The sequence below is a fragment of the Leucobacter chromiiresistens genome (assembly GCF_001477055.1).
Classification (GTDB): Bacteria; Actinomycetota; Actinomycetes; order Actinomycetales; family Microbacteriaceae; genus Leucobacter; species Leucobacter chromiiresistens_A.
Map to the genome: position 1 here is coordinate 1 of NZ_LDRK01000010.1, position 56,103 is coordinate 56,103.

The window sequence follows — 56,103 nt, forward strand, 5'->3', positions numbered from 1 at the left end:
CCGAGCGACGCGCGCAGCCCCGCGAGCGCCTCGACGAACCAGAGGTTCGAGAAGTCGTCGATCACGACGCCGACGCTGCGGGTGCGGGTTCCGGCGAGTCCGGCGGCGAGCCTGCTCGGGGTGTAGTCGAGGTCCGAGATCGCGGCGAGCACCGCCTCCCGCTTCTCGGCACTCACCTTCGGCGAGCCGCGCAGCACCAGCGACACGAGCGACTTCGAGACGCCGGCGCGCTCGGCCACGTCGTAGATGGTCGGTCGTCGCATCGCAGTCCTTTCACGGGGCCCGCTTCAGGTTACGGGAACGGCGCCCCGTTTCGCGCGAACGATTGACAGCCCCGCCGGCGGCGGCTAGCGTGACTCGCATTGGAGCGCTCCAACGCGCATCCTCATGCGAGATCCTCACCACGCACATTCGAAGGGAACCTCATGAACGCATCCATCGGCGTCGCCGTCATCGGCGCGGGCATGGCCGGCAAGGCCCACGCCGCCGCATACCGCGCGGCCTCCACCCTCTACGCGCCCGCGCTCCCCCCGATCCGGCTCGTCGCCATCGGCGACGTCTTCGAGCCGCTCGGATCGGAGACCGCGCAGCGATTCGGCTTCGAGCGCCACGTCGCAGACTGGCGGGACATCGCGGCAGCCGACGACATCGACGTCGTGAGCGTCGTGGTCGCCAACTCGCTGCACCGCGAGATCGTCGAGGGGCTCCTCGCGGCGGGCAAGCACGTGCTGTGCGAGAAGCCGCTCAGCGACACCCTCGAAAACGCGCGGTCCATGGCCGAAGCCGCGCGTCGCGCCGAAGCGTCCGGCACCATCGCGCGCATCGGCTTCAGCTACCTGCGCGCTCCGGGAATCGCCTTCATCCGGCAGCTCATCGACGACGGCCGGCTCGGCGAGGTGCTCCACTTCTCCGGACGCTACTGGACCGACTACGGCAGCCGCACCGACGCTCCCATCAGCTGGCGCTACCAGGGCCCGAACGGCTCCGGAGCACTCGGCGACGTCGGCAGCCACCTCGGCTACATCGCGGAGTTCCTCTGCGGCCCCGCCCGCGAGGTCTCGGGCGGGCGCTTCCACACGGCCATCACCGAACGCCCGAAGCCACTCGGGCAGGTCGTCGGCCACAGCCGCGGCGGCGCGACAGACGGGACCGCTCCCGTGACGAACGACGACTACGCCTCGTTCAACGCCGAATTCGCGCACTGCGTGGGCAGCATCGAGGTATCGCGCGTCGCCACCGGTCACCCGAACACGTGCACCGTCGAGGTCTTCGGATCGGGCGGAGCCGCGCGATGGTCGCAGACGAATCCCGCCCAGGTCGAGGTGATGCTGAACGACGAGCACGCCGACGTGGCGGGCTTCCGCACCGTCGCGCTCGGCCCCGCGCATCCCCACTACGCCGGAGGATGGGCGATGGACGCCCCGGGCGTGGGCATCGGGCAGAACGATCTCTTCGTGCACCAGGCGCGCGCCTTGCTCGAGGAGGTGGCGGGCCTCCCCGCCGCGCAGTCGCTGCCCCGATGCCGCACCTTCGACGACGGCGTGCACAGCATGGAGGTGCTCGCAGCCGTCGCCGAATCGGCGCGCGCCGGCGGTGCCGCGGTCGCGGTGGGCTGATCCGCCCCGCCCCGAGCCTCCCATCCGGACCCAAGAAACGAGCACCAGCATGAAACTCGGCGTCTACAACGCGATCCTCCACGACCGCAGCCTCCCCGAAGCGATCGCGGTCGTGCGCGACCTCGGCCTCGCCGGGATCGAGCTGAACTCGGGCGGCTTCCTCCCGGCGACGCACATTCCGACCCTCGACCAGATCATCGCCTCCGACGCGGCGCGCGACGACTTCCTCGGCGTCTTCGCGGGCACCGGCGTCTCGATCGCGGGGCTCAACTGCAACGGGAACCCGCTGCACCCCAACCCCGTGATCGGCGACGCGCACGCACGAGACGTGCGGCGGTCGATCCTGCTCGCCGAGCGGCTCGGGCAGGATCGGGTCGTCACGATGTCGGGCCTCCCCGGCGGCGAACCCGGGTCGACCGTCGTCAACTGGGTCGTCAACGCCTGGAACTCGGCCGCGCTCGACGTGCTCGACTACCAGTGGGATATCGCGACCGGATTCTGGCGCGAGATCGACCGCTTCGCGGCGGACCACGGGGTGGGCGTCGCCCTCGAACTGCACCCGCAGAACCTGGTCTTCAACTCGGCCGACGTGCACAAGCTCATCGAGCTCACGGGGGCCACGCACCTCGGCGTCGAACTCGACGCGTCGCACCTCTTCTGGCAGCAGATGGATCCGGTCTCCGTGGTGCGGCACCTCGGCGAGCTCGTCTTCCACGCCGCCGCGAAAGACGTGCGCGTGAACCCGGAGTGGGCGCGGCTCAACGGGGTGCTCGACAACTCGTTCCGCCGTCTGGCGCCCGACGAGCCCCGCACCAACCTCGGCGGAGACGAATGGGCCAACGCCTGGCCGGAGCACTCGGCCTGGGACTTCGTCGCACTCGGCCGCGGCCACGACACCGCGTTCTGGACGGAGTTCTTGCGCGCCCTCCACGAGGTAGACCCAGAAATGTGGGTGAACATCGAGCACGAGGACGTCTCGCTCGGCCGGCTCGAGGGCCTGCAGGTCGCGTCGGAGGTACTGCTCGAGGCGGACGCCGCGCTGCGAGCCGGCCTGTAGGTCGAGGGGCTGCCGCGGCGCGCGTGGCGCGCGGGCGCGGATCGCGTGGCGCGCGCCCCGTGATCCGCGAGAGCGCAGTTGACGTCGTCCGCACGAGCGGGCGCGACCGGAACTGCGCTCTCGCCGCGCGCCCATCACACCGCCGCGCGCCGCCCCTCGCGCCGCCGCGCGGGCCGCCCATCACACCGCCGTGCGCTCGCCCGTCAGCGCGCTCGCCCGCGCGGCGTCGAGCACCGCGACGGTGTGGAGCGCCTGCTCGAGGGTCACGTTCGGGGTCTCGCCCGCGGCGAGCGCGCGGTGCAGGTCGCGGTAGAACTCGGTGTAGTCGCCGCGCTGCGAGGGGACGCGGACCGCGCCGGCCCCGGTCGTCAGCACGCCCCACCGCTCCTCGGCCTCGAGGCCCCAGACGTCCGCGTCGGCGGAGGGGGTCAGCCCGGCGCGCAGCTGCTCGACCTGCACGTCGGACATGTGCGACTCGTAGTTGCCCTCGCGGCCGATGACGATCATGCGGCGGTCGTCGCGCCGCGCGCCCTTCGTCGACGACACCGCGCTGAAGACGCCGGATGCGTGGTGCAGCCCGAGGAAGAAGCCGACGTCGACGCGACGCTCCCCCGTGCCGATCCAGTCGAGATGGGCGTCGACGCGCTCCACGGGCCCGAAGAGCTGCGTGAGCTGGTCGACGACGTGCGCGCCGAGGTCGCGCAGCAGCCCCTCGTCGGGGCCCTGGTCGAGCACCGTCCGGTCGTCCTGCTCGAGGGCGAAGTCGGCCCGCCACACCGGTCCGAGCTCGCCCGATGCGAGCACCGCTTGCAGCGTGACGAGGTCGGTGTCCCAGCGTCGGTTGTGGAACACGGTGAGCGTGCGCTGCGCCGCGTGCGCCGCTGCGATCAGCTCGCGGGCGGTCTCGGCGTCGGGCGCGAACGGCTTGTCGGCGACCACGTGCACGCCGCGTTCGAGGGCGCGCAGCACGAGCTCGCGCCGGGTTGCGGGCGGCGTGGTGATGACGACGGCGTCGACGCCCGCGTCGATGAGCGCATCGAGCGATGCGAAAGCGGGCACGCCCGGCGCGGCTGCGGCGAGCGCGTCGCGCGTGGACTCGGATCGCGCGACCACGCCGACGAGCTCCCATTCGGCGGCGGCCTGCACGTAGGGCAGATGGAAGAGGCGTCCTCCGACGCCGAATCCGACGATTCCGATGCGCATGCGCGCTCCTTACCTGCTTCGCGGCACGTAGATCGCGCCGGTGGTCACTTCTTCTTCGAGGGCCTCGAGGGTGCGCCCGCGCGTCTCGGGCACACTCTTCCACACGAAGAGCAGCGCGAGCGCGCCCACGGCGGCGAAGACGAAGAATGTGTTCGAGATCCCGACCCCGTCGACGAGGGGAAGGAAGAACAGTGCGACGACGCCGTTCATGATCCAGAGGGCGAACACCGAGATGCCCATGCCGATGCCGCGCATGTGCAGGGGGAAGATCTCCGAGAGGTAGACCCAGACGGCGACGTTCAGGAAGGTCTGCATCGAGCCGACGAAGATGACGACCAGGGCGAGGATCACCCACGGCCGCACGGCGTTGCCCTCGGGGAGGGTGAGCGAGGCGGCGCCGATGAGCAGGTGGCTCACGGTCGTGAGCGTGAACCCGGTGATGAAGGTCTTGCGGCGGTCGAGGCGGTCCATCATCTGGAGGGCGATGATCGCGCCGATCACGGCGATCACGCCGGGCGCGACGTTCGCGATGAGGGCGGCGTTCTGGGAGAAGCCCGACTGCTCGAGCACCTGGCTGCCGAAGTACATGATCGAGTTGATGCCGGTGAGCTGCTGGGCGATGCCGAGCCCGACGCCGACGAGGATGATCTTGGTGAGGTTGCGGTTCGCGAAGATGGCGCGCCAGCCGATCTGCGATGCGCCGCGCTCCTCGTCGACGAGCGCGCGCAGCTCGCCGATCTCGGCGGCGGCGCGCACGGGGGTGCGCACGGTGGCGAGCACGCGCTCGGCACCGGCGTAGTCGCCGCGGCCCACGAGCCAGCGCGGCGATTCGGGCATGCGCAGCATCCCGAAGAAGAGGGCGATCGCGGGTACGGCGCAGACCGCGAACATCACGCGCCAGATCCCGTCGATGTGGCCCCACACGTTGCCGATGACGGCGTTGACGACGAAGGCGGCCAGCTGGCCGACGACGATCATGAGCTCGTTGCGGCCCGCGAGGGACCCGCGGATCTCGTACGGCGCGAGCTCTGCGAGGAAGACGGGGACGACGGTCGAGGCGCCGCCCACGGCGAGTCCGAGCAGCACGCGGCCGAGGATGAGCGTGCCGAATCCGAGCGGCGTGTGCGTGCCGGGGGTGTCGCCGCCGGGCGCGAAGACGACGAAGGCGGTGCCCGCGAAGAAGAGCACGGCGAGCAGGATGATGGTCCTCCGGCGGCCCCAGCCGTCGGAGAGGCGACCGCAGACCATCGCGCCGAGGGCGGCCGCGAAGACCAGCGAGCTGGTGAACCACCCTTCGAGGAAGGGGGTGAGGCCGAGCTCCTCCGACATGGGGCTGAGGGCGCCGTTGACCACTCCGGTGTCGTATCCGAAGAGCAGGCCGCCGAAGGTGGCGATGAGCGCCACGAGTCCGAGGCGGCGCCGATGCGGCCCGGTTCCGAGCGGGGGCAGCGATGTACGACTCTCGCCCGCGGTTCCGACTGACATTCTGTGACTCCTTCGTCGTGCACGCGACTCGCCGAGTAACGGTCGCTTCATCTGAGCCTAACAATGTCGTTACATTTGGACAAACTTTTTCCCGCGGTACAGTGGTCCGGTGATGTCCGCGCTGCCCGAGCTCGCCCCGTTCGCCTGGCCGCTGCTCGCGCTCGCCGCCTGCATCGTGGGGTTCTCGAAGACGGCGCTCCCCGGCGCCAACACGGTCGCGATCGCGATCTTCGCCGCCATCCTCCCGGCCAAGCAGTCGACCGGCGCGCTGCTCGTGCTGCTCATCGTGGGCGACGTCTTCGCCGTGTGGGCCTACCGCAGGCACACCAGCTGGCAGACCATTCTGCGCCTCGCCCCCGCCGTCGTCGCGGGCCTCGCGCTGGGCGCGGCCTTCCTCGCGTTCGCCAGCGACGGCTGGGTGCGCCGCGTGATCGGCGCGATCCTGCTGCTCGTCGTCGCCGTCACCGTCTGGCGCCGCTACTTCTCGCTCGGGGCGTCGGCGGGGTCCGGGGGGCGCACCGGCAGCATCGTCTACGGCTCGCTGTCGGGGTTCACCACGATGGTCGCGAACGCCGGCGGGCCCGTCATGTCGATGTACTTCCTCGCCGCGAAGTTCCCCGTGCAGGCGTTCCTCGGCACCGCGGCCTGGTTCTTCGCGCTCATCAACCTCGCGAAACTCCCGTTCTCGTTCGGGCTCGGCCTCATCGACGCCTCCAGCCTCGCGCTCGACCTGCTGCTCGTGCCGGGCGTCGTCGTCGGCGCGCTGATCGGGCGCTGGATCGCGGTGCGCATCTCGCAGCGCGTCTTCGAGAGCGCGGTGCTCGTCGTGACGATCCTCGCCGCGCTCTACCTCGTCGTCTTCTGAGCCGTCGTCTTCTGAGCCGTCGTCTTCTGAGCCGGGGAGCCCCGGGGCGCGCGGGCGGGGAGCGCGCAGCGGCGCGCAGCGCCGCGGAGCCCGCCCGCCCGCGCCACCCCCTCAGCTCAGGCCGGCCAGCTCCCGCAGTTTCGCGAGCTGGAAGCGCGACACCTCGTCGGCCCGCTCATCCTCGGCGAACACGTTCGACACGATGAGGGCGTCGTCGCGGTCGAGATACCCTGATGCACGCAGGGCGCCGAAGAGCTCCTGCCAGTCGACGTCGCCGTCGCCGATCGCGAGGTGCTGATGCACGCGCACCGCGTTGCCCGGCGGATTGGTGATGTAGCGCAGCGCGTGCGACCGGGTGTGGTCGAACGTGTCGGCGGCGTAGACAGCGCCGAGGCGATCCCCGAGCTCCGGGATCAGGCTCGCCGCCCGATCGCCGGAGTGGAAGGTGTGCGCCGCGACGTACACGTAGCCGACGCGGTCGGTGTTCAGCCCGCGGATGATGCGCCACGCCTCGAGCCCGTCCTCCACGAAGTCGTCGGGGTGGGGGTCGAAGTTGAGCGCGACGCCCTCCCGCTCGAGCACGGGGATGAGCTGCTCCATCGCGCGGTAGAAGGCGTACTCCGACTCCTCCTCGCGCTCGGGGCGGCCCGAGAACTCGGTGTTCACGATGGGCGCCTCGAGCTCCGCGGCGATCTCGATGTAGCGCGTCGTGTTGAAGACGGCCGCTTCGACCTGATGCGGTTCGGGCCCGCCGAAGCGCTGCACGGGCAGCACCGAGGTGATGGTCACTCCGGCGTCCTTCGCGCGCTTCTTCAGCTGCGCGATGAGCGCGCTGTCGACCTTCGGGTAGTGGAAGTGCCGCCCGAAGTCGGGGTTCGGCGTCAGCTGCAGGTACTCGTACCCGAGCCGCGCGACGAGGTCGGGGAAGTCGAGCAGGTGGACGGAATCGTTGTACGGCGTGGGGTCGAGTGCGATGCGCACGCGGGGGCCTCCTCAGAATTCGCGGTGCTGCTGGTCATGATGCTTGGGGCTTCGGTGAGCGATTCGGCGTCGGTGAGAGCCTTTCAGGAGATTTCGTCTCACCGACGCCGAATCGCTGACGCGCCCGGGCCCGGAGCGCCCGGGTCCGGATCCCCCGCGCCCCGAGCGCTCGGGGCTCAGGCGTAGAACGCGGGCCGCTCCGGGGCGTCGACGGGCACGACGCCGCCGTCGTGCATGGCCGCGACGCCCGCCTCGCAGGAGAGCGCGACGAGGTAGCCGTCCCAGGCGTTCGGCCCGTCGACGAGATCGCCGCGGCGCACCGCGTCGACCCAGCGCTGGATCTGCTCGTCGTAGGCCGCCGCGAAGCGGGTCGTGAACGACTCGTGCTCCTTCGTGCTGCAGCGGCCGGCGCTCCAGAGCTGCAGCCCCGCGGGCTGGCCGATGCGGGCGACGCCCTGCTCGAAGACCGCCTCGGTGGCGACCTGGTACCCGAACTGCACGCTGACACTCATCTCGACGTCGACGAGCACGCCGTTCTCGAGCTCCATGATGACGAGGATCGGCTCGTGCAGGCGCTCCGGAGCGAGCGAGTTGCGGCGGGGGTGCTTCACCTCGACGCTCACGACGCGCGATCCCGCGAGCCAGGGCACGACGTCGAACTCGTGCACCACGGAGTCGGTGATGAGCATGTCGTTGGTGTAGGTGTCGGGCACGGACGGGTTGCGGTGCACGCCGCGCACCATGAGCAGCTCGCCGCTCTCCCCCGACGCGACGAGGTCGCGCAGCGCCTGGTACTCGGCGTCGAATCTGCGCATGAATCCGACCTGGATGTGGGGCCGGTCGAGCTGCTGCTCGAGCTGCAGCACCTCCCATGAGCTCGCCGAGTCCTGGGTGAGCGGCTTCTCGCAGAGGATCGGCAGCCGCGCTGCGAGCGCGGGCGCGAGCACGGGCGCGTGGAATTGGCCGGGCACGGCGATGAGCACGGCGTCGAGCGCGTCGGCCGCGATGGCGTCTTCGAGGCGCGCGAACAGCTGCGACCCGGGTGCGTCCTGCGCGGCAGCGGCGGCGCGGCCGGCGTCGGGCTCGACGACGGCCGAGACCCGGGCGCCGCTGATGCGATCCGTGATGCGGGCGATGTGGTCGGCGCCCATCTTGCCGGCGCCGACGACGGCGACGCGGAGATCTTCGGTCATGGGGTGGGTTCCTTTCGATCCGGCTCCGAGGCCGAGGGGGTACGGGCGCGCTCGACGTGCCGGAGCGCGTGCGCGCTACGCACGCGCGCGGTGCGTGCAGGAGAAGATGTGCTCGCGGGTGCGGGTGGCGATGGGCAGCGGCCGGTCGACGTCGCAGCCGTACATGTCCTGCTCCACGATCGCGAAGATGTCGGGATCGATCTCGGCGACGGCCTCGATCACGGGTGCGAGGTCGGGGATGCCGTGCGGCGGTTCGATCATGATGCCCTGCGCCACCGCGTCGGCGAACGGGACGTCGTTCTTCAGCACGTCGAAGAGCAGCGAGGGGTCGACCTGCTTCAGGTGCAGATAGCCGATGCGCTCGGGGCGATCCGCGATGAGCTGCACGGTGTCGCCGCCGTAGTAGGCGAAGTGCCCGGTGTCGAGGCAGAGGTTCGTGTAGCGCTCGTCGGTCTCGTCGAGGAAGCGCAGCACCTCGCGGGTGGTGCCCACGTGGCTGTCGGCGTGCGAGTGGAACTGCTGCTTGACGCCGAACTCCTCGAGCAGCGCCTTGCCGAGTCGGTCGTGGCCGGCGCCGAGCTTCGCCCACTGCTCGTCGGTGAGGGTGCGCGATTCGAGCATCTGGCTCGTCGCGTCGCTGCGCCAGAGGTCGGGGATCACGACGAGGTGCTCCGCACCGAGCTGCGAGGCGAGGCCCGCGACCTGCAGCGCCTGGTCCCAGGCGCGCTGCCACTCGTCGTCGCCCTTGTGGAAGCCGGTGAACACCGTGCCCGCGGTGAGCTTGAGGCCGCGGGTGCCGAGCTCGTCCTCGAGCTGGTGCGGGTCGGTGGGCAGATACCCGTACGGGCCGAGCTCGATCCACTCGTAGCCGGCGGCGACGACCTCGTCGAGGAAGCGCTGCCAGGGCACCTGGCCGGGGTCGTCGGGAAACCAGACGCCCCAGGAGTCGGGTGCGGTGCCGATCCGGAGTCCGGATTCGTTCGCTGCAGTCATATCGTGTCCTTCGTGTTCGGCGGTGTTGTTCCGGAGGTCGCGCCGCTAGCCGAGCAGCGGCTTCTGCGCGGCGACCTGCTCCTCGTACTCGGCGCGGGCGCGCTGCGTCGACTCGAGCGTCGACACCTGCGGCACGGGCACGTCCCACCAGCCGGCCCCGCCGGGTGCGTAGATCAGCGGGTCGCTGTTGACGTGGATGAAGGTGGCGCGATCCGACGCCTTCGCCCGGGAGATCGCCGCCTCGAGATCCGAGATCGCGTCGGCGGTCGGTGCCACCTCGATCACGTCCATGCCGTAGCTGCGGGCGTTCATCGCGAGGTCGACGGGGAGCACGCGCGGGCCCTGGAAGTTCTTCGCGTCCTCGTCGTACGCGCGGTACCAGGTGCCGAAGCGCTCCGATCCGACCGTCTCCGAGAGGTGGCCGATCGAGGCGTAGCCGTGGTTCTGGATGAGGATCACGATGACCTTGATGCCCTCGGCCACGGCGGTCACGAGCTCGCTGTTCAGCATCAGGTACGAGCCGTCGCCCACCATGACGATCACGTCGCGGTCGTCGCCCGCGGCGACCAGCCCGCGCTTCGCGCCGATGCCGCCGGCGATCTCGTACCCCATGCACGAGTACGCGTACTCGACGTGGTAGCCGAGCGGGTCGCGCACGCGCCAGAGCTTGTGGAGGTCGCCGGGCAGCGATCCGGCCGCCTGCACGATCACATCCTCGGGCGCGCTCGCGCGCTGCACGGCGCCGATGATCTCGGGCTGGCCGGGCAGCTCGCGTCCCGACGCGGCGAAGGCCCCGTCGACGAGGCCGTCCCATTCCGCCTTCTCTGCGGCGATGCGCTCGGCGTAGGCGGCGGCGACGCCGAGGCCGCCGGCGGCCTGCGCGCGGTGCGCCTCGAGCAGCTCGATCAGCGTCTCGCGGGCGTCGGCGATCACCGCGATCTGGGTGCCGTGCTTGTACGCGTCGAACGCGGCGACGTTGATGTTGACGAAGCGCACGTCGGGGTTCTGGAAGGCGGTGCGCGACGACGTCGTGAAGTCGCTGTAGCGGGTGCCGATGCCGATGACGACGTCGGCCTCGGCGGCGAGCCGGTTGGCGGCGAGCGTGCCCGTCGCGCCCACCCCGCCGAGGTACTGCGGGTGGTCCCAGGCGAGCACTCCCCCGCCGGCCTGCGATGATCCGACGGGAATGCCGGTGGCCTCGACGAAGGCGCGCAGCTGCTGCTCCGCATCGGAGTACAGCACGCCCCCGCCCGCGACGATGAACGGGCGCTGCGCGCTGCGGATCGCATCGAGCGCCTGGGCGAGCGCATCGCGCTCGGGGCGCGGGCGGCGGATGCGCCACTCGCGCGGCTGCAGGAACTCCGCGGGCACGTCGAGGGCCTCTGCCTGCACGTCCTCGGGGAGCGCGATGGTGACGGCGCCGGTCTCGGCGGGATCGGTGAGCACGCGCATGGCGGCGAGCGCGATCGAGAACAGCTGCTCCGGGCGCTGCACGCGGTCGAAGAAGCGGGAGACCGGCCGGAACGCGTCGTTCACGGTGAGCCCGATGTCGTGCGGCTGCTCGAGCTGCTGCAGCACGGGGTCGGCGACGCGCGTCGCGAACGTGTCGCTCGGCAGCAGCAGCGCGGGGAGGCGGTTGGTCGTGGCGAGCGCGGCGCCCGTCAGCAGGTTCGTCGCGCCCGGCCCCACCGATGCGGCGGAGGCGTAGGTGCCGCGACGGCGGTGCATGCGGGCGTACCCGACCGACTGGTGCACCATCGCCTGCTCGTTGCGGGCCTGGTAGTACGGCATGAGGTCGGGCTGCTCGACGTTGACCTGCTTGAGCGCCTGGCCGATGCCGGCCACGTTGCCGTGGCCGAAGATGCCGAAGGTGCCCGGGATCGTGCGCTCGCGGAGCTCGGCGCCGTCGGCGGCGCGATCCACCGTCCACTGGTTCGCCAGGAACTCGATCAGCGCCTGGCTCACCGTCATGCGTCGCGTCGTCATCGTGCCTGCTCCGTCTCGGTCGTGGGGGCGCCGACCGCGGCGGCGCCGGTCTTGGGGGCGCCGGTCGTCGGCTTCGGGGTGAAGGGGAGCCGGGGGTCGAGCTGTTGATCCTCCCAGGTGTCGCGCACCCAGCCGTGCGCCGGGTCGTCGCTGATCAGCCAGGAGCGCTCGGGGTCGGGCCCCGCCATCACGTTGAGGTAGTACATGTCGTAGCCGGGGGCCGCGACCGCAGGGCCGTGGTACCCGTGAGGCACGAGCGCGATGTCGCCGGTGCGCACCTGCGCGTCGATCTCGATGGGCCCGGCGGGCGAGGAGTACGTGCTGAACATGCCGAACGCGCGCTCGGGGTCGACGCCGGCGGGCGCATCTCGCGTCGGCGCCACCTCGAAGTAGTAGATCTCCTCGAGCTGCGACTCGTGCCCGGGGATGTGCTCGTCGTGCTTGTGCGGGGGGTACGACGACCAGTTCTCGGCGGGGGTGATGACCTCCACGACGATGAACCGGGCGGCGTCGAGCGACTCCTTGCGGCCGAAGTTGTGCACCTGGCGGCTCGACGCGCCGGCACCGCGCAGTTCGACCGGCACGTCGTCGGCCGCCAGGTGGCGCGAGGGGCGCACGAGATCGGGGTCCCCCGCCGGCACCGGCGAGGTGGCGACGAGGAAGCGGGCCTCCCCGGCCGGCGCCGCGGTGGCGGTCACCTCGGCGGTGGCGATCGACGAGAGGTAGAGCACGTCGGTGGGGCCGTCGAAGACGGAGGCGCGACCCGCGAGGTCCACCGCGATGTCGGCGGCGTCCCCCTCCCGGTACGTCACCGCGAACGACCCGGAGAGGGGCACGATGAGGCGCTCGACGCCGGTGCCGTCGAGCGCGATCGCGTCGCCCTCGCCGAGCCGGGCGACGCGAGCACCGGTGTGCTCCCATCCCGGGATGCGCTCGTCGACGACGGACTCCCATCCGCCCTCGGCGAGTTCGCCCCGCCGGTGGAACCACCGGCCGGCCGGTGCCGTCTGCTGCGCGTCGTGCGTCATATCGCCCCTCCTCAGGTGCGTGCGATCAGTCGTTCTGCGGGAAGCCGAGGTTGATGCCGCCGTGGGTGGCGGGATCGAGCCAGCGGCTGGTGATGGCCTTCTCGCGGGTGAAGAACTCGAAGCCCTGCACGCCGTACGCCTTCGCGTCGCCGAAGAGCGACGCCTTCCAGCCGCCGAAGGAGTGGTAGGCGACGGGCACCGGGATGGGCACGTTGATGCCGATCATGCCGACCTGGATCTCGTGCTGGAAGCGGCGGGCGGCGCCGCCGTCGTTCGTGAAGATCGCGGTGCCGTTGCCGAAGGCGCCCGAGTTGATGAGTGCGACGCCCTCCTCGAACGTGTCGACGCGCACCACTTCGAGCACGGGCCCGAAGATCTCCTCGGTGTAGGCCCGCGACGTCGTGGGGATGCGGTCGATCAGCGTGGGGCCGACGAAGAAGCCGTGCTCGTGCCCCTCGACGGAGAAGTCTCGGCCGTCGACCACGATGGTCGCGCCGTCCTGCTCGGCGATGTCGATGTAGCCGGTGACCTTGTCGCGGTGCGCGTCGGTGATGAGCGGCCCCATGTCGGGCTCGGGCGCGGAGGCCCCGTTGCCCACGGTGAGCTTCGCGATGCGCTCCGTGATCTTCTCGATGAGCTCGTCGGCGACGGGTTCGACGGCGAGCACCACGGAGATCGCCATGCAGCGCTCCCCCGCGGCGCCGTAGCCGGCGTTGATCGCCTGGTCGGCGACGAGGTCGAGGTCGGCGTCGGGGAGCACGAGCATGTGGTTCTTCGCTCCGCCGAGGGCCTGCACGCGCTTGCCGTGCTTCGAGGCCGTCTCGTAGATGTACTGCGCGATCGGGGTCGAGCCGACGAACGAGATCGACTGCACGCCCGGGTCGGTGAGCAGGCCGTCCACGGCGAGCTTGTCGCCGTTCAGCACGGTGAATACGCCGTCGGGCAGGCCGGCCTCCTGCCACAGCTCGGCGAGCCAGAGCGCGGCGGAGGGATCCTTCTCCGAGGGCTTCACGATCACGGCGTTGCCGGCGGCGATCGCGACGGGGAAGAACCACATCGGCACCATCGCGGGGAAGTTGAAGGGCGCGATGATGCCGGCGACGCCGATCGGCTGCTTGATCGAGTAGACGTCGATGCCGGTGGAGGCGTTCTCGGAGAACGCGCCCTTGATGAGGTGCGGGAACCCGGTGGCGAGCTCCACGACCTCTTGGCCGCGCAGGATCTCGCCCATCGCATCGGAGACGACCTTGCCGTGCTCGCGCGTGATGATCTCGGCGAGTTCGCGCTTGCGGGCGTTCAGCAGCTCGCGGAAGGCGAAGATGACGGTCTGCCGCTTCGCGATGGAGAATGCGCTCCAGGCCTCGAACCCGCGGTTCGCCGAGGCGATCGCGGCGGCGATCTCGGCATCGTCGGCGAGGGCGACGCGGGCCTGCACCTCACCCGTGGCCGGGTTGTAGACGGGCGCGGTGCGTCCGCTCGCGGAGGCGGTGCGGGCGCCGTCGATCCAGTGCGGGATCACGGGGAGGGTGTCGGTGCTCATGGCGTGCGTCCTTCGTGTCGTTCGGGGCGTGCGTGTCGTTCGGGCGTGCGTGGGGTCGGGGCGTGCGTTCAGGAGACGGGCGCGGGTTCGGATCGGCGCGGATCGGAACCCGGATCGCGGGGAGTCTCGGCGAGGTCGCGGTGCACGAGCCGCGCGGCGGTGTCGACCGCGGCCGCCACGTCTCCGTCGTGCGGGTAGAGCAGCGTGCGGCCGACCGTGAGGCCGCGCACGCCGGGCAGGGCGAGGGCGCGCTCCCAGGAGGCGAACGTCTCGTCGGGGTCGCCGCCGTTGTCGCCGCCGAGCAGCAGCGTCGGCATGGTGGTCGCCTCCATGACGCGCTCCATCTCGGGCACCACGGGCAGCTTCATCCAGGTGTAGGCGCTCGAATTGCCGAGGCCCGATGCGATGGCGGTCGAGAGGATCACCGCGTCGGCGGAGAGGTCGTTCACGACCCTGCCGTCGACGCGGCGGCTCATGAACGGTTCGAGCATGATCGGGAGTCCGGCCGCCGCAGCGGCGTCGACGGCGCGCGCGGTCGCCTGGAGGGTCGCCGCCGTGCCCGCATCATCCAGGTCGACGCGGATGAGCGTCTTCGCGAAGTCGAGCCCCTGCCGCACCATGGCGTCGATGTCGTACGCCGTGTAGCGGTCGTCGAGCTCGAACGAGGCGCCGCGCAGCCCGCCGCGGTTCATCGAGCCGACGACGATCTTGTCGTCGAGCAGCCCGAGGGCGGCGAGGTCGTCGATGATGTCCGGAGTGCCGAGGACGCCGTCGACACCGGGGCGCGAGAGGGCGAGCGCCATGCGCTCGAGCAGGTCGTAGCGGTTCGCCATGGCGGTGGCATCACCGCCGACGGCGATGGCGCCCCGCGCCGGGTGATCCGCCGCCACGATGAAGAGTCTGCCGTCGCCGGCGACCACTTCGCGGCGGCGGCGCTCGGCGAGGGCTCGTGCGATTCCCGAGGGCGCTGCGGCGCGCAGGTGGCGGAGTCGGTCGAAGTCGAGTGCCATGATCAGGCCTCCTGCACGAGCAGGGCGTCGACCTCTGCGGCGTCGGGCATCGCGGTGGAGCACTCGCGGCGCGCGGCCACGATGGCGCCGGCGACGTTGGCGAAGCGGAAGATGCGCTCGAGGCCCCAGCCCTCGAGCAGGCCGTGGCAGAGCGCCCCGCCGAAGGCGTCTCCGGAGCCGAGGCCGTTCACCACGTCGACGAAGTGCGGGGGCACCTCGACGCGCTCCTCCCGCGTCTTCGCGAGCACGCCCTTGGGGCCCTGCTTCACGATCGCGAGCTGCAGGCCGCGTTCGAGCAGCGCGTCGGCTGCGCGGTCGGGTTCGGTCTCGCCCACGGCCACCTCGCACTCCTCCCGATTGCCGACCGCGATCGTCGCGTGCTCGATCGCCGCCGCGACCTGCTCCGTCGCCTCCGCCGGGGTGTCCCAGAACATCGGGCGGTAGTCGAGGTCGAAGATCGTGTGCTCGGCCCTCGCCCGGGCCTCGAGCGCGGCGAGGTGCGTCGCGCGGCTCGGCTCCTCGCTGAGCCCGGTGAGGGTGAACCACAGGATGCGGGCGTCGCGCACCGCGTCGAGGTCGAGATCGACTGTGGCGATCTGCAGGTCGGGCGCCTTCGGCTTGCGGTAGAAGTACAGCGGGAAGTCGTCGGGCGGGAAGATCTCGCAGAACGTGATCGGCGTGGGGTACTGCGGATCGACGCGGACCTCGCGGTTGTCGACGCCCAGGCGTTCGAGCTCGCGCAGCAGGTAGCGGCCGAAGGGGTCGTCTCCGACGCGCGACATCAGCGCGGTCGCCCGGCCGTACTTCGCCGCGGCGACGGCGACGTTCGCGGCGCTCCCTCCGAGGTACTTGCCGAAGCTCGTCACCTCTTCGAGGCCGACGCCGTCTTGCAACGGGTAGATGTCGACGCCGAGCCGACCCAGTGCCAGAACGTCATCTCGACGCCGCTGTTCCGACATTCGCTACTCGCCTTCTCGTGGTGGCGCAGGCGGGCCTCGTGCACCGCTGCATTTGTCCTAACAATAGCACGAACCCGGCGGCGGAGCACACGCGATAGGGCCCGGGGGGTAATGTTGTCATCACAAAGGGGTCGCCCGCGGCCCACCGCCTTCGACCCGCGTGCCACCCCAGCGCCGAGGAGCACCGCACATGAGTACTGAACCCGTCTGGCCGGGCGAGCTCTTCGCCGACCTCGACCGCAGCGGCCCCATCCCCCTCTACTTCCAGATCTCCAGCCGCCTCGAGCGCGCGATCCGCGACGGCATCATCCCCGCCGGGGCCCGCCTCGAGAACGAGATCGCCATCGGTCAGCACCTCGGCCTCTCCCGCCCCACCGTGCGTCGCGCCATCCAGGAGCTCGTCGACAAGGGGCTGCTGGTGCGCCGCCGCGGCATCGGCACCCAGGTCGTGCAGGCGCGCGTGAGCCGACCCGTCGAACTCACCAGCCTGCAGGAGGACCTCACGCGCGCCGGTCACCACCCCAGCACGCGCGTGCTCTCCCTCGACCGCATCCCCGCCGACGAGGAGGCGGCGCAGCGCCTGCGCGTCGCGGCGGGCACCGAGATCACCCGCATCCGCCGCCTGCGGAGCGCGGACGGCACGCCGATGGCGATCCTCGAGAACCTGCTGCCGCCCGAGTACGCCGACATCACCCGAGACGACCTCGAGACGCACGGCCTGTACGAGATGCTGCGCGCCCGCGGCATCTCCATCAAGATCGCGAACCAGACGATCGGCGCGCGGCGCACGCACAGCGACGAACACGAGCTGCTCGACCTGGCGAAGGGCAGCCCGGTGCTCACGATGGACCGCGTCGCCTTCGACCAGGGCGGCAGCGTCATCGAGGCCGGCCACCACTGCTACCGGCCCGACCTCTACTCGTTCGAGACCACGCTCGTCTCCCGCTGACGCTGCGCCCCGGCCGGGCGGGCGATGACCTCGCGATAGACCTCGACCAGCCGGTCCGCCGACGCCTGCCAGCTGCGCTCCACCGCGTGGGCGCGCGCCGCCTCTCCCATGCGCTTCAGCCCGGGCTCGTCCGAGAGCAGGTCCCGGATCGCCGCCGCCCACACCGCCGGCTCGTCGTCCGCCAGCAGCACGCCGGTCGTTCCCGCGACGACCGCCTCCCGCAGACCGCCCGCGTCGCGCGCGATCACGGGCACCCCCGACGCCGCCGCCTCGAGGGCGACCAGACCGAACGTCTCGGAGTGCGACGGCACGAGCATGAGACTCGCCGAGCGGATGCGCTCGGCGAGCTCACGCCGCCGCAGCGCGCCCTCGAACGCCGTCGTGCCGAGCATGCCGTGCGCGACGACCGCCTCGTGGAGCTCGCGGGCGTAGGCGTCACCGTCGGGCGGCGGCGCTCCCACGATGCGGAGCGTCGGGCGCTGCGCATGCGGCAGGCGCGCGATAGCCTCGATGGCGAGGTCGAAGCCCTTCAACGGATGCAGCCGGCCGACGAGGATCACCTCGGGTCGCCCGCCGCCGCGCAGCCAGTCGCGCTGCTCGTCGCACTCGGCCGTGTCGCACGGGTGGAACAGCGCGGTGTCGACGCCGAGGGGCACGACGCGCACGCGATCCGCGTCGCCCTGCAACCGCTCGAGCACCGTGGCGCGCTCGGCGTCGCTCACGGCGATGATGAGGTCCGTCTCGGCGGCGAGCCGCGCCTCGCCCGCGAGACGCCCGGGAGACTCGGGCCGCTCGCCCTCGCCGATGGGCGACTCGGGCGGCGCGGCGATCGAGTGGTAGCTCTGCACGAGCGGGATGCCGCGCTCCCGCGCGACGGGCAGCGCGGCGATGCCCGAGAACCAGTGCTCGGCGTGCAGCAGCTCCACCGTGTCGGCGGCGATCGCGTCGTGCAGCAGTCGGCTGAACTCGTCCATCACGTGCTCGTGCTCGCCCTTCGCCAGCAGACGGGGCGGGCCGGCGTCGAGCAGCACCACCGACAGGCCGGGCATCAGCTCGACGCGAGAAGGCGTCTCGGTGTCACTGCGCCGGGTGAAGATGCGCACGCGGTGCCCGGCGCGGGCCAGAGCCTCGGCCTGCGCGCGCACGACGACGTTCATCCCGCCCGCATCCTTCGTGCCCGGCACGTCGAGCGGGGAGGTGTGCAGCATCACGAAGCCGATCGAAAGTGCTTCGGTAGTCATACGTCGAGCGTAGCGGCACGGCCGGGGGCCGACGGCACATGTCCCATCGGCTTCGCGATCGCACTCGACGCCAGATACCCCAGGGAGGTATGGTGGGCGGAGACGAACCCGAACGGCATCCGAGGAGGCACCGTGAACGCGACGCACCGCGCCGACGACGCCTGCGAGCCCGAGTTCAGCGCCGGGCACCCCGATCGCCCCGCAGCAGTGGCCGACCCGCGCGGGTCGCACGGCCACGGCCACGGCCACGATCACGGGCTGCAGGGCGCGACCTCGGCCACCGCGAAGCACCGGCGCAGACTCGTGCTCGTGCTCGCGATCACGCTCACGGTCTTCGTGGTGCAGCTCGTCGGCGCGGTCGTCTCGAACTCGCTCTCCCTGCTCGCCGACGCCGGCCACATGCTCACCGACGCCACCGGCGTCGCGATCGCGCTCATCGCGAGCCTCATCGCCGGACTCGCCGCAACCTCGAAGCGCACCTTCGGGTACCTGCGCATCGAGGTCCTCGCCGCGCTCGTCAACGGCATCGTGCTGGGCGTCATCGCCATCGTCATCCTCGTCCAGGCGATCTCCCGCTTCGGCGCCGAGGTCGAGGTGCACTCCGGGCCGATGCTCGCCGCCGCGGCGATCGGCGCCGTCGCCAACCTGATCTCCCTGCTCATCCTGCGCTCCGGGCAGCGGGAGAGCCTCAACGTGCGCGGCGCCTACCTCGAAGTGCTCGGCGACCTGCTGGGGTCGGTCGCCGTCATCGCCGCCGCGGTCGTCATCCTGATCACCGGGTGGAACGCGGTCGACCAGATCGCGTCGATCCTCATCGCGCTCCTCATCTTCCCCCGCGCCATCAGCCTGCTCCGCGACGTCGTCGACGTGCTGCTCGAGGCCTCCCCCAAGCACGTCGACGTCGATGCGGCGCGCGCGCACATGGAGGCGGTGCCCGGCGTCGCAGAGGTGCACGACGTGCACGCCTGGACCATCACCTCGGGCGTGCCCGCCTTCTCGGCGCACGTCGCAGTGACCGACGCGGCCTGGAACGAGCGCGGGTACCACGCGATCCTCGACGAGGTGCGCGCCTGCCTGCACGAGCACTTCGACACCGATCACGTCACGCTGCAGCTGGAACCGCGCAGCCACCTCGCCGGGGGCGAGCGGGTGCACGCCTAGTCGGAGGGCGCACGCCGAGTCGGCGGGTGCGCCGCGGGGCTGCGGCTTCCGTCCCCGGCACCGGGGCGGCGGGGCGCCCCGTCGCCCGAGGCCGGGAGGCACACTCGGCGCCCGCCCCGGGCACCCCGGCTCAGTCGAGCAGCAGCGCGGGCTCCTCGAGCACCGACGCGACGTCGGCGACGAAGCGCGAGATCACGTCGCCGTCGACGATGCGATGGTCGAAGGATCCGCCGACCGTCGTCACCATGCGCGGCCGCACCTCGCCGTCGACGACCCACGGCTTCTGCCGGATCGTGCCCATCGCCATGATGCCGCACTCGCCCGGGTTCAGAATGGGCGTGCCGAAGTCCATGCCGAAGACGCCGATGTTGGTGATCGTGATGGTGCCGCGCGCCATGTCGCTCGGAGAGGTGCGCCCGTCTCGGGCCGTGATCGTCAGCTGCTCGATCGCGCGCGCGAGGTCGAGCAGGCTGAGATCCTGCGCATCCTTGATGTTCGGCACGACGAGCCCGCGCGGGGTGGCCGCGGCGATGCCGAGGTTGACGAAGTTGTGGCGGATGATCTCGGTGTCGGTGAACGTGGCGTTCACCTCGGGGCTGCGCCGCACGGCCCACAGCATCGCCTTCGCGAAGATGAGCAGCGGCGAGACCTTGACGCCGGCGAAGTCGGTCGAGCTCTTCAGCCGCTTCACGAACTCCATGGTGCGCGTTGCATCGACGTCGGTGAACACGCTGACGTGCGGCGCCTCGAAGGCGCTGGTCACCATCGCCTGCGCGGTCATCTTGCGGATGCCCTTGAGCGGGATGCGCTCCTCGCGCGCTTCCGCGACCTCGGGGGTCGAGAGGTTGCGGAAGACGCTGGCCTGCGAGGCCTCGCGCACGACGTCGTCGCGCAGCACCTCCCCGGCGATGCCGGTGCCGGTGACCTGCGTCAGGTCGACGCCCAGATCCTTCGCGAGCTTGCGGATCGGCGGCTTCGCGATCACGGGCGCAGACTCGGCGACCGGAATCACGGCGTGCGATCCGTGCTGCGCACCGACGCCGGCCGCCGAGGCGGGCGCACGCCCCGCGGCGGCGGCGCTCGTCTCGCGACGCAGCACGGGCTCGCCGCCGCGCCGACGGCGCGACTTCACGGCACCGCCGGTGCCGTAGCCGACGAGCACCGCTCCGCCCTCCCCGTTCTCGTGGGCGACGCTCGCGGCGGTGTCGGCGACGACGTCGCGGGTCTCGTCGGTGTCGAGGGGCGCGCTCGCCGCGTCGGCGCCGGAGTCGGTGTCGGCCGACGTCTGCCCGCCGCCGGGTGCGCTCTCGGCGTCCGCACCCTCCACACTGACCCGCAGGATCGGCTCGCCGACGGGCACCGTGACGCCGACCTCGACGAGCAGCTCGGAGACCACTCCCGTGAACGGCGACGGCAGCTCGACGAGCGACTTCGCCGTCTCGATCTCGCAGATCACCTGGTTCAGGGCGACGGCATCGCCCGGCGCGACGTGCCAGGCGACGATCTCGGCCTCGGTGAGCCCCTCGCCGACATCGGGGAGGGGGAACGTCATCTCGCTCATGGAAACTCCTGGAGTCGGGGTCAGTAGTGCATCGTGCGGTCGACGGCCTCGAGCACGCGGTCGGCGTCGGGGAGGAACATCGGTTCGATGGCGGCAGCGGGGAAGGGGACGTCGTAGCCCGAGACGCGCAGCACGGGCGCCTGCAGCGAGTAGAACGCGCGCTCGGCGACCGTCGCGGCGATCTCGCTGCCGACGCTGGCGTTGCCCGACGCCTCCTGCGCCACGACGAGGCGGCCGGTCTTGCGCACCGAGGCGAGCACGGGCTCGTAGTCGATGGGCGATACGGTGCGCAGGTCGATCACCTCGAGGCTCGTGCCCTCCGACTGCGCGATCTCGGCGGCCTGCAGCAGGGTCGTGACCATGGCGCCGAACCCGACGACGGTGCAGTCGGTTCCGGCGCGGGCGACCCGGCTCTCGTGCAGGGCGGCGGCGGGGGCGCTCGGGTCGACCGGCCCCTTCTGCCAGTACTTCGCCTTCGGCTCGAAGAAGAGCACCGGGTCGTCCGAGGCGATGGCCTGCTGGATCATCCAGTAGGCGTCGTTCGCGGTGGAGGGGGCGACGACGCGCAGCCCGGCGGTGTGCGCGAAGTACGCCTCGGGGCTCTCCTCGTGATGCTCGATCGAGTTGATGTGCCCGCCGTACGGCACGCGGATGACGACCGGCATCGATACGGCGCCGTCGTGACGCGCGCGGATCTTCGCGAGCTGCGTGGTGATCTGGTTGAAGGCGGGGAAGATGAATCCGTCGAACTGGATCTCGACCACGGGGCGGTAGCCGCGCAGCGCGAGGCCGATGGCGCTGCCGACGATGCCGGCCTCGGCCAGCGGGGTGTCGAGTACGCGGGCCGATCCGAAATCGGCCTGCAGTCGGTCGGTGACCCGGAACACGCCGCCGAGCGGCCCGATGTCCTCGCCCATCAGCAGCACGCGATCGTTCTCGACCATGGCGGTCCGCAGGCCCTCGTTGATCGCACGGGCGATGGGCAGTTCGGTGCGCTCGGCGAGCGTCTGGATCTCGGTCATGCGTCGCCCCCTTCGAACGAGGATTCGTACTCGGCGAACCAGGCGCGCTGCTCGTCGATGCGCGGGTGCGGGTCTGCGTAGACGTGCGCGAACATCGACTCGGGCTGCGGCTTCGGCAGGGTCAGAATCTGGTCGCGCACCGTCTTCGCCTTGCGGTCGGCCGTTTCGGCGACCTCGGCGAAGAACGCGTCGTCGACGCCGAGCTCGCGCAGGTGGGCTTCGAGCCGGGCGATGGGATCGCGCAGGCGCCACGTCTCGAGCTCGCCCTCGGGGCGGTAGCGGGTGGGGTCGTCGGCCGTGGTGTGCGCGCCGATGCGGTACGTGAGGGCCTCGATGTACCCCGGCCCGTGGCCCTCGCGGGCGAGGCGCAGGAAGCGGCGGCCCACGGCGAACGCGGCCAGCGGATCGTTGCCGTCGATCTGCACGGCGCGCAGGCCGAATCCGAGTGCACGGCGGTACAGGGGGGTGCGCGACTGCCGTGCGACCGGCACGGAGATGGCCCAGCCGTTGTTCTGCACGACGAACACCTCGGGCGTCCGGTAGCTCGCCGCGAAGATCATCGCCTCGTTCGGGTCGCCCTGACTGGTGGTGCCGTCGCCGTAGAAGACCATGGTGGCCTCTCCGGTCGGCGTGCCCGGCTCGCCGGCGTCGAGCGCGGTGCTGCCGGCGCGCCGCTTCGCGTCGAGCACCTGGCCGAGGGCGTGTCCGGTGGCGTGCTGCGTCTGCGAGCCGAGCACCAGGGTGTAGAGGTGCACGTTGCCGTTGGCGGGGTCGGTGATGTCCCAGCCGCCGTGCGTCACGCCGCGGAACTGCGCCGCGATGTCGAGCAGGTCGACGCCGCGCACGTGGGCGACGAGGTGCTCGCGGTACGCCGGGAAGATGTGGTCCTGCGGCTCCGAGGCGCGCACCAGGCCGACCTGGCATCCCTCCTGCCCGACGCTCGGCACCCAGAGGGCGAGCTGGCCCTGGCGCTGCAGATGCGTGCACTCGGTGTCGAAGGCGCGCGTCGTGACCATGTCGCGATACCACTGGGAGAAGTCGTCGACGCCGACGCCCTCGAGCTCGGCCGCGTACTCGGCAGCGGTCGCCGACGGCGCGTACCCGCCCTCCGCGTTCAGGAAGCGGATCGGCTCGGGATCGTCGCTGCGCAGCAGGCGCTCGGTGCTCTCTTCGCTCATCTCGATTCAGTGTAATGAGTGGTGCTGCGCCCGGCGGGATATGCGGATGTCTCGAGGTGCCGTCGCACGATGTCGATGACGACCGGCACGCTCTCGGGCTCCCCGACCGAGATGCGCACGCCGACACCGCCGAACGGGCGCACGAGCGTCCCGGCCTCCGAGAAGTCGGCGGCGAGCGCGAGCGCGTCGGGCACTCCCCCGGCCGTCTCGCCGGTCTCGGGGATCCACACGAAGTTGCCCTGCGCCTGCGGAATCGCGAGGCCCAGGTCGCGGAGGGCCGCGGCGAGCGCGTCGCGGCGCTCGGTCAGCTCGGCGACGCGCTCGGCGTGCACGGCGCGGGCCTCGGGGGTGAGCGACGCGCGGGCGGCGCTCTCCGCGATCCCGGTCACCGACAGGGGGATCGCGACGCTGGCCGCAGCCGCGAAGATGGCCGGATCGCCGACGCCGTATCCGATGCGCAGCCCCGCCAGCCCGTACGCCTTCGAGAAGGTGCGCAGCACGACGAGGTTCGGGTGCTGCCGCAGCACGTCCTCGCCGCGCACGGCTTCAGGGTCGGTGACGAACTCGCGGTAGGCCTCGTCGAGCACGACCAGCGTGCGCGCGGGGACGCGCGCCATGAACCGGTCGAAGTCGGCGCGGCGGATCGTCGGGCCCGTCGGATTGTTGGGCGAGCACAGCAGCACGACGCGGGTGCCCTCGGTGATGGCGTCGGCCATCGCGTCGAGGTCGTGCTCGGCGTTCGGGGTGAGCGGCACGCGGCGGGCCGCGGCCCCCGAGGCGAGGCCGAGCGACGGGTACGCCTCGAAGCTCGGCCAGGCGTGCAGGTACTCGTCGCCCGCGCCGGCGGCGGCGTGCACGAGCTGGAAGAGGATCGCGACGGAGCCTGCTGCGAGGTGCACGTGCGATCCGTCGACGCCGAACTCCGCGCCGATGGTCTCGCGCAGCTCGGGCATCGCGACCGCCGCGTAGCGGTTCACGTCGGCGCGCTGGGCGATCGCGTCGAGCACCCCGGGCAGGGGCGGGAACGGGTTCTCGTTGCTCGAGAGCTTGTAGCCCGGCTTCGTCGGCGTTGCGCCCTGGCGGTATGCGGGAACGGCGAGCACGTCTGCGCGGAGGCTGACGGGGGGCATGGCCTGGTCACTCATGGGCTTCAGTGTAGTGAGGGGCCGCGTGCGAGCGGCAGGGCCCGCGTGCGCGAACTGCTCCGGTTCGCGCGAATCGCTCGTGCTCGCGGGGAACCGTCCCCTTCGCGCGAACCGTACCCGTTCGCGGCCTCTGCCGCGCCCGCCGCGCAGGTGAGACAATGAGGCATGCGCACGCTCATCCGGATCCTCGTGAACGCCTTCGCACTGTGGCTCACCACGCTCATCGTGGGCGGCAGCGGCGAGCACGGCGTGTGGGTCGAGCCGATCACCGACGACGGGTCGGGGAAGGTGCTGACGCTCGTGCTCGTCGCGCTGGTGTTCGGTCTCGTGAACGGCACGCTCGGCAAGGTCGTGCGCTTCGTCTCCATCCCGCTGTACATCGTGACGCTGGGGCTGTTCGGGCTCATCGTGAACGGCCTCCTGCTCGCAGTCGTCGCCTGGCTCTCCGACCTCGCGGGGTTCGGTCTGCGCCTCGACGGGTTCTGGTGGGGCGTGCTCGCGGCACTGGTGCTGTCGATCCTGTCCGGGATCCTGAACGGCCTGCTCGGCACCTCGCGCAAGCGGGCCGACTGAGCCGCGCCCCGGCGTCGGCACCCCCGGCGGGCGGCGTGGGAGAATGGTCGACGGACCGCGATCCCGACCCCGAGAGGCTCACATGACCCCGCTCCCCACGCAGCCCATCAGCCCCCTCGACGGACGCTACCGCGCTGCGGTCGCCGAACTCGGCGAGACACTCTCCGAGGCGGGCCTCAACAAGGCGCGCGTGCACGTCGAGGTCGAGTGGCTCGTGCACCTCACCGAGCACTCGCTGCTCGGCGGCTCCCCCATCGACGCCGATCAGGTCGCCGCGCTGCGGGCCTGGGCGTCCGACTTCGGCCAGGCCGAGATCGACGAGCTGGCTGAGACGGAGCGCACCACCCAGCACGACGTGAAGGCGGTCGAGTATCTGGTGCGCGCACGCCTCGAGAAGCAGGGCCTCGGGCACCTCGCCGAGCTCACCCACGTCTGCTGCACGAGCGAGGACATCAACAACCTCTCGTACGCACTGACCGTCAAGCAGGCGATCGCCGACGTGTGGCGCCCGCGCTTCGAGCGCGTCATCGCCGAGCTCGCCCGTCAGGCCGAGCAGTACCGCGAGCTCCCCATGATGAGCCGCACGCACGGCCAGCCGGCGACGCCCACGACGCTCGGCAAGGAGCTCGCGGTGTTTGTGCACCGGCTCGAGCGGCAGCTCAATCAGATCGACGACATCGAGTACCTCGGCAAGTTCTCGGGGGCCACCGGCACGTTCGCCGCACACCTCGCAGCGGACCCCGATACCGACTGGGCGCAGGTGTCGCAGGAGTTCGTGGAGGGCCTCGGTCTCGACTGGAACCCGCTCACCACGCAGATCGAGTCGCACGACTGGCAGGCCGAGCTGTACACGCGCATCGCGCACGCGAACCGCATTCTGCACAACCTCGCGACCGACGTGTGGAGCTACATCTCGATCGGCTACTTCCGTCAGATTCCCGTGGCGGGGGCCACCGGTTCGTCGACGATGCCGCACAAGGTCAACCCGATCCGCTTCGAGAACGCCGAGGCCAACCTCGAGCTCTCGAACGCCATCCTCGACTCGCTCGCGGCGACGCTCGTCACGAGCCGCTGGCAGCGCGACCTCACCGACTCATCCGCGCAGCGCAACATCGGAGTGGGGCTCGGGCACTCGGTGCTCGCGCTCGACAACATTCTGAAGGGGCTCGGGCAGATCGATGCGGCTCCCGAGGTGCTCGCCGCCGATCTCGACGCGAACTGGGAGGTGCTCGGCGAGGCCATCCAGACCGTGATCCGCGCCGAGGTGACCGCGGGCCGCTCGTCGATCAGCGACCCCTACGCGGCGCTCAAGGAGCTCACGCGCGGACGACGCATCGGTCAAGCCGATCTCGTCGAGTTCGTCGAGGGCCTCGAGATCGGCGACGCGGCGAAGCAGCGGCTGCTCGCCCTCACTCCGGCGACGTACATCGGCGACGCGGTGCGGCTCGTCGACTACCTGCAGCGGTAGGGGCGGGATCGCGGCGGCGGCCCCGGGGGCTCTCCCCCCGGCCGCCGCTCCGGCCTGGTCGTGCGCCGCCGATCCGGCCGCGCCGCGCGCTGTCGCGTCAGTGCCAGTTCGGCTTGTCGTTCGGCTGCTGCAGATCCTTGCGCGCGTCGAGGTCGTCCTGGCTCGGCTTCCCGCCGAGGCCGACCAGCGCGACCATCATGATCGACACGATGAAGCCGATGCCCAGGAAGACGGCGCCGAGAACGAGGTCTCGCGTCGTCAGCAGCACCACGACTCCGGCGAAGACGCCGAGCACGGCCGAGAAGCCGATGAGCTCGAGCGGCTTCAGGCGGTCACGGCGCGACGGCGTCACGGGATCCTGATTGGCGGGCTCGGGGGGCTGGGTCATCGTCTGCTTTCCGGAGGGCTCGAGAGGGGTGAACGTTCGCTGGCTGCCCCGTCGCTGATCGCACCGTCGCCGGGCGCGGATGCACGGCGGGTGTCGAACGCGGAGATACCGAGGTACACGCCGGCGAGCACCGCGTACGCGCCGAGGAAGCCGAGCACGGCGACCTCATCGGTGCGCACGAGGATGACGAGCAGGGCGAGCAGCATGCCGGTCGCGCCGAGGAACACGGCGTCCTGACGACTTCCCGGTCGCACCGTCATGCCGACGAATTCGAGGAGCGCGCTGAGCAGCGCCCAGCCCGCCACGACGACTGCGAACACGATGACCGTGTCGGTGAGCGCGAGGCCCAGCGCTGCGGCGAGCGAGACGACGCCGAGCAGGAGCGGGAGCGGATTGCCTCCGCGCGAGCGCAGCGACCACCACTCGACGAGATGGGCGATGCCGACCGCTCCGATGGTGAGCGCGGCCATTCCGAGGTCGAACGACAGCTGCTCGTGCAGTGTCGCCGAGAAGGCGATGGCGATCCCGGAGAGCAGGAGCACGGCGACGCGCACCAGCTTGATGGGGCGAGACACGGGCGTTTCGGGAGTCGTCGATCCCGCAGTTGTCGAAACTGCAGCAGGCATGACACCCCTTTCTCGGTCGATCCCAGTCTACCCCGGCATCGCTGTGCGGAATCCCCGCGACGGTGCGCCGCCGCAGGGTCGGGCGCAGCAGCGCCGAGCCTCACACCTGGGGCATGTCCTGGAAGCGCGAGTAGTGGCCCTGGAAGGCGACGGTCACGGTGCCCGTGGGCCCGTTGCGCTGCTTCGCCAGGATGAAGTCGGCCTCCCCCGCGCGGGGGCTGTCGCGATCGCCCACGGCCTCGCGGTGGAGCAGGATCACCATGTCGGCGTCCTGCTCGAGCGAGCCCGATTCGCGGAGGTCGCTGATGGCCGGCATCTTGTCTGCGCGCTGCTCGGACGCTCGGTTCAGCTGGGAGAGCGCGATCACCGGCACGTCGAGCTCCTTGGAGAGCAGCTTCAGTGCGCGTGAGAACTCCGAGACCTCCTGCTGGCGGCTCTCCGACTTCTTGCCGCTCGAGAGCAGCTGGAGGTAGTCGATCACGACCATGCGCAGCCCGTGCTGCTGCTTCAGGCGGCGGCACTTCGCTCGGATCTCGACGAGGGTGAGATTCGGGCTGTCATCGATGTAGAGCGGCGCCTCGGCCACGCGCGCCTGAGTCGCCGCGAGCTTCTGGAAGTCGCGGTTGTCGAGCGCGCCCTTGCGGAGCGTCTGCATGGGGATGCTCGCCTCCGCCGCGAGCAGACGCATCGCGATCTCGGCGCGGCCCATCTCGAGGGAGAAGAACACGGTGGGTGCGTTCGCGTGCACCGATGCGTTGCGCGCGACGTCCATCGCGAGCGTCGACTTGCCCATGGCGGGTCGGGCGGCGATGATGATCATCTGGCCGCCGGCGAAGCCGTTGGTCATGGCGTCGAGTTCGCTGAAGCCGGTCGGCACGCCGAGCATTCCGTCAGCCGCGCCGTTCGCCTTATTGATCTCCTCGAGCGCGGCGTCCACGGCCAGGTGGAGCGGCACGTAATCCTCGCCCTGACTCTCCCCCGTCACGCCGTAGATCTCGGACTGGGCGACGTTGACGAGATCGATCGCCTCGCCCTCGCCCGCGTAGCCCATCTGCACGATGCGGGTTCCCGCCTCGACGAGGCGCCGGAGCAGCGCCTTCTCCGCGACGATCTCGGCGTAGAAGCTCGCGTTCGCTGCGGTCGGCACGATGCTGGTGAGCGTGTGCAGGTACTCGGCGCCGCCGGCGCGCTGCAGCTCGCCGCTCTTCGTGAGCTCGTCGGTGACCGTGATGACGTCGGTGGGCTCGCCGCGGGAGTAGAGCGAGAGCACGGCCTCGTAGATCACCTCGTGCTTGGGCACGTAGAGGTCGGAGCCCTTCAGCAGCCCGGTGACGTCGGCGACCGCGTCCTTCGACAGCAGCATGCCGCCCAGCGCGCTCTGCTCGGCGAGCAGATCGTACGGGGGCGTGCGCTCGTGCCCGCGCGACTCGTCGTCGACGAACGGATCCGAGATTCCCAGGTGTGCAATGGACACGCAGACTTCCTCTCACAGCGATGGCTTCGGTTACTGAACGATCAGACACCGGACCCCGGACATTCACGGTAGGCCCCGCGCGCCGGTCGGCAAAACGCCCTCCACGGGGCGAACACCCCGCCTGTGGATAACTCCGTGGACAATTCACCGCGTAGAGCCGTTCGTTGTCCACACGCTTGGGGAGAACTTGTGGATGGGGTGTGGAGACGAGATTGTTTCCGGCTCGTGAACAGGAGTTTTCATTATCCACAGGCAGAAAGTTATTCAAGTCTCAGGTACAGCTTGAGTCTTTGAGAAACGCCCGGCATGTGGAGAACTTGCATCCGGCGAGGGCTGCGCGGTAGCCATTCTCGAGCCGGGCGCCTCCGCATCGTTCACGGGCCGTTCAACCCCCAGCCGCCATCGGCGGAGCACGTTCGGCACGCGTCGGAGCGGGCGGAGCGAGCGCCCGGACGGCAGAAGCCGCCCCGAGCCGGAGGCGTGCGCAGGGCGCACATGCGAACGGCGGGACGCCGGCCCGGAGAACCGAGCCGGCGTCCCGCCGTGACGTGCGCGAAGTGCTATCGCTGAGCGATGACCTGCAGCGTGACCTTGGCGTCGACACCCTCGTGCAGGTGCACGATGGCCTCGTACTCGCCGGTCGTCTTGATCGCGGGGAGCGTGATCTTGCGCTTGTCGATCTCGCCGATGCCCGCCTCCGACACCGCTGCCGCGACTGCGGCGGGCTTCACGGAGCCGAACAGACGACCGCCGTTGCCGGTCTTGGTGAGGAGGCGGATCTTGCCCTCCTGCAGCTTGGCCTTGAGCGCCTGCGCGTCTTCGACCGAGGCGAGCGCGCGGGCCTCGCGCGCGGCGCGGAGCTGCGCGACCTGAGCCTCGCCGCCGCGGGTCCAGTGCACCGCGTAGCCCTGGGGCACGAGGTAGTTGCGGGCGTAACCGGTCTTGACGTCGACGACGTCACCGGCGGAACCGAGGCCCTGGACCTCGTTCGTGAGGATTACCTTTGACATTTCTCTACTCCTTACCGGCCGGAACCGGCGTAGGGGAGGAGAGCCATCTCGCGGGCGTTCTTCACGGCCTTCGCGATGAGTCGCTGCTCCTGAACGGACACACCGGTGATACGACGGGCGCGGATCTTTCCGCGCTCGGAGATGAACTTGCGGAGCGTGGCGACATCCTTGTAATCGATGACGCCGACGGTCTGCTTCTTCGCGGGTGCGAGGGTCTTGGCGTTCTTACCGCGACCCGGCTTGCGGGCTGTGCCGCTGGACTTGCCTGCCATAATTGGTCTCTTTTCGTGATGCGTTCCGGCTGCGCCGGATCAAGAAGTTTAGAAGGGTTGCTCGTCGTCGAAACCGCCGCCGAAGCCGCCGCCGCCGGACTGGCCCTGACCCGAATTGGTCCAGGGGTTGTCCTGCTGCTGAGGAGCTGCGGGCTGGCCCCAGCTGCTCTGCCCGGCGGGCTGGTTTCCGCCGGCGCTGCCGCCGCCGAAGCCCCCCACCTGGCCGCGAGCCTGGCCGCGCGCGACCTGAGCCGTGGCGAACCGGAGCGACGGCCCGACCTCTTCGACCTCGAGGTCGAGCGAGGTGCGCTGCTGGCCCTGGTTGTCGGTGTAGCTGCGCTGGGTGAGGCGGCCCTGCACGATGACGCGCATGCCCTTGGTGAGCGATGCCGCGATGTTATCGGCGTACTCGCCGTATGCGCGGCACCCGAGCCACAGCGGTTCGCCGTCCGACCAATCGCCCGACTGGCGGTCGCGCACGCGAGGGGTCGAGGCGATCCGGAAGGTCACCCACGACTTGCCCGCCTGGCTGACGCGCGGCTCCGGGTCGGCAACGAGGTTGCCGACGACTGTGATCAGCGGCTCGCCGGCCATGGGCTAGGCGCCGACCTTCGCGGCTGCGCGAGCGGCCTTGGCCTGGTCGCGCTTCGTCTGAGCCGCGCGCTGGGCGATGAGCTCGTCGGAGCGCAGCACCTTGGTGCGGAGCACGGCCTCGGAGAGACCCAGCTGACGATCGAGCTCAGCGGTGGCCTCGTGGGTCGCGGTGAAGTTCACCACGACGTAGATGCCTTCGGACTGCTTCTTGATCTCGTAGGCCAGACGACGCTTGCCCCAGATATCGGTGCTCTCGATCTCGCCGCCCGCATTGCGGATGACGCCGAGGAACTTCTCGATGCTGGGGGCCACGGTGCGCTCGTCGATACCCGGATCGAGGATCACCATCAGTTCGTACGGATGCATTATTGACCCACCTCCTTCGGACTTCACGGCCACAGGATTTCTGTGACAGGAGGGTGTTGATACATCGTGCCGTCGCGCAGCGCAGGGAGCGCTGAACGCAGACAACTTCAACAGCTTAGCACCTTCGAGCCGCACCGTCACCCGGTCAGACGCCGGCACCGCCGCGGAAGAACTGGAGGGTGTAGTCGTACCAGGCGCCCGTCATCACGATCGGCCGCCACCCGGTGTCGACGCCGCGGCGCATCGCCGCGTTCGAACCGATGCACACGTATGCGACGCGATCCGCGCGCGCCTCGTAGACGTGCACGTACAGGTCGCCCAGGTTGTGCCACTGCGGCATGCCGAGCTGGTGCAGCGCCGCGAGGTCGCCCACCCGCAACCGCTCGTAGATCCACGCGTTCCAGGCGTCATCGGAGTGCCAGGTGCGCTCGAACACGCGCACCACCGGCGTGCCCGTGGGCCTGCGCCGCAGCCCGTCGGCACTGCGGTTGAACCAGAGGCGGTGCCGGATCATGAAGGCCCCGCCGAGCGAGATCGCGAGCAGGAGGAGGAGGCCGAAGGGGATCATCATCAGCGTGAGGGCGCGGCTCGCCCCGACCGCGGCCGAGCAGTCGAGCCCCGGGCTGCAGGTCGCGCCCGCCCGCGAGGCGGCACCGAGGACGATGGCCACGAACACGGCGCCGAGCACCACGAAGCCGATGGACCAGGAGAGATGGAAGGCCGCGTTGCTCCGCCGGATCTCGGGGAGGGTCGCGAGCTGCTGCGCCGGGCCGAGGTAGCGGCTCACCGGGGCGGCGCCTCTGCGCTCGGCGCCTCCCCACGCGGCGCCGATTCGGCGCCGGGCCCGCTCGGCGCCGGTGTCAGGCGCCGGAACGTCTCGACGGTGCCGATCGGCTCCCGCTGCCCGCCGACGTGCACGATCTCATCGCCGTCGACGGTGAGCTGCGTCGCATACGCCCGCAGCGCGGCGGTCTTGCGGGGAAGCCAGGGGGAGACGTCGTGGGCCTCCGCCGACGCCGACGACGCGTCGGTCGGCGCGGGGCCGGCATCGCTCGAGAACACGTCGGAGACGATGGCCCAGAACGGGATTTCGAGGGCGTGCGCGACCGCGCGTGCGAGACGATGCGCGAAGACGTGATCGGGGTGGCCGTAACCGCCTCCGTCGTCGTAGCTCACGATCGCCTGCGCCTGCGACTGATATGCGGCGGCCAGCAGATCGTTCAGCGCCTCGACCGCGGGCGCCGAGGTGAGCGCATCCGGGCTCGCATCCTCCGACGCGGTCGCGCGTCCGTCGGGGCCCCACGCCATCCCGGAATCCTCGTAGATCACCGGGGGATAACCCTCGGCGCGGGCGGGCTCGACGCCGAGGAACGCGTGGCGCTCCACCCCGAGCATGCCGAGTGCGGTCTTCAGCTCGTTCTGCCGGGCGACGGCGATGCCGTGGGCTGCGACGAGCGCCTCGAGCGGGCCCGCCACCACCTCGCCGCGCTCTCCGCGCGTGAGCGTCACGAGCAGCGGCTCCCGCCCGGCCTCGGCAAGCGCCGCGAGCGTTCCGCCGGTCGCGATCGTCTCATCGTCGGGATGCGCATGCACGAACAGCACCCGCGCCCGCCCGTCGAACCACGTCGATACGTCTGCATTCACGTCACGCACTCCCATTCACTCGCCGCCGTGCTCGGCGTACCACGCGCGCAGCCGCGCCTCCGCGGCCTCCGAACCGATCGGACCCTCGTCGAGGCGCACCTCGAGCAGGTGGCGATACGCGCGGCCCACCGCGGGCCCCGGCCCGATGCCGAGGATCGCCATGATCCGCTCGCCGTCGAGCTCGGGCCGCACCGCTGCGAGCTCCTCGGCCTCCGCGAGCTCGGCGATGCGGCGCTCGATGTCGTCGTAGGCGTGATCGAGACGCTCCGCCTTGCGGCGATTGCGCGTCGTCACGTCGGCCCGGGTCAGGATGTGGAGCCGTTCGAGTTCTTCGCCGGCGTCGCGCACGTAGCGCCGCACCGCCGAATCGGTCCACGGCTGATCGCTGTAGCCGAAGAAGCGCAGGTGCAGCTCGATGAGACGTGCGACGCGCTTCACCGTGTCGTTGTCGAACCGCAGTTCGCGCAGCCGCTTCTTCGCGAGCTTCGCGCCCACCACGTCGTGGTGATGGAAGGTGACTCCGCCCCGCTCGAAACGGCGGGTCGCCGGCTTGCCGATGTCGTGCAGCAGTGCGGCGATGCGCAGCACGACGTCGGGGGAGGCGACGCGCACCCCCTCGCCGTCGCCGTCGCCGCCCTCGCCCCCGCGGCGGGCGAGCTCCAGCTCGATGGCCTGCCGCAGCACCGTCAGGCTGTGCTCGTACACGTCCTTGTGCCGACCGTGATCGTCCTGCGTCGCGATGAGCGCCGTCAGCTCCGGCAGGAATCGCTCGGCCAGCCCCGTCTCGACCAGCAGGCGAATGCCCGGAAGCGGGTCGCGCGCGGAGAGGAGCTTCACGAACTCGTCGCGGATCCGCTCGGCCGAGATGATGTCGAGCCGCTCGGCGAGCTCCGCCATCGACGTCCGCGTCGCCGCGTCGACCTCGAATCCGAGCTGCGCGGAGAAGCGCGCGGCGCGCAGCATGCGCAGCGGATCATCGGTGAACGACTCCTCCGGGGCGCCGGGCGTGCGAATCCGCTCGGCGAGCAGATCCTCGAGTCCGCCGGAGACGTCGACGAGACGCAGCTCGGGGAGCATCAGTGCGAGGGCATTGATCGTGAAGTCGCGTCGCACGAGATCGCCCTCGATGGTCTTCCCGAATCTCACCTCGGGCTTCCGCGAGTCGTCGCGGTACGTCTCCGCGCGGTACGTGGTGATCTCGACGGTCTCGCCGAGCACGTTCGCCGCGATCGTGCCGAAATCGCGGCCCACGTCCCAGACGTTCGTCGAGACCGCGTCGAGCACGGCGCGCGTCTCGTCGGGGTGGGCGGAGGTCGTGAAGTCCAGGTCCGTCACGGGTCGGCCGAGCAGCGCGTCGCGCACCGGGCCGCCCACGAGGGCGAATTCGTGGCCGCGCTCGGCGAACGCGGCGGCGAGGGCCGCGACCGGAGCCGAGCCGGCGATGGCGCGCAGCGCATCCATGGATGCAGCGAGGGAAGGCATCCCTCTAGGGTAGCCGGGTCCGCCGTGCGGGTCCGATCCCTAGACTTGTCGCCATGCTCCCTGTTCTCCGTCGGCACGCGCGCACCGTGGGATCCTGGGTCCTCGCCGGAGCCGTGCTGATCGGCGCGATCTCCGGCCCCGTGCTCGCGACTCCGCGGAGCGCCGACGCCGCACCCTCCGCGGAGGTCGGCGGCGATGCGGACGTCGAGCTCGTCGTCTCGCCGCGCCAACCGGTGATCGCGGCGGCCGACGACGAGGTGGAGTTCGGCCTGCTGATCCGCAACGCGACGACCGCCGAGCTGCCCGCCGGCACCGTGACGCTCGCGATCGGCTCGGGTCGCGTCACCGACGTCGCGAGCCTCGATGCCGAGCCGACCGCCGCCGGGATCCGCTTCGCCGAGGCCGAGGTGGGGCCGACCGCGTCGGGAGCGGAGCAGACCGCGACGGTGACCGTGCCGCGCGCCGACGTGCCCATCGACCCGGGGGCCGCGCCGGGCGCCTACCTGATCGGAGCGACGCTCGAGTTCGCGGAGGAGCCCCAGCCGGGGTTCGCGGTGTTCGGATCCGAACCCTCCGACGAGCCGGCGAACGTGCCGCCGTCCGTGTCGAGCACCACCGCCGTCGTCTGGAGGGGCGCGGGGGCGCAGTCGATTCCGGTGAGCGTCATCGTGCCGTTCGTGCTGCCCTCCGACATCCGCACCCTGCCGACGCGCGGGCAGCTCGAGGAGCTCGCCCCCGGCTGGGACCGACTGCTCACCGCGGCGCGCGCCCACGAGGCGACGCTGGCCATCGATCCGCGCATCGTCGCGGGCATCCGGGCCTACGGCGACGAGGCGCCGCGCAACGCGCAACTGCTGCTCAGTCGACTCGAGACGACCCCGCTCCCATCCTTCCTGCTGCAGTTCGCGGACGCCGACCCCTCCGCCCAGGCGGCGCTCGGGTTCACGACCCTGCTCGAACCGACCAATCTCGATTTCGTCAGCCGCTTCGGCAGTTTCGGCGGCGGCTCCGACGGCACCGGCGGCACCGCCGATGCGGCGGATGCGGAGTCCGCAGCGGGTTCCGACGCGGCAACCGGTGCCGACGCCGAGACCGGCGGGGGATCCGGCACCGGTCAGGGCTCGGCGTCGCGCGGCGATTCTGCGTCGGGTACTGATGCGGAAGCTGCAGATTCCGGAAGCGCGGATTCCGAGAGCGCGGATACGGGATCGGACGCCGACGGCGCGGCGGAACCGGAAGCCGAGCCGCTCCCGACGCTCGCCGACCTGCTCGCCTGGCCGCAGCAGGACGCGGCTCGCGCCTGGCCCGCCGACGGGCTGGCCGATCCCGCCCTCCTTCCGCTGCTCGAGCGCGAGGGCATCGACGACCTCGTACTGAGCTCGAACGGGGCGGACCTCACCGGAGGACCGCGCGCCGCGCTCGGCGGCACGACGGTGACCGTCACCGATTCGGCACTCGACGACGCCGCGCGCACCGCGCTGGAGGCGGCTACGGAGACCGAGCGCGCCGGGGGAGTCGCGCAGTTGGCGGCCCAGCTCGCCGTCGACGCGCAGGGCGGCTCGGACGGCGTCGTGATCGCCCTCGACCGCGGCGCGGTGGGGGACGCCGCCGATCCCGCCGCCCTCCTCGAACAGCTCGAGGCGTTCGAATGGTCGACCCCGACCACGCTCGCGGAGCAGCGCACCGGAACCGTCGAGCTCCGCGAATCGGGCCCCCTTCCCGATCGGCTCGAACTGCTGCGCTCCGCCTCGAACCGGGAGGGATCGGTGAACGAGCTCGGCGCCGTGCTCACGCACCCGGAGTATCTGAGCGGCTACCAGCGCACCCGACTGCTCGAGCTCTTCTCGACGCGGTACGCGGGGGACGCGCAGGCGTTCGCGAAGATCGCCGCCGATTACCGCAAGCGCGACGCCGAGCTGCTCAGCGGCGTGCAGGCGATCAGCACGGAGCACATCCAGCTCGTGGGCAGTTCGTCGCGGGTACCCGTGCAATTGCGCAACGCGCTGCCGTTCGACGCCGTGGTCTCCGTCGACGTCGATCCCGCGTCGGCGGCCCTCTCCGTGGAGGAGCGCCGGTTCGCCGACGTCGTAGTGCCGGCGGAGACGACCGAGCGCGTGCTCGTGCCGGTGCGCAGTCGCGTCTCGTCGGGGGAGTCCGGCCTCGTCATCAGCGTGTCGGACGCGGCAGCGCAGACGACGGTGTTCACGGGCACCCTGTCGATCACGATCCGCAGCAGCATCGAGACGATCATCTTCTGGGCCCTCGGGGGCCTCGCCGTGCTGCTCCTCGTCTTCGGCAGCGTGCGCAGCGTGCGGCGCCGGCGCGGCCGGGGCGCCGGCGGAGGGCTCTCGGCGGAGGCGCGCGAGGATCAGCCGCCCGCGATGTAGCGCCGGCGCCCAGCCGCCCAGGAATACGGCGCGCCTAGGATGGGTTGTACCACCCGAGCGGTCATCACCGCGACACAATCCCCAGGTGTGCGAGGAGCGTCATGCACCAGATCATCATCATCGGATCCGGCCCCGCCGGTTTCACCGCGGCGATCTACGCCGCGCGCGCCGGGCTCAAGCCCGTGCTGTTCGCGAGCGCCGTAGGCATCGGCGGCGAACTCATGAACACCACGGAGGTCGAGAACTTCCCGGGCTTCCCCGAGGGCGTGCAGGGTCCCGATCTCATGCAGAAGATGCAGGAGCAGGCCGAGCGGTTCGGCACCGAGGTCGTCTACGACGACATCACCGAGGTCGACTTCTCGGGCGAGGTCAAGCGCGTCACGGCGGGCGACGGCTCGGTCCACGAGGCGCACACCGTCATCTACGCGACGGGATCGGCGTACCGCAAGCTCGGCATCGCCGACGAGGATCGCCTCTCCGGTCACGGCGTCTCCTGGTGCGCCACCTGCGACGGGTTCTTCTTCCGCGAGAAGACGATCGCCGTGGTCGGGGGCGGCGACTCGGCGATGGAGGAGGCGACCTTCCTCACCCGCTTCGCCGACAAGGTCTACGTGATTCATCGCCGCGAGGAGCTGAAGGCGTCGAAGATCATGCAGCAGCGCGCCTTCGATAATCCGAAGATCGAATTCGTGTGGAACTCCGAGGTGGCCGCGATCCACGGCGAATCCGAAGTCACCGGCCTGACGCTGCGCGACACGGTCGACGGCACGGAGCGGGAGCTCGCGATCGAGGGCCTGTTCATCGCCATCGGCAACGATCCGCGCACCCATCTGGTGCACGGCAAGCTCGATCTGACCGCCGACGGCACCATCGCCGTCGAGGGGCGCAGCTCGCGCACGTCGTCACCGGGCGTGTTCGCCGCGGGTGACGTGATCGATCCGTCGTACCGTCAGGCGATCACCGCTGCGGCGTCCGGTACGGTCGCCGCCCTCGACGCCGAGCACTATCTCGCGGCGCGCGAGCAGGCCGAGCAGATCGCACTCGCGACTGTCTAACCGCAAGAACCGACAGAAGGAGTCACCGTGTCACAAGCAATCACCGTCGACGAGCAGAGCTTCGAGCAGGCCGTTCTCCAGAGCGACGTCCCCGTCCTGGTCGACTTCTGGGCGGAATGGTGCGGCCCCTGCCGCGCCGTCGCGCCCGTGCTCGATCAGATCGCTGCCGAGAACGAGGGCAAGATCGTGATCGCCAAGCTCAACGTCGATGAGAACCCGAATCTCGCGGCGCAGTACCGCATCACGTCCATCCCCGCGATGAAGGTCTTCAAGGGCGGCAGCGAGGTGCGCGAGATCATCGGAGCCATGCCGAAGCCGATGATCGAGAAGCACCTCGACGGCATCATCTGACCCATCCGGCGGAGCGATGTCGAGCTCCGCATCAGGCGAAACGGCCGGCGATCGATCCCACGATCGCCGGCCGTTCGCGTTCTCCCGCAGGGGTGACGCTCAGGCGCCGAAGCCGGGATCGCCCAGGTCGGTGAGAATGCGCTTGAGGTCGGCGATCGTCGCGAAGTCGATGACGATCTGCCCCTTCTTGGCGCCCAGCTTGACGGCGACGCGGGTGTCGAACCGGTCGCCGAGGCGCTCCGCGATCTCCCCGAGCTGCGCCTGCACACCGCCGGCGCGCGGCTTCGGCTTGCTGCGCTTGGGCTCCTCGGCGGCGGCGGCCTCGGCGGCGCGCACCGAGAGTCCCTCGTTCACCACCTTGTCGGCGAGGCGCTGCATGGCCTCCACGTCTCCGTCGAGCGAGAGGATCGCGCGCGCGTGGCCCGCGGAGAGCACTCCGGCGGCGACGCGCGCCTGCACCGGCTCGGGGAGGCGGAGGAGGCGGATGGTGTTCGACACCTGCGGGCGCGACCGCCCGATGCGCTCGGCGAGCTGCTCCTGAGTGATCCCGAAGTCGGCGAGCAGCTGCTGGTACGCGGATGCCTCTTCGAGCGGGTTGAGCTGGGCGCGGTGCAGATTCTCGAGCAGCGCATCGCGCAGCATGTGCTCGTCCGACGTGCTGCGCACGATCGCGGGGATGGTCTCCAGGCCCGCCCGCTTCGACGCGCGCAGGCGGCGCTCGCCCATGATCAGCTCGTAGCGCGCCCCCTCGGCGGGCTCGGGTTCGATCGCGCGCACCACGATGGGCTGGAACACCCCGAACTCCCGCACGCTGTGCGTCAGCTCTTCGAGCGCCTCTTCATCGAACTCGGTGCGCGGCTGCGCACGGTTCGGAACGACATCGTCGATGTCGAGGCGCGTGAGTCGTGCCCCGGGCACCTCCTGCAGGGGCGTCTCGGCGGGGTCGGACGACGACTGCTCCGCAGTGCCGGCGCGTTCGGCGGGCGCGGCGATCGCGCTCGACGACGTTCCCGCCGCGCTCGCCGCACCCGCGGCACCCGCGGCCGGACCCGCCGGGAAGAAGACGTCGACGGGGCGCTCCTCGCCCGACGCCGTCTGCGGAATGAGCGCACCGATCCCGCGACCGAGACCGCCTCGTTTCTTGGTCGCCATGCCTTACGCCTTTCCGTCGTGCTGAATGTCTGCTGCCGGCGTGCTGCCGGCTCCGCGCTCCGCCATCTCGGCCGCGGCCTCCAGATATGCGAGGGCGCCGATCGAGGCGCCGTCGTACGCGTGCACCGTCTGCCCGTAACTCGGGGCCTCGGAGATGCGCACCGAGCGCGGCACGATCGCGCTGAGCACCTGGTCGGGGAAGTGCGCCCGCACCTCGCCCGCCACCTCCTGCGCGAGGTTCGTGCGCGCGTCGTACATCGTCAGCAGAATCGTCGAGATGCGCAGCTCGGGGTTGAGGTGCTTCTGGATCAACTGGATGTTGCCGAGCAGCTGGCTCAGGCCCTCGAGCGCGTAGTACTCGGTCTGGATCGGAATCAGCACCTCGTGCGCCGCGACGAACGCGTTCACGGTCAGGAGCCCGAGCGATGGCGGGCAGTCGATGAACACGTAGTGGAACGTGCGCTCGCTCTCCGCGAGGAAGGTCTGCAGCGCGGTGCGCAGCCGCTGCTCACGGGCGACGAGCGAGACCAGTTCGATCTCGGCGCCGGCGAGGTTGATCGTCGAGGGCACGCACCAGAGGTTCTCGTGATCCGTGGTGGGTTGCAGCGCATCGGGGATCGTGTCGTCTCCGAGCAGTACGTCGTAGATGCTGGTGACCTCGGGGCGGTGCGGCACGCCGAGCGCCGTGGAGGCGTTGCCCTGCGGGTCCATGTCGATCACGAGCACGGTGGCGCCGCGCCGGGCCAGGGCCGCCGCGAGATTCACCGTCGTGGTGGTCTTGCCCACGCCGCCCTTCTGATTCGAGACCGTGATGATGCGGGTCTCCGAGGGAAGGGGAGACACCGTCTCCGCGAGTTTGCGTCGTCGCCGAATCTTGTCGACGAGGTGGTCGCCGACGAGCGACTTCTCCGCTTCAGCCATGTCTCACGATTTTAGCGCGGAAGACGCGAGTGGTTTCGGCGAGCAGCCCATCCGAGGCCAACTCCGCGCCGAGCTCTGCGACCTCGGCTCCGCGCACGCGATGCTTCTGCAGCACTTTCGACGCCGCCTCGATCTCGCTCTCCACAGACGATCCCTTCAGGAACAGCATCTCCCCGCCGTCTCGCAGCAGGGGCGCCGTCAGCGGAACGAGCTTCCGCAGCGCGGTGACCGCCCGCGCGGTGACCTGGTCGACCTCGAACGCGCCGTGGAACTCCTCCGCACGCCCGCGGCGCACTTCGGCGTTCGACAGCCCGAGCACTTCGATCTGCTCGGAGAGCCATGAGCACCGACGTTCCATGGGCTCGATGAGGAGGAACCGAGCGTCCGGCCGCACGATGGCGAGCACGAGGCCGGGCATACCGCCGCCCGTGCCGATGTCGGCGACGCGCGCTCCCGCGCCGATGAGCGGCGCGAGGAGCGCGCTGTTGACCACGTGCCGGGTCCAGAGACGCGGCGCTTCGAGCGGTCCGATGAGGCCGAGCTCCTCGCCGCGCGCGCCGAGGTCCGCCGCGAACTCCCGGAGCACGTCGATGCGGTCGCCGGCGAGCACCGCGGCCGCGCCGGGCTCCTGCTCGATCACCTGCTCGACGGGCATGGTCGTCCTTCCGGGAGTTTCACGTGAAACGGAGCTGCGCTCAGGCGCGGCTGATGACGAGGCGGCGGTCGCGCCCCTCGCCACGGGATTCGGAGAAGTAGCCGCGATCCGCAACGTCGTCGTGCACGAGCTTGCGCTCGTACGAAGACATCGGCTCGAGCTCGACATGGTCCCGACCAGCCGCGATCTGGGCGATCGCCGCGTCGACCATGCGCTTGAGCTCTCCGGCACGGGCATCGCGCGAGCCGCCGACGTCCACGATGAGGCGGGAGAAGCGCCCGGTCTTCGCCTGTACCGCGAGACGCGTGAGATCCTGCAGCGCCTGCACGGTCTCGGCGCCGGTCAGTCGCTCCAGGTCGGCGTCGCCGCCGGAGACGGAGACGTAGGCCCGACCGTTGGCGACATCGATATCGATGTCGCCGTCGAGATCCGCGATGTCGAGCAGACCCTCGATGTAGTCCGCGGCGAGATCGCCATCGGCCTCGAGCTCTTCCAGGCTGAGCTCCTCCGCCGCCGGGTCGGCAGTCGTGCGGTCGTCGTTCGCCATCACTTGCCCTTCTTCTTCGATCGCTTGGCGCTCACGGGCTGCTGACGCTGGCCCGTCTTCGGGGGAGCGGTGACCTCGCCGCGAGCCTGCGCTCGCTTCTCCTCGTCGGTCATCTTGCCCTTCGCCTTGAGGCGCTCCTGGCGGGCGCGCCACGCATCGCTGCCCGGCGTCGGCATGTTGCGGATCACGATGAACTGCTGCCCCATCGTCCACAGGTTGGAGGTGAACCAGTAGACGTTGAGCGCCAGCGGGAACGCGACGCCGGAGAAGAGGAACGCGAAGGGGATGATGTAGAGCAGGATGCGCTGCTGGCGGTACATCGGCGAGTTCTTCGTCTCATCGGAGACGTTCTTCGACATGATCTGCAGCTGCGTGAAGAACTGCGATCCGATCATGAGGATGACGTTGATGCCGAGCAGCACCACGACCGTCCAGTTGCCCGACTCCCAGCCCTGCGTGAACGTCATCTTCAGCGGGGCGCCGAAGAGCTCCGCCGCGTTGAAGTTCTTCGTGAGCTCCGCCGTCATGAAGCCGATGCCCGTCGTGTTGTCGGACGCGTGGCGCAGCACGTAGAAGAGCGAGAAGAAGACCGGCATCTGGATGAGGATCGGCAGGCACGAGGAGAACGGGTTCGTCCCGTGCTTCTTGTACAGAGCCATCGTCTCCCGGCTCATCGCCTCGCGGGAGTACTGATCCTTCTTGCCCTTGTACTTGTCCTGGATCTTCTTCATCTCGGGCGCGAGATCCATCATGCGCCGCTGCGACTTGATCTGCCGCACCGTCACCGGGATCAGCGCCGAACGGACCACGACGACGAGACCGATGATCGAGAGCACCCACGTGAGCCCGGACTCCGCATCCATGCCGAGCCAGGTGAAGGCCTGGTGCCAGACCGCGAGCACGAGCTCGACGAGCCAGCGCAGCGGCCACAGGATTGTTTCGAAGAAGTCCACCGGGTTAAGCCTTTCGCTCGATGGGGCGGACGAAGCCGCGGGTGTTGGTCACGAAATGGGAGTGCGCGCGCGGCGGCACGTCATCGATGCCTCCGGCCGTGAACGGATTGCAGCGGAGCAACCGCCACGCGGTGAGCGCGGTTCCGCCGAGGAAGCCGCGGGATTGATACGCCTCAACAGCGTATCTGGAACACGATGGATAATACCTGCAGACCTCGCCGTACAGCGGAGACACCCATCTGCGGTACAGGTGCATGCACGCGAGCGCCGCGTTCCGCGGAAGCAGCCAGAGCTCGGCGGCGAATCGCATCACGATGCCGCCTCGGCCGGGGCCCGCCAGCGCTCGACGCGGTCGAGCGCTCGGGAGATCTCCCGCTCCAGATCCGCGAAGTCCGCGGCTGCCGCCGCGGGGAGTGCCCGGAACACGACGTCGACCCCCGAGAACCCGCGGTGCAGACGCTGCTCGACAATCGACTTCATGCGGCGACGCACCAGATTGCGCGTGACTGCATTGCCCACCGCCTTCGAGATGATGAAGCCGAAACGCGCTTCGTCCGCGGGCGAACGCAAAACCGCGTGGGTGATGCATAACGCACCACCCACGCGGCGTCCGGCACGAACGGTCTGCCGGTAGTCCTCTCCCCGGGTCACACGATTGCGCCGTGCAGGCATGACCGACGGGGGAGTGAGACGATTACGCGGTGAGCTTCGAGCGGCCCTTGCCGCGACGAGCCGCCACGATGGCGCGGCCGGCGCGCGTGCGCATGCGGGCGCGGAAGCCGTGCACCTTGGCGCGGCGGCGGTTGTTGGGCTGGAAGGTACGCTTGCTCATAGTGAAGACTCCGTGACTTATGGGATAGATCCCCACGCCTCAGGGGCGGTGAGGAAGTCGGATGTTGGCTGCTCGCGCTCGCGGATCGATCCGCGCATCCGGGATGTTCCGAGCGCACGGTGATGCGCTCGTCTGGCACGAGCCACCCATACAAGGTCTTCACTCTACGCCTTCCGCACGATTCCGTCAAAGTTGTGCTTCGATTTGGATGCTCCGGCGGGCACCGGCGTGCCCCCCGCGCCGAGTGCGAGACTCGACTTGCCTGTGGACAAATCTGTGACTAACGTGGGCGCAAGCGTTTCCACACGGCCGCACTCCGCTGTTTTTCCGCGAGATTGTGCCCCTCCGTCTGTGGATAAGCCTGGGTACAACGGGCATTCTTCATGATGAACAGCGAGCCGGGAGCACCGTGACTGAGGACGAACTGCAGGAAGTCTGGGAGCGAGTGACTCAGGCGGTCATGGGCGACCCGGCGGTCGGGCCCGCGGTCGGCGCGCAGCTCGCACTCGCACTGCCGCGCGGCATCGCCGCGGGCACGCTCTATCTCGCCGTGCAGCTCGACTTCACGCTCAAGCTGCTGGAGAATCGCCTGCGCCCCGCGATCATGGCCGCCATCGCACGGATCCCCGAGGCGCACGAGATCGACAACTTCATCGTCATCGTCGACGAGGACGCCCATCCCGACATCGATCCCGAACCCGCACCCGAGCCGTCGCCCGCAGCTGCCGAGAGACGCGAGAGCGACGCGCCTGATTTCAACGGCGCCCGGTTCGACTCGCCGCGCCACGATACGCAGCGACCCGTTGCAGAACCGCGACGCCGGCACGGGGCCGATGAGGCAGTGGACAGCCGGCTCAACGAGAAGTACCGGTTCGACAGTTTCGTGATCGGTCAGTCGAACCGATTCGCGCATGCGGCCGCCGTCGCCGTGGCGGAAGCACCCGCCCGCGCCTACAACCCGCTGTTCATCTACGGCGACTCCGGGCTGGGGAAGACCCACCTGCTGCACGCGATCGGCCATTACGCCCGCGAGCTCTTCCCCGACGTGCGCGTTCGCTACGTGAGCTCGGAGGATTTCACGAACGACTTCATCAACTCGATCGCGAACAACCAGGGCGCCGCCTTCCACGCGCGCTACCGGAGCGTCGACATCCTCCTCGTCGACGACATCCAGTTCCTCGAGGACAAGGTGGAGACGCAGGAGGCCTTCTTCCACACCTTCAACACGCTGCACGATCACAACAAGCAGGTGGTCATCACCAGCGACGTGCAGCCCAAGCAGCTCCGCGGCTTCGAGGAGCGCATGCTCTCCCGCTTCGAATGGGGGCTGCTCACCGACATCCAGGTTCCCGACCTCGAGACCCGCATCGCGATCCTCCGCAAGAAGGCGGAGCGGGAGAACCTCGTGATCGACGACAGCATCCTCGAGTTCATCGCGAGCAAGTTCTCCTCCAACATCCGCGAGCTCGAGGGCACGCTCATCCGCGTCACCGCCTACGCCAGCCTGAACCAGCAGCGCATCGACATGCAGCTCGTCCACACCGTGCTGAAGGACCTCATCACGCTCGATGCCGACAACGAGGTGCAGCCCTCCGACATCATCAGCAAGACGGCCGAGTACTTCGATCTGTCCGTGGATGATCTCTACGGACCGACACGCGCGCAGCAGATCGCGACCTCACGGCAGATCGCGATGTACCTGTGCCGCGAGCTGACGCCGCTGTCACTCCCGAAGATCGGACAGCTCTTCGGGGGACGCGACCACACGACGGTGATGTATGCGCACAAGAAGATCTCCCAGCTGATCGCCGAGCGCCGTTCGATCTACAACCAGGTGACCGAGCTGACGACCCGCATCAAGCAGGGCACGCGCTGAATGAGTTATCCACAGACATTCATGCACATGTGAATATCTGGGGAGAACCGAGCCGTTCCTGTGCATGGATCGCGATGTCCTGTGCACGAGGGGTCCGACGTGTACTTCGGCATCATTCCGCGGTTCGACCTTCATCCACCGCGAGTGCACAACTCACATTCGTGTAGTTCTCTTACAAGAATTGGGATCGCCCCGGTTATCCACAGAATCCACAGCCGTTAACACTGTTAACACTTCTCATCTCTCCAGACGGGCATTCGATCACGCGATCCGGATCGGGCCGAACACCTGGTCCGCCGAATGACACGTCGCCCGGATGCCGAGGCCCCGGGAGTATGCAAAGATTGTGAGGCCGAGGAGAACGACGCGACCCAGAACGCGTGCGAAGGGAAGCCCGATGCGATTTACCGTCAATCGTGACGTATTCAGCGATGCTGTGTCTTTCGCAGTCAAACTGCTCCCTCCTCGCCCCACGCAGCCTCTGCTGAGCGGAGCGCTCATCGAGGCCGAGGGCGACCAGCTCACCGTGTCGTCCTTCGATTACGAGGTGTCAGCCCGCACGTCGATCTCCGCGGTCGTCGCAGACGCCGGCCGGGCGCTCGTCTCAGGCCGTCTGCTGGGCGAGATCGCGCAGCGCCTGCCGCACTCGGACGTCGAGGTATCGCTGCTGGAGAGTCGTGTGGAGGTGCGTTGCGGTTCGGCCTCGTTCAGCCTCCCCGCCATGCCCGTGGAGGAGTACCCGCAGGTCCCGAAGATCGATTCGGTGTCGGGCTCCGTGCCGGCCGACGTGTTCTCAGAGGCCGTCGCACAGGTCTCGCTCGCCGCATCGAAGGACGATGTCACGCCGGTGATCACGGGTGTGCAGTTCGAGGTCGATGCGAACTCCGTGACCTTGACGGCGACCGACCGGTACCGTGTCGCGACGCGCAGCATCGATTGGGAGCACCGCGACGCGAACGAATCGTTGAATGCCCTGGTCCCGTCGAAGATCGTCACCGAGGTCGGCAAGACGTTCTCCGGCGCCGGCGAGGTGCAGGTGAGCATCGTGAAGGACGCGGATCGCGAGCTCGTCGCATTCACCGGCGGCACCAAGACGGTGACGTCGCTGCTCATCAAGGGGAATTACCCGCCGGTGGGGCGCCTGTTCCCCGAGAGCGTCGACAACTACGCCGTCGTGAACACGTCCGAACTCATCGAAGCGGTGGGCCGCGTCGGACTGGTGCTCGAGCGCGAAGCCGCTCTGCGATTCTCGTTCGCCGAGGGCATCGTGACGCTGGAGGCCGCCGGCACGGAGTCGGCCCAGGCGGTCGAGACGGTCGACGCGCATCTGGTCGGCGACGACATGGTGGTCTCGCTCAAGCCGCAGTTCCTGCTCGATGGTCTGCGCTCGACGCACTCGGAATTCGCGCGGATCGGTTTCACCCGCACGGACAACCCGGGCAAGCCGGGACCGGTGCTCATCACCAGCCAGCGCAGCAAGGACGACGCGGACGAGAAGAGCTTCCGCTACCTCCTGCAGCCGAACCTGCTGCTGCGATAGGTTCGAGATGCGGGTAGCGCATCTCTCGCTGAGTGATTTCCGCAACTACGCGTCGGCGGAGCTCGCCATGTCGGCCGGCCCGAACCTGTTGATCGGACAGAACGGGCAGGGCAAGACGAATCTCGTCGAGGCGATCGCCTACTTCGCCACGCTGCGCTCGCATCGTGTTTCCGGCGACGCCGCGCTCATCCGCGCGGGCCAGTCGTCGGCGATCGCCCGCATGCGCGTCCGTGCAGGCGAGCGCGAGGTGCGGCTCGAGCTCCAGCTCAACCAGGGAAGCCCGAATCGGGCGCAGGTGAACGGCAATACCGTGCGTCCTCGCGAGGTGACGAGATGGTTCTCCGCGGTGACTTTCGCCCCTGAAGACCTGATTATCGTTCGTGGAGAGCCCTCAGGACGGCGGCGGTTCCTGGACGATGCGCTGCTCGCCCGGCATCCGGTCGCCTCCGGCGCGCTGAGCGACTACGAAAGAGTCGTGCGTCAGCGGACCTCGCTGCTGAAGTCGGCGCGAGGACGCGGTCCGTCGGCACTGGCAACGCTCCCCGTGTGGGACGATCAGCTGGTCGAGTACGGCACTCAGATCATGCTCGCTCGCCGTGAGCTGCTCCGTGACTTGAGTGCTCCGCTGCGCGATCATTACTCCGCGCTGGTCGGCGCGGATCATTCGCCCCGCGTGTCCATGCTCGAGAGTGTGGGGGACGCACGACCCGTTCCGGCCGTTTCACGTGAAACACCCGCGCCGGAGGATCTTTCGGCGCAGGCGGCCGTTTCACGTGAAACACTGGCGAACGAGTTTCGGGAAGCCCTGAGTGCGGTCCGCGGTCGCGAGATCGAACGCGGTGTCACGCTCGTCGGTCCCCATCGGGACGATGTGATGCTCGCTCTCAACGGTCTGCCGGTGAAGGGGTTCGCGAGCCACGGCGAATCCTGGTCATTCGCGCTCTCGCTGAAGCTCGCTCTCGCCGAGCTGCTAAGGAACGAATCCACTGCCGGGGACCCGGTGATCATTCTTGATGACGTGTTCGCCGAGCTCGACGCTGCGCGGCGGGGACGGTTGATGCGTGCAGTCGCCGACTATGAACAGGTCATCGTGACGGCGGCGGTCGAGGGAGATGTTCCCGACGACGTGGCCTGGCGTCGAACCCGCATCGTCGCGGGCGCATTGCAGCCGGAGGCCGCGACCGAGACGTCGGAGTCGACGGATGGCGCTTGAGGATCGTACGCCATTCGCGACCGATGCGTATCTGCGGGCGAAGTCGGTGTGGCGCGGCGTTCCGCACCGCAGACGAATGCGACGACAGGGCGATTCCGCGCCCGGTGGGAGCCCGTTCGGCTTCGGCCGCGATCCGCGCGCGCTCTCAGACGTCCTGGTGACGGTCGCCTCTGACATGGGATGGAGTGTGGAGCTCGAGCAAGCGCGTCTGATCGGCGAATGGGCGGACTTCGCGGGCGGAGCGACCGCGGAGCACACGAGCGTGATCGGTATCAGCCACGGAGTACTGCAGATTCAGTGCGATTCGACCACGTGGGCGACGGAGCTGCGCCGGCTCCGGGGAGAGCTGCTCACACGTTTGCTGCGCGACTACCCGGATTCGGAGGTGCGCGACATCCGGTTCCTCGCCCCTGGCGCGCCCAGCTGGAGGCACGGACCGCGCTCGGTCCCCGGGCGGGGGCCACGCGATACGTACGGCTGACAGGACCGATCTCGGGCCGCGGCAGTGCTCGCGAGCGTGTTCGGCCGGCTGCCGTCCGCACCCCGGGGGACGATCCCCTGCGAATTCGGGCGTTCTGAGGCCCGCAACGCGCCTGTGGCGGCCTGAATCTTGGTAAGCTGGACGGCGGAAGTGGATGGGGCTCGAACGCGCCCTGAGACGCCCAGATAAGGATCATTCTACGTATGAGTTCAGAGCAGGCTCCCGCCGCGGAGAATTACGGTGCCGGAGCGATCCAGGTACTCGAAGGGCTCGAAGCGGTTCGCAAGCGTCCGGGCATGTACATCGGTTCGACCGGTCCGCGCGGTCTGCACCACCTGGTGTATGAGATCGTCGACAACTCCGTGGATGAAGCACTCGCAGGGTACTGCGACTTCATCGACGTCACCATTCTCGCCGATGGGGGAGTGAGGGTCATCGACAACGGGCGAGGCATCCCCGTCGACGAGCATCCCACCGAGGGTCGCTCGACGGTCGAGGTGGTGCTCACCGTGCTGCATGCCGGCGGCAAGTTCGGCGGCGGCGGGTACGCCGTGTCCGGTGGTCTGCACGGCGTGGGCTCCTCGGTCGTCAACGCGCTGTCCCGCCGGTTCGAGGTCTCGGTGCAGCGTCAGGGTTTCACGTGGAACATGTCGTTCACCGACAGCGTTCCCGATGCTCCGCTGGCACAGGGTGAGCCGAGCTCCGAGACGGGCACCTCCATCACCTTCTGGCCGAGTGCCGAGATCTTCGAGTCGATCGACTTCGATTACCAGACGCTGCGGACGCGGTTCCAGCAGATGGCATTCCTGAACAAGGGGCTGCGCATCGCGCTCACCGACCTGCGCGAGCAGGAGCCGGTGGAGAACGCCGAGGGCGAGCTCGAGGCTCCCCCCGCGCTGCACGACGAGTTCCTGTACGAGAACGGCATCCAGGACTATGTCCAGCACCTCAATGCCGCGAAGCGCGCGGAGCTCGTCAATGAGGAGATCATCTCCTTCGAGGCCGAGGATCCGGATCGCAAGATCGCCGCGGAGGTGGCGATGCAGTGGACGACTTCGTACACCGAGAGCGTGCACACCTACGCGAATACGATCAACACGCACGAGGGCGGCACGCACGAGGAGGGCTTCCGCGCTGCGCTCACGACGCTCGTGAATCGGTATGCGCGTGAGAAGAACATCCTGCGCGAGAAGGATGACAATCTGTCGGGCGACGATGTGCGCGAGGGGCTCACCGCGGTCATCTCCGTCAAACTCGGCGAGCCGCAGTTCGAGGGCCAGACCAAGACGAAGCTCGGCAACACCGAGGCGAAGGCGTTCGTGCAGAAGGTCGTGGGCGATCAGCTCGGCGATTGGTTCGAGCGCAACCCGGGGCCGGCGAAGGACATCATCCGGAAGTCGATCCAGGCCGCCTCTGCGCGTCTCGCCGCCCGCAAGGCCCGCGAGACGGCGCGCCGGAAGGGCCTCCTCGAATCCGGCGGCATGCCGGGCAAGCTCTCCGACTGCACGAGCAAGGATCCGACGATCTCCGAGATCTTCATCGTCGAGGGCGACTCGGCCGGCGGTTCCGCCAAGACCGGGCGGAACCCGCACACGCAGGCGATCCTGCCGCTGCGCGGAAAGATCCTGAACGTCGAGAAGGCGCGATTGGACCGCGCCCTCAACAACGCCGAGGTGCAGGCGATGATCACCGCGTTCGGCGCGGGCATCGGGGAGGACTTCACGCCGGAGAAGGCGCGGTACCACAAGATCGTGCTCATGGCCGATGCCGACGTCGACGGGCAGCACATCACCACGCTGCTGCTCACGCTGCTCTTCCGCTACATGCGGCCCCTCATCGACCTGGGGTACGTCTATCTCGCGCAGCCGCCGCTCTACCGCATCAAGTGGTCGAACGCGGAGGACGAGTACGTATACAGCGATGCTGAGCGTGACGCGCGTCTCGCCGCCGGAGCGGAGCAGGGCCGACGCCTCATGAAGGAGAGCGGCGTGCAGCGCTACAAGGGCCTCGGCGAAATGAACCACGAAGAGCTGTGGGACACCACGATGAACCCCGAGACCCGCACCCTGTTGCAGGTCACCATGGAAGACGCGGCGATCGCCGACGAGATCTTCGCCACCCTGATGGGCGAAGACGTCGAGGCCCGCCGCACCTTCATCCAGCAGAACGCGAAGGACGTGCGTTTCCTTGACATCTGAGAACGAGACCCCGGAGACGGACATCAACGAGGTCGACACGAACGACGCGGTGCACGGCAGGATCGACCAGGTCGATCTGCAGCTCGAGATGCAGCGGTCGTACCTCGACTACGCCATGAGCGTGATCGTGGGGCGCGCGCTCCCCGACGTGCGCGACGGGCTCAAGCCCGTGCACCGACGCGTCATCTACACGATGTACGACGGCGGCTACCGACCCGACAAGGCCTTCTCGAAGTGCACGCGCGTGATCGGCGACGTGATGGGCCAGTTCCATCCGCACGGCGACAGCGCGGTCTACGACTCGCTCGTGCGTCTCGTGCAGCCGTGGACCCTGCGGTACCCGCTCGCGCTGGGACAGGGCAACTTCGGCTCTCCCGGCAATGACGGCGCCGCTGCGCACCGATACACCGAGACGAAGATGGCGCCGCTCGCCCTCGAGATGGTGCGCGACATCGACGAGGACACCGTCGACTTCCAGGACAACTACGACGGTCGCACGCAGGAGCCGACGGTGCTCACGTCGCGTTTCCCCAATCTCCTCGTCAACGGATCGGTCGGCATCGCGGTGGGCATGGCGACGAATATTCCGCCGCACAACCTCCGCGAGGTCTCCGAGGCGGCGATCTGGCATCTCGAGCACCCCGACGCATCCCGCGAAGAGCTTCTCGACGCGCTCATGGAGCGCGTGCACGGTCCCGACTTCCCGACCGGCGCTCAGATCCTCGGCACCAAGGGCATCCGCGAGGCATACCGCACCGGACGCGGATCGATCACGATGCGGGCGGTCGTCAACATCGAGGAGATCCAGGGTCGCACCTGCCTCGTCGTCACGGAACTGCCGTACCAGGTGAATCCCGACAACCTCGCGGTGAAGATCGCCGACCTCGTCAAAGACAACAAGGTGCAGGGCATCGCCGACATCCGCGACGAGTCGAGCGGACGCACCGGTCAGCGACTGGTCGTCGTGCTCAAGCGCGACGCCATCGCGAAGGTCGTGCTGAACAACCTGTACAAGCACACGCAGCTCCAGGAGAACTTCGGCGCCAACATGCTGGCGATCGTCGACGGCATTCCCCGCACGCTGGCGCTGGACGGGTTCATCACCGCCTGGGCGAAGCACCAGATCGAGGTCATCGTACGTCGCACGGCGTTCCGCCTGAAGAAGGCGGAGGCGGAAGCCCACATCCAGCGCGGATACCTGAAGGCGCTCGACGCGCTCGACGAGGTCATCGCCCTCATCCGCCGCTCGCCGACGGTCGAAGAGGCCCGCGAGGGGCTCATGGGGCTGCTCAGCGTGGATCAGATCCAGGCGGATGCGATCCTCGGCCTCCAGTTGCGCCGTCTGGCCGCCCTCGAACGGCAGAAGATTCTCGACCTCGCCGCGAAGCTCGAGGCGCAGATCGCAGAATACGAGGCGATCCTCGCATCGCCCTCCGAGCAGCGCGGGATCGTGGTGCAGGAGCTCGGGGAGATCGTCACCAAGTTCGGCGACGAGCGCCGCACGGCCATCCTCCACGGATACGACGGTGATATGTCGATGGAGGACCTCATTCCCGAGGAGGAGATGGTCGTCACCATCACCCGCGGCGGGTACGTCAAGCGCACGCGCATCGACAACTACCGGTCTCAGCACCGCGGCGGCAAGGGCGTCAAGGGCGCCCAGCTGCGCGCCGACGACATCGTCGAGCACTTCTTCGTCACCACTACGCATCACTGGCTCCTGTTCTTCACGAACACCGGGCGCGTCTACCGCGCGAAGACGTACGAGGTGCCCGAGGGCGGTCGGGATTCGAAGGGGCAGCATCTCGCGAACCTGCTCGCGCTCGCGCCCGACGAGATGGTCACCCAGATCCTCGACGTGCGCGACTTCGACGCCGCCGGCTACCTGGTGCTTGCCACCCGAGACGGGCTGGTCAAGAAAACCGCACTGACGGAGTACGACACCAACCGCACGGGCGGCATCATCGCCATCAAGCTGCGCGACGGCGACGAACTCGTCTCAGCGCTCATCGCAGAGGCGACCGATGATGTGCTGCTCGTGTCGCGCCACGGCATGTCGGTGCGCTTCACCGCTTCTGATCAGGCACTTCGCCCCATGGGGCGCTCGACGAGCGGCGTGCGCGGTATGAACTTCCGCGAGGGCGACGCGCTCCTCGGTGCGTCGCGCATCGACGGGAGCGACGGCTACGTCTTCGTCGTCACCGAAGGCGGGTACGCGAAGCGCACCGCCGTCGACGAGTACCGAGTGCAGCAGCGCGGCGGGTACGGCATCAAGGTCGCGAAGCTCGACGAGAACCGCGGCGTGCTCGTGGGCTCCCTGATCGTCGATGAGACCGACGAGGTGCTCGCAGTGCTGGCGAGCGGCAAGGTCGTGCGCTCCGGCGTCGCGGAGGTGCCGGCGAAGGGCCGCAACACCATGGGGGTGGTCTTTGCACGATTCCCAGAGCAGGACCGTATTATTGGCATCGCGCGCAATCCGGAGCGTGGGCTCGACGACGATGAGTCCGAGGCCGCAGGGCCCGAGAACGCGGAAAACGAGGAAGACCTGAATGAGTAACACTGTCGCCGACAAACTGGCCAAGAAGACCCGTAAGAAGGCGCCGGCGAAGCAGGTTCGCCTCAAGCTCGTCTACGTCGACTTCTGGTCGGCGGTGAAGTTCTCTTTCCTCGTCGCCATCTGCTTCGCGGTCGTCAGTGTCGTCGCGACGATCCTGATCTACACCGTGCTGCTGCAGACCGGCGTGTTCGCCCAGGTCGATCAGCTGTTCATGGACATCGTGGGTGAGGACAACAGCCTCATGAAGATCATCGGCTTCCCGCAGGTGCTCGGCTTCTCCGTCGTCGTCGGCATTCTCAATGTGATCGTCGGCACCGCGCTCGGTGCGGTCGGATCCCTCGTCTACAACCTGCTCGTTCGGGTTCTGGGCGGATTCCAGCTCGGGTTCACCAGCAACTGAGCCGCGGCCCGACCCTCGCTTGGGTCGGGCCACGCCCGGTATCCGCAGACGATTTCGGATTTGTCTCGGCTTCGGGTAGAGTCATTGCTTGGTCGGGGGCTATAGCTCAGGTGGTTAGAGCGCTTCACTGATAATGAAGAGGTCCCAGGTTCAAGTCCTGGTAGCCCCACCGCAATTACACGAAAGCCCCGCTGAATCACAGCGGGGCTTTTGCGTTTCAGCGTCCATACCGCCAGGCACGGGCGCTCGTGCTGGGAACAGGCGCTCCTGGCGATCGCGCTCGACGCATCGCGGCCGCTTTTGCGCTTCGCCAAGGAAGTCTGTAGAGTAGATCGAGTTGTTCCGGTCTGCGACAGGAGCGGCGAGTGGAAGTCTTCGACTCCCACGGGTCCTTAACTCAGTTGGTAGAGTGCCTGCTTTGCAAGCAGGATGTCGGGAGTTCGATTCTCCCAGGATCCACAAACTGATTGGCCCCGACTTCCCTAGAAATCATTGGGAAGTTGGGGCCTTTCTCATTCCTCCGGTGACTCTGCTGGCAACGCCGTGGCAACAATCGCGGACGAACGGGCCCGACTGAGTGCCGCGGCCACGTCGTCGAGGTCATCGTCGAAGAGGTCCGCATAGGTGTCGAGCGTCATCGCTGCAGAGGCGTGCCCGAGCATACGCTGCACGGCCTTCACGTTGGCGCCGGCACTGATCGCGAGCGATGCCGCCGTGTGGCGCAGATCGTGGGGTGTGACGCGTGGGAAGATCGCGGGCACCGTCTCTCCGCGCTCTGCGGCGATCTCGGCGCGTTGTGTGTCTGCGGCGATGCAGCGGTCGACGGCGCGGCTGAACCAGCCTGAGCCGGTGAGGGGGAGCGGCATGTAGGTGGTTCCGTCGCCGAACAGGATCCCGGTCCGAGGTTTGCCGGCCGCCTGCGCTGCGAGCTCGGTGTCGAGAAAGTCGGGGAACGGTACGGTGCGCGCCTCGTGGGTCTTCGGGGTGCCTACCTCGACGAAGCTCCCCACGGTGACGGCATTCTGTACGACACTCACGCGCCGTTTGACGGCGTCGACGTGCTCGACGTGCAGGCCGGCCATTTCGCCCCACCGGAGGCCCGTGTACGCGAGGAAGCGCACGATCGTGGGCTTCGATGACGCCGCGGGCTACGTTCTTCGAGACTCGTTGATCTCGCAGTGCGGTGTCGAGTATCGATGCGAGGATGCCGTGCGCGCGCAGCACGACGGTGGCCGACTTCTTGCCGGCGAGCTCGGACACCCACGCCTGCACTTCGCCGTGGCGGATGCCGCCGACTTTGCGCGCGGCCCACTTCGGTGCGACATTCACGCGCCAGGCAGTCTCGAACGAGAGGTAGCTCGAGGGCTTCAGCACGGTCTTCTGCGACCGCAGCCAATCGACGCCGAGCGTTTCCACCGTGGTGTGGCCGTCGGTCGGGTTGACGTAGTCGCCCTTCGCTTTGCCGACCTCGACTTCTGCGAGGCGCAGCTCGGCGACGCGCTTGCGAGTGAACCCGCTACCCAAGCCCCAAAAAATCTAGAGACAGCTGGGGGTGCGGCCGACCGCGCCGGGGGGTGTTCCTCTCTCCCCGGTCGGTTTCGGGGCTTTCATGTCACACTTTCGCGTCACACCTTCGGGTGCGCGTCACACAACTCAGGAGGTTTGTGCTTATGTCGAGAACGAGGGAGCAGGATCGTGAGTATCAGCGGAAGCGGCGTGCTCAGAAGGCGGCAGCTGAGCAATCCTCTGTGGTGACGAGTGAACCGAGGAGAAGTCGCGTTCATCGGTCTGCTGTGACGCGGATGCTGCGTGCGACGGGGCTCGCCCACGTATCTGAGGAGGCTCCTCTGGTTGAGCTGGTGAAGTTGCTGGCACGAGAGATGGACGAGTCGCCGTCAGCGTCGACGGCGACTCAGTACCGGGCCGCGCTCTCGGAGGTACGGAAGGTGCTCGAGGCTGCTGCTGCGCCCAATCGCGAGCCTAAAAGGGTGCGAGGGGTGCAGACGGCTGATGCTGCTGCGGGCGAGGTGTTGCCGGAGCCGACGTCACTCGCGAAGTTCAAGCAACAGCGCAACATCGGGTCGCGTGACGCATAGGCGTCGAAAACGCTCAGGGCTGGGTGTCGCGGAGCAGCTTGAAAGCTTCGTAGATGGCTGCGCTTTCAGATCTCGGGGTGCTGTCGGCTGTGCGAGGTGTGGGCTTCACTTCGTAGGCTTCATCGTCAAGCTCGAATCTGAAAGTGACCCCATCGGTGCGGTTGCCCCTGTCGGCTCCCTTGAAATAGTTGTGCACAGCTCTCACCTTTAGATTGCGAGCCGCGGAAGTAGGCCATACTTTCACATTGAATGATCCTGGGTTCAATTCGTAGAGCGATTCGGTTTCTGCGACGACGATCAATGTTGGGTAAACCGCAACAAAGCGACCGCTCCACTCGTCGTCAAGCCCGCCACTGATGGCGACTGGGCGCGTGTCTTCGCCGGCGGCAAGAAGAACGCTCGAGATGAGTTCGCCTGTCAGGCGTCGCAGCCTGGTACTTTCGCCGTCGCTTTCACCATCCTGAACGGCCCGCAGCAGTGAATTCCAACCTGGCAGGCCTTTTATGGAGTAGTACAGGTCGTCGCTGGGCTTCAAATCTTTGGTCATGTGGCCGAGCATAGCTATTTCATGGAGCTCGCTCTAGATATGCGTGCTAATTGGGCGCTCATCGCATCCGGCTGTGGTTATTATGAGCATTATGACGAAGCGTGATGATCTCAAAGTTGAGGTACAGAAGAAGATCGAGGCAGAGGTTGGGCCACTGACGATCGACTCAATCGAGTACACGGTCACGCACGAGGTGCGAGGCACGGTCGACGGTGAGAGTGTCGCTGTTGTGGTGACGCAGTACCCGATCGGCGAGAACCCGGAAACCTATC

General features: G+C 69.1%; 54 protein-coding genes and 2 tRNA genes (1 of these 56 only partly in view). 20 read left to right on the plus strand and 36 right to left on the minus strand.

All coding sequences use genetic code 11. The annotated features are described in order from the left end of the window. Nucleotides 1-263, minus strand: a 263-nt coding sequence (locus NS354_RS01560) for a LacI family DNA-binding transcriptional regulator (protein WP_153002069.1), incomplete at its 3' end; no start/stop codon positions are given. A gap of 162 nt (nt 264-425) precedes the next feature. Here NS354_RS01560 and NS354_RS01565 point away from each other — a divergent pair. Continuing rightward, nucleotides 426-1,616 carry a Gfo/Idh/MocA family protein gene (locus NS354_RS01565; protein ID WP_058592869.1) on the plus strand — a complete coding sequence of 397 codons (1,191 nt, stop codon included), beginning with the start codon at nt 426-428 and terminating at the stop codon, nt 1,614-1,616. Between the two features lie 49 nt (nt 1,617-1,665). Beyond that, nucleotides 1,666-2,673, plus strand: coding sequence for a sugar phosphate isomerase/epimerase family protein (locus NS354_RS01570; protein WP_058592870.1), 1,008 nt, complete (start codon nt 1,666-1,668; stop codon nt 2,671-2,673). Nucleotides 2,674-2,853: 180 nt separating this feature from the next. On the opposite strand, the gene NS354_RS01575 is transcribed toward NS354_RS01570, so the two are convergent. Both NS354_RS01575 and NS354_RS01580 read right to left on the minus strand, forming a co-directional pair. Then, complete coding sequence (locus tag NS354_RS01575; protein WP_058592871.1) at nt 2,854-3,876, minus strand: Gfo/Idh/MocA family protein; 1,023 nt, start codon at nt 3,874-3,876, stop codon at nt 2,854-2,856. Between the two features lie 9 nt (nt 3,877-3,885). After that, on the minus strand, nt 3,886-5,361 hold the full coding sequence (locus NS354_RS01580; RefSeq protein WP_058592872.1) for a sugar porter family MFS transporter: 1,476 nt from the start codon (nt 5,359-5,361) through the stop codon (nt 3,886-3,888). Nucleotides 5,362-5,473: 112 nt separating this feature from the next. Between NS354_RS01580 and NS354_RS01585 the strand changes: the two genes are divergently transcribed. Continuing rightward, the gene (locus NS354_RS01585) at nt 5,474-6,226 is read left to right on the plus strand and encodes a sulfite exporter TauE/SafE family protein (protein WP_058592873.1); all 753 of its coding nucleotides are present in this window, start codon (nt 5,474-5,476) and stop codon (nt 6,224-6,226) included. A 111-nt stretch (nt 6,227-6,337) separates the two neighbouring features. Here NS354_RS01585 and NS354_RS01590 read toward each other — a convergent pair whose 3' ends face one another. The 8 genes from NS354_RS01590 to iolC form a co-directional block, all read right to left on the minus strand. Further along, entirely contained in the window at nt 6,338-7,207 is an 870-nt protein-coding gene (locus NS354_RS01590) for a sugar phosphate isomerase/epimerase family protein (protein ID WP_058592874.1), read from the minus strand. 176 nt (nt 7,208-7,383) lie between these two features. Beyond that, complete coding sequence (locus NS354_RS01595; RefSeq protein WP_058592875.1) at nt 7,384-8,400, minus strand: Gfo/Idh/MocA family protein; 1,017 nt, start codon at nt 8,398-8,400, stop codon at nt 7,384-7,386. Between the two features lie 75 nt (nt 8,401-8,475). Next, nucleotides 8,476-9,393, minus strand: coding sequence for a sugar phosphate isomerase/epimerase family protein (locus tag NS354_RS01600; RefSeq protein ID WP_058592876.1), 918 nt, complete (start codon nt 9,391-9,393; stop codon nt 8,476-8,478). Between the two features lie 45 nt (nt 9,394-9,438). Beyond that, nucleotides 9,439-11,379 carry a 3D-(3,5/4)-trihydroxycyclohexane-1,2-dione acylhydrolase (decyclizing) gene (iolD, locus tag NS354_RS01605; protein ID WP_058592877.1) on the minus strand — a complete coding sequence of 647 codons (1,941 nt, stop codon included), beginning with the start codon at nt 11,377-11,379 and terminating at the stop codon, nt 9,439-9,441. Beyond that, nucleotides 11,376-12,407: a 5-deoxy-glucuronate isomerase gene (iolB, locus tag NS354_RS01610; protein ID WP_058592878.1), complete on the minus strand. Its 1,032-nt coding sequence runs from the start codon at nt 12,405-12,407 to the stop codon at nt 11,376-11,378. The genes iolD and iolB overlap by 4 nt, the downstream gene beginning before the upstream one ends. Before the next feature lie 25 nt (nt 12,408-12,432). Beyond that, a complete protein-coding gene (locus NS354_RS01615; protein WP_058592879.1) occupies nt 12,433-13,947 on the minus strand; it encodes a CoA-acylating methylmalonate-semialdehyde dehydrogenase in 1,515 nt (504 codons plus the stop codon). 68 nt (nt 13,948-14,015) lie between these two features. After that, nucleotides 14,016-14,957, minus strand: a complete 942-nt coding sequence (locus tag NS354_RS01620) for a class I fructose-bisphosphate aldolase (RefSeq protein ID WP_058592880.1) — start codon at nt 14,955-14,957, stop codon at nt 14,016-14,018. A 2-nt stretch (nt 14,958-14,959) separates the two neighbouring features. Continuing rightward, nucleotides 14,960-15,916 carry a 5-dehydro-2-deoxygluconokinase gene (gene iolC / locus NS354_RS01625; protein WP_058592881.1) on the minus strand — a complete coding sequence of 319 codons (957 nt, stop codon included), beginning with the start codon at nt 15,914-15,916 and terminating at the stop codon, nt 14,960-14,962. A 190-nt stretch (nt 15,917-16,106) separates the two neighbouring features. On the opposite strand from iolC, the gene NS354_RS01630 reads away from it, so the two are divergent. Continuing rightward, nucleotides 16,107-16,865, plus strand: coding sequence for a GntR family transcriptional regulator (locus tag NS354_RS01630; RefSeq protein ID WP_058592882.1), 759 nt, complete (start codon nt 16,107-16,109; stop codon nt 16,863-16,865). Here the strand turns inward: NS354_RS01630 and NS354_RS01635 are convergent. Then, a complete protein-coding gene (locus NS354_RS01635; RefSeq protein WP_058592883.1) occupies nt 16,832-18,106 on the minus strand; it encodes a glycosyltransferase in 1,275 nt (424 codons plus the stop codon). The genes NS354_RS01630 and NS354_RS01635 overlap by 34 nt on opposite strands. A gap of 132 nt (nt 18,107-18,238) precedes the next feature. On the opposite strand from NS354_RS01635, the gene NS354_RS01640 reads away from it, so the two are divergent. Further along, nucleotides 18,239-19,267 (plus strand): cation diffusion facilitator family transporter, encoded by a 1,029-nt coding sequence (locus tag NS354_RS01640; protein WP_241490295.1) that lies wholly within the window; start codon nt 18,239-18,241, stop codon nt 19,265-19,267. A 130-nt stretch (nt 19,268-19,397) separates the two neighbouring features. Here NS354_RS01640 and NS354_RS01645 read toward each other — a convergent pair whose 3' ends face one another. The 4 genes from NS354_RS01645 to NS354_RS01660 are packed head-to-tail and all read right to left on the minus strand — an operon-like array spanning nt 19,398 to nt 24,173. Beyond that, the gene (locus NS354_RS01645) at nt 19,398-20,828 is read right to left on the minus strand and encodes a dihydrolipoamide acetyltransferase family protein (protein ID WP_058592884.1); all 1,431 of its coding nucleotides are present in this window, start codon (nt 20,826-20,828) and stop codon (nt 19,398-19,400) included. Between the two features lie 20 nt (nt 20,829-20,848). Beyond that, nucleotides 20,849-21,850, minus strand: a complete 1,002-nt coding sequence (locus NS354_RS01650) for an alpha-ketoacid dehydrogenase subunit beta (RefSeq protein ID WP_058592885.1) — start codon at nt 21,848-21,850, stop codon at nt 20,849-20,851. Beyond that, nucleotides 21,847-23,028 (minus strand): thiamine pyrophosphate-dependent enzyme, encoded by a 1,182-nt coding sequence (locus NS354_RS01655; RefSeq protein ID WP_058592886.1) that lies wholly within the window; start codon nt 23,026-23,028, stop codon nt 21,847-21,849. Before NS354_RS01655 ends, NS354_RS01650 begins: the two co-directional genes overlap by 4 nt. After that, a complete protein-coding gene (locus NS354_RS01660; protein WP_058592887.1) occupies nt 23,025-24,173 on the minus strand; it encodes a histidinol-phosphate transaminase in 1,149 nt (382 codons plus the stop codon). Before NS354_RS01660 ends, NS354_RS01655 begins: the two co-directional genes overlap by 4 nt. Before the next feature lie 165 nt (nt 24,174-24,338). On the opposite strand from NS354_RS01660, the gene NS354_RS01665 reads away from it, so the two are divergent. Together NS354_RS01665 and purB are read left to right on the plus strand one after the other, a co-directional pair. Then, complete coding sequence (locus NS354_RS01665) at nt 24,339-24,746, plus strand: phage holin family protein (protein WP_058592888.1); 408 nt, start codon at nt 24,339-24,341, stop codon at nt 24,744-24,746. An 82-nt stretch (nt 24,747-24,828) separates the two neighbouring features. Beyond that, on the plus strand, nt 24,829-26,214 hold the full coding sequence (gene purB, locus NS354_RS01670; protein WP_058592889.1) for an adenylosuccinate lyase: 1,386 nt from the start codon (nt 24,829-24,831) through the stop codon (nt 26,212-26,214). Nucleotides 26,215-26,311: 97 nt separating this feature from the next. Here purB and NS354_RS01675 read toward each other — a convergent pair whose 3' ends face one another. From NS354_RS01675 to NS354_RS01720, 10 genes are all read right to left on the minus strand, one after another. Next, a complete protein-coding gene (locus NS354_RS01675) occupies nt 26,312-26,602 on the minus strand; it encodes a hypothetical protein (RefSeq protein ID WP_058592890.1) in 291 nt (96 codons plus the stop codon). Continuing rightward, nucleotides 26,599-27,228 (minus strand): hypothetical protein, encoded by a 630-nt coding sequence (locus NS354_RS01680; protein ID WP_058592891.1) that lies wholly within the window; start codon nt 27,226-27,228, stop codon nt 26,599-26,601. Before NS354_RS01680 ends, NS354_RS01675 begins: the two co-directional genes overlap by 4 nt. A gap of 100 nt (nt 27,229-27,328) precedes the next feature. Beyond that, nucleotides 27,329-28,702 carry a replicative DNA helicase gene (gene dnaB, locus NS354_RS01685; RefSeq protein WP_010155631.1) on the minus strand — a complete coding sequence of 458 codons (1,374 nt, stop codon included), beginning with the start codon at nt 28,700-28,702 and terminating at the stop codon, nt 27,329-27,331. A 560-nt stretch (nt 28,703-29,262) separates the two neighbouring features. Continuing rightward, complete coding sequence (gene rplI / locus NS354_RS01690; protein WP_058592892.1) at nt 29,263-29,712, minus strand: 50S ribosomal protein L9; 450 nt, start codon at nt 29,710-29,712, stop codon at nt 29,263-29,265. 11 nt (nt 29,713-29,723) lie between these two features. Next, nucleotides 29,724-29,984, minus strand: coding sequence for a 30S ribosomal protein S18 (rpsR, locus tag NS354_RS01695; protein ID WP_010155628.1), 261 nt, complete (start codon nt 29,982-29,984; stop codon nt 29,724-29,726). Between the two features lie 48 nt (nt 29,985-30,032). After that, nucleotides 30,033-30,578 carry a single-stranded DNA-binding protein gene (gene ssb, locus NS354_RS01700; protein WP_058592893.1) on the minus strand — a complete coding sequence of 182 codons (546 nt, stop codon included), beginning with the start codon at nt 30,576-30,578 and terminating at the stop codon, nt 30,033-30,035. A gap of 3 nt (nt 30,579-30,581) precedes the next feature. Beyond that, complete coding sequence (gene rpsF / locus NS354_RS01705) at nt 30,582-30,944, minus strand: 30S ribosomal protein S6 (protein ID WP_058592894.1); 363 nt, start codon at nt 30,942-30,944, stop codon at nt 30,582-30,584. A 145-nt stretch (nt 30,945-31,089) separates the two neighbouring features. After that, the gene (locus NS354_RS01710; protein WP_058592895.1) at nt 31,090-31,731 is read right to left on the minus strand and encodes a hypothetical protein; all 642 of its coding nucleotides are present in this window, start codon (nt 31,729-31,731) and stop codon (nt 31,090-31,092) included. Further along, complete coding sequence (locus NS354_RS01715; RefSeq protein WP_241490296.1) at nt 31,728-32,588, minus strand: PIG-L family deacetylase; 861 nt, start codon at nt 32,586-32,588, stop codon at nt 31,728-31,730. Before NS354_RS01715 ends, NS354_RS01710 begins: the two co-directional genes overlap by 4 nt. A 15-nt stretch (nt 32,589-32,603) precedes the next feature. After that, a complete protein-coding gene (locus tag NS354_RS01720) occupies nt 32,604-34,070 on the minus strand; it encodes a CCA tRNA nucleotidyltransferase (RefSeq protein WP_058592897.1) in 1,467 nt (488 codons plus the stop codon). Nucleotides 34,071-34,123: 53 nt separating this feature from the next. On the opposite strand from NS354_RS01720, the gene NS354_RS01725 reads away from it, so the two are divergent. The 3 genes from NS354_RS01725 (at nt 34,124) to trxA (ending at nt 37,863) form a co-directional block, all read left to right on the plus strand. Next, nucleotides 34,124-36,457, plus strand: coding sequence for a DUF6049 family protein (locus tag NS354_RS01725; RefSeq protein WP_058592898.1), 2,334 nt, complete (start codon nt 34,124-34,126; stop codon nt 36,455-36,457). Nucleotides 36,458-36,558: 101 nt separating this feature from the next. Beyond that, nucleotides 36,559-37,512 (plus strand): thioredoxin-disulfide reductase, encoded by a 954-nt coding sequence (trxB, locus tag NS354_RS01730; RefSeq protein WP_058592899.1) that lies wholly within the window; start codon nt 36,559-36,561, stop codon nt 37,510-37,512. A gap of 27 nt (nt 37,513-37,539) precedes the next feature. Beyond that, nucleotides 37,540-37,863 (plus strand): thioredoxin, encoded by a 324-nt coding sequence (gene trxA / locus NS354_RS01735; protein WP_010155619.1) that lies wholly within the window; start codon nt 37,540-37,542, stop codon nt 37,861-37,863. A 99-nt stretch (nt 37,864-37,962) separates the two neighbouring features. On the opposite strand, the gene NS354_RS01740 is transcribed toward trxA, so the two are convergent. The 8 genes from NS354_RS01740 to rpmH are packed head-to-tail and all read right to left on the minus strand — an operon-like array spanning nt 37,963 to nt 42,923. Then, complete coding sequence (locus tag NS354_RS01740) at nt 37,963-39,015, minus strand: ParB/RepB/Spo0J family partition protein (RefSeq protein WP_058592900.1); 1,053 nt, start codon at nt 39,013-39,015, stop codon at nt 37,963-37,965. Nucleotides 39,016-39,018: 3 nt separating this feature from the next. Next, nucleotides 39,019-39,936 (minus strand): ParA family protein, encoded by a 918-nt coding sequence (locus NS354_RS01745; RefSeq protein ID WP_058592901.1) that lies wholly within the window; start codon nt 39,934-39,936, stop codon nt 39,019-39,021. Then, nucleotides 39,929-40,591, minus strand: a complete 663-nt coding sequence (rsmG, locus tag NS354_RS01750) for a 16S rRNA (guanine(527)-N(7))-methyltransferase RsmG (protein WP_058592902.1) — start codon at nt 40,589-40,591, stop codon at nt 39,929-39,931. The genes NS354_RS01745 and rsmG overlap by 8 nt, the downstream gene beginning before the upstream one ends. Nucleotides 40,592-40,631: 40 nt before the next feature. After that, complete coding sequence (locus tag NS354_RS01755) at nt 40,632-41,138, minus strand: protein jag (RefSeq protein WP_082677845.1); 507 nt, start codon at nt 41,136-41,138, stop codon at nt 40,632-40,634. Further along, nucleotides 41,138-42,091 carry a membrane protein insertase YidC gene (gene yidC / locus NS354_RS01760; RefSeq protein WP_058592904.1) on the minus strand — a complete coding sequence of 318 codons (954 nt, stop codon included), beginning with the start codon at nt 42,089-42,091 and terminating at the stop codon, nt 41,138-41,140. The genes NS354_RS01755 and yidC overlap by 1 nt, the downstream gene beginning before the upstream one ends. A 4-nt stretch (nt 42,092-42,095) precedes the next feature. Next, on the minus strand, nt 42,096-42,401 hold the full coding sequence (yidD, locus tag NS354_RS01765; protein ID WP_058592905.1) for a membrane protein insertion efficiency factor YidD: 306 nt from the start codon (nt 42,399-42,401) through the stop codon (nt 42,096-42,098). Then, nucleotides 42,401-42,742 carry a ribonuclease P protein component gene (rnpA, locus tag NS354_RS01770; RefSeq protein WP_241490297.1) on the minus strand — a complete coding sequence of 114 codons (342 nt, stop codon included), beginning with the start codon at nt 42,740-42,742 and terminating at the stop codon, nt 42,401-42,403. Before rnpA ends, yidD begins: the two co-directional genes overlap by 1 nt. 43 nt (nt 42,743-42,785) lie before the next feature. Continuing rightward, nucleotides 42,786-42,923 carry a 50S ribosomal protein L34 gene (rpmH, locus tag NS354_RS01775; RefSeq protein WP_010155609.1) on the minus strand — a complete coding sequence of 46 codons (138 nt, stop codon included), beginning with the start codon at nt 42,921-42,923 and terminating at the stop codon, nt 42,786-42,788. 409 nt (nt 42,924-43,332) lie between these two features. Here rpmH and dnaA point away from each other — a divergent pair, with 409 nt between their 5' ends. The 9 genes from dnaA to NS354_RS01820 all read left to right on the plus strand — a co-directional run bounded on the left by dnaA (nt 43,333) and on the right by NS354_RS01820 (nt 53,647). Beyond that, the gene (dnaA, locus tag NS354_RS01780) at nt 43,333-44,799 is read left to right on the plus strand and encodes a chromosomal replication initiator protein DnaA (protein WP_082677847.1); all 1,467 of its coding nucleotides are present in this window, start codon (nt 43,333-43,335) and stop codon (nt 44,797-44,799) included. Nucleotides 44,800-45,196: 397 nt separating this feature from the next. After that, nucleotides 45,197-46,339 (plus strand): DNA polymerase III subunit beta, encoded by a 1,143-nt coding sequence (dnaN, locus tag NS354_RS01785; protein WP_058592908.1) that lies wholly within the window; start codon nt 45,197-45,199, stop codon nt 46,337-46,339. Nucleotides 46,340-46,346: 7 nt separating this feature from the next. Next, nucleotides 46,347-47,552: a DNA replication/repair protein RecF gene (gene recF / locus NS354_RS01790; protein WP_058592909.1), complete on the plus strand. Its 1,206-nt coding sequence runs from the start codon at nt 46,347-46,349 to the stop codon at nt 47,550-47,552. Further along, nucleotides 47,542-48,033 (plus strand): DUF721 domain-containing protein, encoded by a 492-nt coding sequence (locus NS354_RS01795; protein WP_058592910.1) that lies wholly within the window; start codon nt 47,542-47,544, stop codon nt 48,031-48,033. Before recF ends, NS354_RS01795 begins: the two co-directional genes overlap by 11 nt. A 203-nt stretch (nt 48,034-48,236) precedes the next feature. Continuing rightward, nucleotides 48,237-50,231 carry a DNA topoisomerase (ATP-hydrolyzing) subunit B gene (gyrB, locus tag NS354_RS01800; RefSeq protein ID WP_058592911.1) on the plus strand — a complete coding sequence of 665 codons (1,995 nt, stop codon included), beginning with the start codon at nt 48,237-48,239 and terminating at the stop codon, nt 50,229-50,231. Nucleotides 50,232-50,253: 22 nt separating this feature from the next. Further along, nucleotides 50,254-52,788 carry a DNA gyrase subunit A gene (gene gyrA / locus NS354_RS01805; RefSeq protein ID WP_058592962.1) on the plus strand — a complete coding sequence of 845 codons (2,535 nt, stop codon included), beginning with the start codon at nt 50,254-50,256 and terminating at the stop codon, nt 52,786-52,788. Next, nucleotides 52,781-53,188, plus strand: coding sequence for a DUF3566 domain-containing protein (locus NS354_RS01810; RefSeq protein ID WP_058592912.1), 408 nt, complete (start codon nt 52,781-52,783; stop codon nt 53,186-53,188). Before gyrA ends, NS354_RS01810 begins: the two co-directional genes overlap by 8 nt. Before the next feature lie 95 nt (nt 53,189-53,283). Then, nucleotides 53,284-53,357: transfer RNA gene (locus NS354_RS01815), tRNA-Ile, on the plus strand. A gap of 217 nt (nt 53,358-53,574) precedes the next feature. Further along, a tRNA-Ala gene (locus NS354_RS01820) sits at nt 53,575-53,647 on the plus strand. Nucleotides 53,648-53,700: 53 nt separating this feature from the next. Here the strand turns inward: NS354_RS01820 and NS354_RS01825 are convergent. Together NS354_RS01825 and NS354_RS13270 are read right to left on the minus strand one after the other, a co-directional pair. Continuing rightward, nucleotides 53,701-54,270 carry a site-specific integrase gene (locus NS354_RS01825; RefSeq protein ID WP_153002070.1) on the minus strand — a complete coding sequence of 190 codons (570 nt, stop codon included), beginning with the start codon at nt 54,268-54,270 and terminating at the stop codon, nt 53,701-53,703. 1,027 nt (nt 54,271-55,297) lie between these two features. Further along, nucleotides 55,298-55,831: a hypothetical protein gene (locus tag NS354_RS13270; RefSeq protein ID WP_153002071.1), complete on the minus strand. Its 534-nt coding sequence runs from the start codon at nt 55,829-55,831 to the stop codon at nt 55,298-55,300. A 91-nt stretch (nt 55,832-55,922) separates the two neighbouring features. Between NS354_RS13270 and NS354_RS01835 the strand changes: the two genes are divergently transcribed. Then, nucleotides 55,923-56,103, plus strand: partial view of a hypothetical protein gene (locus NS354_RS01835; RefSeq protein WP_153002072.1) — the 5' portion only. 137 nt of this gene lie beyond the right edge of the window; 181 of the gene's 318 nt are visible here — the first part of the coding sequence; its start codon is at nt 55,923-55,925; its stop codon lies beyond the right edge, outside the window.

Excerpts from the sequence above, each read along its gene's own strand:
- NS354_RS01565 (WP_058592869.1), top strand. The coding sequence starts at position 426 with ATGAACGCATCCATCGGCGTCGCCGTCATCGGCGCGGGCATGGCCGGC.
- NS354_RS01570 (WP_058592870.1), top strand. The coding sequence starts at position 1,666 with ATGAAACTCGGCGTCTACAACGCGATCCTCCACGACCGCAGCCTCCCC.
- NS354_RS01575 (WP_058592871.1), bottom strand. The coding sequence starts at position 3,876 with ATGCGCATCGGAATCGTCGGATTCGGCGTCGGAGGACGCCTCTTCCAT.
- NS354_RS01580 (WP_058592872.1), bottom strand. The coding sequence starts at position 5,361 with ATGTCAGTCGGAACCGCGGGCGAGAGTCGTACATCGCTGCCCCCGCTC.
- NS354_RS01585 (WP_058592873.1), top strand. The coding sequence starts at position 5,474 with ATGTCCGCGCTGCCCGAGCTCGCCCCGTTCGCCTGGCCGCTGCTCGCG.
- NS354_RS01595 (WP_058592875.1), bottom strand. The coding sequence starts at position 8,400 with ATGACCGAAGATCTCCGCGTCGCCGTCGTCGGCGCCGGCAAGATGGGC.
- NS354_RS01600 (WP_058592876.1), bottom strand. The coding sequence starts at position 9,393 with ATGACTGCAGCGAACGAATCCGGACTCCGGATCGGCACCGCACCCGAC.
- iolD (WP_058592877.1), bottom strand. The coding sequence starts at position 11,379 with ATGACGACGCGACGCATGACGGTGAGCCAGGCGCTGATCGAGTTCCTG.
- iolB (WP_058592878.1), bottom strand. The coding sequence starts at position 12,407 with ATGACGCACGACGCGCAGCAGACGGCACCGGCCGGCCGGTGGTTCCAC.
- NS354_RS01615 (WP_058592879.1), bottom strand. The coding sequence starts at position 13,947 with ATGAGCACCGACACCCTCCCCGTGATCCCGCACTGGATCGACGGCGCC.
- NS354_RS01620 (WP_058592880.1), bottom strand. The coding sequence starts at position 14,957 with ATGGCACTCGACTTCGACCGACTCCGCCACCTGCGCGCCGCAGCGCCC.
- iolC (WP_058592881.1), bottom strand. The coding sequence starts at position 15,916 with ATGTCGGAACAGCGGCGTCGAGATGACGTTCTGGCACTGGGTCGGCTC.
- NS354_RS01630 (WP_058592882.1), top strand. The coding sequence starts at position 16,107 with ATGAGTACTGAACCCGTCTGGCCGGGCGAGCTCTTCGCCGACCTCGAC.
- NS354_RS01635 (WP_058592883.1), bottom strand. The coding sequence starts at position 18,106 with ATGACTACCGAAGCACTTTCGATCGGCTTCGTGATGCTGCACACCTCC.
- NS354_RS01645 (WP_058592884.1), bottom strand. The coding sequence starts at position 20,828 with ATGAGCGAGATGACGTTCCCCCTCCCCGATGTCGGCGAGGGGCTCACC.
- NS354_RS01650 (WP_058592885.1), bottom strand. The coding sequence starts at position 21,850 with ATGACCGAGATCCAGACGCTCGCCGAGCGCACCGAACTGCCCATCGCC.
- NS354_RS01655 (WP_058592886.1), bottom strand. The coding sequence starts at position 23,028 with ATGAGCGAAGAGAGCACCGAGCGCCTGCTGCGCAGCGACGATCCCGAG.
- NS354_RS01660 (WP_058592887.1), bottom strand. The coding sequence starts at position 24,173 with ATGAGTGACCAGGCCATGCCCCCCGTCAGCCTCCGCGCAGACGTGCTC.
- NS354_RS01665 (WP_058592888.1), top strand. The coding sequence starts at position 24,339 with ATGCGCACGCTCATCCGGATCCTCGTGAACGCCTTCGCACTGTGGCTC.
- purB (WP_058592889.1), top strand. The coding sequence starts at position 24,829 with ATGACCCCGCTCCCCACGCAGCCCATCAGCCCCCTCGACGGACGCTAC.
- NS354_RS01675 (WP_058592890.1), bottom strand. The coding sequence starts at position 26,602 with ATGACCCAGCCCCCCGAGCCCGCCAATCAGGATCCCGTGACGCCGTCG.
- NS354_RS01680 (WP_058592891.1), bottom strand. The coding sequence starts at position 27,228 with ATGCCTGCTGCAGTTTCGACAACTGCGGGATCGACGACTCCCGAAACG.
- rplI (WP_058592892.1), bottom strand. The coding sequence starts at position 29,712 with ATGTCAAAGGTAATCCTCACGAACGAGGTCCAGGGCCTCGGTTCCGCC.
- rpsR (WP_010155628.1), bottom strand. The coding sequence starts at position 29,984 with ATGGCAGGCAAGTCCAGCGGCACAGCCCGCAAGCCGGGTCGCGGTAAG.
- ssb (WP_058592893.1), bottom strand. The coding sequence starts at position 30,578 with ATGGCCGGCGAGCCGCTGATCACAGTCGTCGGCAACCTCGTTGCCGAC.
- rpsF (WP_058592894.1), bottom strand. The coding sequence starts at position 30,944 with ATGCATCCGTACGAACTGATGGTGATCCTCGATCCGGGTATCGACGAG.
- NS354_RS01720 (WP_058592897.1), bottom strand. The coding sequence starts at position 34,070 with ATGCCTTCCCTCGCTGCATCCATGGATGCGCTGCGCGCCATCGCCGGC.
- NS354_RS01725 (WP_058592898.1), top strand. The coding sequence starts at position 34,124 with ATGCTCCCTGTTCTCCGTCGGCACGCGCGCACCGTGGGATCCTGGGTC.
- trxB (WP_058592899.1), top strand. The coding sequence starts at position 36,559 with ATGCACCAGATCATCATCATCGGATCCGGCCCCGCCGGTTTCACCGCG.
- NS354_RS01740 (WP_058592900.1), bottom strand. The coding sequence starts at position 39,015 with ATGGCGACCAAGAAACGAGGCGGTCTCGGTCGCGGGATCGGTGCGCTC.
- NS354_RS01745 (WP_058592901.1), bottom strand. The coding sequence starts at position 39,936 with ATGGCTGAAGCGGAGAAGTCGCTCGTCGGCGACCACCTCGTCGACAAG.
- rsmG (WP_058592902.1), bottom strand. The coding sequence starts at position 40,591 with ATGCCCGTCGAGCAGGTGATCGAGCAGGAGCCCGGCGCGGCCGCGGTG.
- NS354_RS01755 (WP_082677845.1), bottom strand. The coding sequence starts at position 41,138 with ATGGCGAACGACGACCGCACGACTGCCGACCCGGCGGCGGAGGAGCTC.
- yidD (WP_058592905.1), bottom strand. The coding sequence starts at position 42,401 with ATGCGATTCGCCGCCGAGCTCTGGCTGCTTCCGCGGAACGCGGCGCTC.
- rpmH (WP_010155609.1), bottom strand. The coding sequence starts at position 42,923 with ATGAGCAAGCGTACCTTCCAGCCCAACAACCGCCGCCGCGCCAAGGTG.
- dnaN (WP_058592908.1), top strand. The coding sequence starts at position 45,197 with ATGCGATTTACCGTCAATCGTGACGTATTCAGCGATGCTGTGTCTTTC.
- recF (WP_058592909.1), top strand. The coding sequence starts at position 46,347 with ATGCGGGTAGCGCATCTCTCGCTGAGTGATTTCCGCAACTACGCGTCG.
- NS354_RS01795 (WP_058592910.1), top strand. The coding sequence starts at position 47,542 with ATGGCGCTTGAGGATCGTACGCCATTCGCGACCGATGCGTATCTGCGG.
- gyrB (WP_058592911.1), top strand. The coding sequence starts at position 48,237 with ATGAGTTCAGAGCAGGCTCCCGCCGCGGAGAATTACGGTGCCGGAGCG.
- NS354_RS01810 (WP_058592912.1), top strand. The coding sequence starts at position 52,781 with ATGAGTAACACTGTCGCCGACAAACTGGCCAAGAAGACCCGTAAGAAG.
- NS354_RS01825 (WP_153002070.1), bottom strand. The coding sequence starts at position 54,270 with ATGGCCGGCCTGCACGTCGAGCACGTCGACGCCGTCAAACGGCGCGTG.
- NS354_RS13270 (WP_153002071.1), bottom strand. The coding sequence starts at position 55,831 with ATGACCAAAGATTTGAAGCCCAGCGACGACCTGTACTACTCCATAAAA.